The 57,247-nt window shown below is 73.0% G+C and carries 56 protein-coding genes and 1 pseudogene (2 of these 57 running past the window's edge); 21 read left to right on the plus strand and 36 right to left on the minus strand.

Annotation, left to right across the window (positions count from 1 at the left end):
- Positions 1-93, plus strand: the final stretch of a protein-coding gene (locus BN6_RS10775; protein ID WP_015099646.1) for a DUF6896 domain-containing protein. It extends 534 nt beyond the left edge of the window; the window shows 93 of its 627 coding nt (coding positions 535-627); its start codon lies beyond the left edge, outside the window; it ends in the stop codon at positions 91-93.
- A gap of 216 nt (positions 94-309) precedes the next feature.
- On the plus strand, positions 310-627 hold the full coding sequence (locus BN6_RS10780) for a hypothetical protein (protein ID WP_015099647.1): 318 nt from the start codon (positions 310-312) through the stop codon (positions 625-627).
- Positions 628-871: 244 nt separating this feature from the next.
- Here BN6_RS10780 and BN6_RS10785 read toward each other — a convergent pair whose 3' ends face one another.
- Entirely contained in the window at positions 872-1,837 is a 966-nt protein-coding gene (locus BN6_RS10785) for a ketopantoate reductase family protein (RefSeq protein ID WP_015099648.1), read from the minus strand.
- Positions 1,838-1,927: 90 nt separating this feature from the next.
- On the opposite strand from BN6_RS10785, the gene BN6_RS10790 reads away from it, so the two are divergent.
- The 3 genes from BN6_RS10790 (at position 1,928) to BN6_RS10800 (ending at position 4,545) form a co-directional block, all read left to right on the plus strand.
- Positions 1,928-2,512: a TetR/AcrR family transcriptional regulator gene (locus BN6_RS10790; RefSeq protein ID WP_015099649.1), complete on the plus strand. Its 585-nt coding sequence runs from the start codon at positions 1,928-1,930 to the stop codon at positions 2,510-2,512.
- Positions 2,513-2,586: 74 nt separating this feature from the next.
- Positions 2,587-3,165, plus strand: coding sequence for a DUF3885 domain-containing protein (locus BN6_RS10795; RefSeq protein ID WP_015099650.1), 579 nt, complete (start codon positions 2,587-2,589; stop codon positions 3,163-3,165).
- A gap of 78 nt (positions 3,166-3,243) precedes the next feature.
- Positions 3,244-4,545: a serine hydrolase domain-containing protein gene (locus BN6_RS10800; protein ID WP_231905200.1), complete on the plus strand. Its 1,302-nt coding sequence runs from the start codon at positions 3,244-3,246 to the stop codon at positions 4,543-4,545.
- Between the two features lie 500 nt (positions 4,546-5,045).
- On the opposite strand, the gene BN6_RS10805 is transcribed toward BN6_RS10800, so the two are convergent.
- From BN6_RS10805 to BN6_RS48575, 5 genes are all read right to left on the minus strand, one after another.
- Positions 5,046-5,789: a hypothetical protein gene (locus BN6_RS10805; RefSeq protein ID WP_041312561.1), complete on the minus strand. Its 744-nt coding sequence runs from the start codon at positions 5,787-5,789 to the stop codon at positions 5,046-5,048.
- A 332-nt stretch (positions 5,790-6,121) separates the two neighbouring features.
- Positions 6,122-7,021, minus strand: coding sequence for a class I SAM-dependent methyltransferase (locus tag BN6_RS10810; RefSeq protein WP_015099653.1), 900 nt, complete (start codon positions 7,019-7,021; stop codon positions 6,122-6,124).
- Between the two features lie 106 nt (positions 7,022-7,127).
- Positions 7,128-7,397: a hypothetical protein gene (locus BN6_RS10815; RefSeq protein WP_231905202.1), complete on the minus strand. Its 270-nt coding sequence runs from the start codon at positions 7,395-7,397 to the stop codon at positions 7,128-7,130.
- A 117-nt stretch (positions 7,398-7,514) separates the two neighbouring features.
- Positions 7,515-8,282 carry a helix-turn-helix transcriptional regulator gene (locus BN6_RS48570; protein WP_015099655.1) on the minus strand — a complete coding sequence of 256 codons (768 nt, stop codon included), beginning with the start codon at positions 8,280-8,282 and terminating at the stop codon, positions 7,515-7,517.
- A 53-nt stretch (positions 8,283-8,335) separates the two neighbouring features.
- Positions 8,336-8,899 carry a hypothetical protein gene (locus BN6_RS48575; protein WP_015099656.1) on the minus strand — a complete coding sequence of 188 codons (564 nt, stop codon included), beginning with the start codon at positions 8,897-8,899 and terminating at the stop codon, positions 8,336-8,338.
- Positions 8,900-9,493: 594 nt separating this feature from the next.
- Here BN6_RS48575 and BN6_RS10825 point away from each other — a divergent pair.
- The 6 genes from BN6_RS10825 (at position 9,494) to BN6_RS10850 (ending at position 14,832) form a co-directional block, all read left to right on the plus strand.
- Positions 9,494-9,943, plus strand: a complete 450-nt coding sequence (locus BN6_RS10825) for a DUF1877 family protein (protein WP_051075509.1) — start codon at positions 9,494-9,496, stop codon at positions 9,941-9,943.
- A gap of 171 nt (positions 9,944-10,114) precedes the next feature.
- Complete coding sequence (locus BN6_RS10830) at positions 10,115-10,567, plus strand: NUDIX hydrolase (protein WP_015099659.1); 453 nt, start codon at positions 10,115-10,117, stop codon at positions 10,565-10,567.
- A 74-nt stretch (positions 10,568-10,641) separates the two neighbouring features.
- The gene (locus BN6_RS10835; RefSeq protein WP_015099660.1) at positions 10,642-11,622 is read left to right on the plus strand and encodes a GNAT family N-acetyltransferase; all 981 of its coding nucleotides are present in this window, start codon (positions 10,642-10,644) and stop codon (positions 11,620-11,622) included.
- A 183-nt stretch (positions 11,623-11,805) separates the two neighbouring features.
- Entirely contained in the window at positions 11,806-13,779 is a 1,974-nt protein-coding gene (locus tag BN6_RS10840; RefSeq protein ID WP_041312563.1) for a hypothetical protein, read from the plus strand.
- 14 nt (positions 13,780-13,793) lie between these two features.
- Positions 13,794-14,450, plus strand: coding sequence for an ABC transporter ATP-binding protein (locus BN6_RS10845; protein ID WP_015099662.1), 657 nt, complete (start codon positions 13,794-13,796; stop codon positions 14,448-14,450).
- A 31-nt stretch (positions 14,451-14,481) separates the two neighbouring features.
- Complete coding sequence (locus BN6_RS10850; RefSeq protein WP_015099663.1) at positions 14,482-14,832, plus strand: hypothetical protein; 351 nt, start codon at positions 14,482-14,484, stop codon at positions 14,830-14,832.
- 21 nt (positions 14,833-14,853) lie between these two features.
- On the opposite strand, the gene BN6_RS47720 is transcribed toward BN6_RS10850, so the two are convergent.
- From BN6_RS47720 to BN6_RS10860, 3 genes are all read right to left on the minus strand, one after another.
- A complete protein-coding gene (locus BN6_RS47720) occupies positions 14,854-15,018 on the minus strand; it encodes a hypothetical protein (RefSeq protein WP_197540256.1) in 165 nt (54 codons plus the stop codon).
- Complete coding sequence (locus BN6_RS10855) at positions 15,015-15,380, minus strand: SMI1/KNR4 family protein (protein ID WP_197540257.1); 366 nt, start codon at positions 15,378-15,380, stop codon at positions 15,015-15,017. Before BN6_RS10855 ends, BN6_RS47720 begins: the two co-directional genes overlap by 4 nt.
- Before the next feature lie 88 nt (positions 15,381-15,468).
- The gene (locus BN6_RS10860; RefSeq protein ID WP_015099666.1) at positions 15,469-15,777 is read right to left on the minus strand and encodes a hypothetical protein; all 309 of its coding nucleotides are present in this window, start codon (positions 15,775-15,777) and stop codon (positions 15,469-15,471) included.
- Between the two features lie 131 nt (positions 15,778-15,908).
- Here BN6_RS10860 and BN6_RS10865 point away from each other — a divergent pair, with 131 nt between their 5' ends.
- The gene (locus BN6_RS10865; RefSeq protein ID WP_015099667.1) at positions 15,909-16,364 is read left to right on the plus strand and encodes a hypothetical protein; all 456 of its coding nucleotides are present in this window, start codon (positions 15,909-15,911) and stop codon (positions 16,362-16,364) included.
- A 90-nt stretch (positions 16,365-16,454) separates the two neighbouring features.
- On the opposite strand, the gene BN6_RS10870 is transcribed toward BN6_RS10865, so the two are convergent.
- The 15 genes from BN6_RS10870 to BN6_RS10940 form a co-directional block, all read right to left on the minus strand.
- On the minus strand, positions 16,455-17,651 hold the full coding sequence (locus BN6_RS10870; protein ID WP_015099668.1) for an MFS transporter: 1,197 nt from the start codon (positions 17,649-17,651) through the stop codon (positions 16,455-16,457).
- Entirely contained in the window at positions 17,648-17,872 is a 225-nt protein-coding gene (locus tag BN6_RS10875) for an acyl carrier protein (protein WP_015099669.1), read from the minus strand. The genes BN6_RS10870 and BN6_RS10875 overlap by 4 nt, the downstream gene beginning before the upstream one ends.
- A complete protein-coding gene (locus BN6_RS10880; RefSeq protein ID WP_015099670.1) occupies positions 17,853-19,379 on the minus strand; it encodes an AMP-binding protein in 1,527 nt (508 codons plus the stop codon). The genes BN6_RS10875 and BN6_RS10880 overlap by 20 nt, the downstream gene beginning before the upstream one ends.
- Entirely contained in the window at positions 19,372-20,826 is a 1,455-nt protein-coding gene (locus BN6_RS10885; RefSeq protein WP_015099671.1) for a condensation domain-containing protein, read from the minus strand. Before BN6_RS10885 ends, BN6_RS10880 begins: the two co-directional genes overlap by 8 nt.
- Complete coding sequence (locus BN6_RS10890; protein ID WP_015099672.1) at positions 20,823-21,122, minus strand: phosphopantetheine-binding protein; 300 nt, start codon at positions 21,120-21,122, stop codon at positions 20,823-20,825. Before BN6_RS10890 ends, BN6_RS10885 begins: the two co-directional genes overlap by 4 nt.
- Positions 21,123-21,207: 85 nt before the next feature.
- On the minus strand, positions 21,208-22,992 hold the full coding sequence (locus tag BN6_RS10895; RefSeq protein WP_015099673.1) for a carbamoyltransferase family protein: 1,785 nt from the start codon (positions 22,990-22,992) through the stop codon (positions 21,208-21,210).
- Between the two features lie 52 nt (positions 22,993-23,044).
- The gene (locus tag BN6_RS10900) at positions 23,045-24,049 is read right to left on the minus strand and encodes a hypothetical protein (protein WP_148302826.1); all 1,005 of its coding nucleotides are present in this window, start codon (positions 24,047-24,049) and stop codon (positions 23,045-23,047) included.
- Between the two features lie 46 nt (positions 24,050-24,095).
- The gene (locus BN6_RS10905; protein ID WP_148302827.1) at positions 24,096-25,019 is read right to left on the minus strand and encodes a TauD/TfdA family dioxygenase; all 924 of its coding nucleotides are present in this window, start codon (positions 25,017-25,019) and stop codon (positions 24,096-24,098) included.
- A 5-nt stretch (positions 25,020-25,024) separates the two neighbouring features.
- Complete coding sequence (locus tag BN6_RS10910; protein WP_015099676.1) at positions 25,025-26,503, minus strand: AMP-binding protein; 1,479 nt, start codon at positions 26,501-26,503, stop codon at positions 25,025-25,027.
- The gene (locus tag BN6_RS10915) at positions 26,493-27,428 is read right to left on the minus strand and encodes a TauD/TfdA family dioxygenase (RefSeq protein WP_015099677.1); all 936 of its coding nucleotides are present in this window, start codon (positions 27,426-27,428) and stop codon (positions 26,493-26,495) included. Before BN6_RS10915 ends, BN6_RS10910 begins: the two co-directional genes overlap by 11 nt.
- The gene (locus BN6_RS10920) at positions 27,425-28,582 is read right to left on the minus strand and encodes a condensation domain-containing protein (RefSeq protein ID WP_015099678.1); all 1,158 of its coding nucleotides are present in this window, start codon (positions 28,580-28,582) and stop codon (positions 27,425-27,427) included. Before BN6_RS10920 ends, BN6_RS10915 begins: the two co-directional genes overlap by 4 nt.
- Positions 28,583-28,584: 2 nt before the next feature.
- Positions 28,585-28,824, minus strand: a complete 240-nt coding sequence (locus tag BN6_RS10925; protein ID WP_015099679.1) for an acyl carrier protein — start codon at positions 28,822-28,824, stop codon at positions 28,585-28,587.
- On the minus strand, positions 28,824-30,356 hold the full coding sequence (locus tag BN6_RS10930; RefSeq protein ID WP_015099680.1) for an HAL/PAL/TAL family ammonia-lyase: 1,533 nt from the start codon (positions 30,354-30,356) through the stop codon (positions 28,824-28,826). The genes BN6_RS10925 and BN6_RS10930 overlap by 1 nt, the downstream gene beginning before the upstream one ends.
- The gene (locus BN6_RS10935) at positions 30,341-33,409 is read right to left on the minus strand and encodes an AMP-binding protein (RefSeq protein WP_015099681.1); all 3,069 of its coding nucleotides are present in this window, start codon (positions 33,407-33,409) and stop codon (positions 30,341-30,343) included. The genes BN6_RS10930 and BN6_RS10935 overlap by 16 nt, the downstream gene beginning before the upstream one ends.
- Positions 33,410-34,114: 705 nt before the next feature.
- Positions 34,115-37,126, minus strand: a complete 3,012-nt coding sequence (locus BN6_RS10940; RefSeq protein WP_051075511.1) for an AfsR/SARP family transcriptional regulator — start codon at positions 37,124-37,126, stop codon at positions 34,115-34,117.
- 157 nt (positions 37,127-37,283) lie between these two features.
- On the opposite strand from BN6_RS10940, the gene BN6_RS10945 reads away from it, so the two are divergent.
- Positions 37,284-39,242: a phospholipase A2 gene (locus tag BN6_RS10945; RefSeq protein WP_015099683.1), complete on the plus strand. Its 1,959-nt coding sequence runs from the start codon at positions 37,284-37,286 to the stop codon at positions 39,240-39,242.
- Between the two features lie 110 nt (positions 39,243-39,352).
- On the opposite strand, the gene BN6_RS10950 is transcribed toward BN6_RS10945, so the two are convergent.
- Both BN6_RS10950 and BN6_RS46580 read right to left on the minus strand, forming a co-directional pair.
- Entirely contained in the window at positions 39,353-40,273 is a 921-nt protein-coding gene (locus BN6_RS10950) for an aminoglycoside phosphotransferase/kinase family protein (protein ID WP_041312569.1), read from the minus strand.
- An 18-nt stretch (positions 40,274-40,291) separates the two neighbouring features.
- Positions 40,292-40,456 carry a hypothetical protein gene (locus tag BN6_RS46580; protein ID WP_158509371.1) on the minus strand — a complete coding sequence of 55 codons (165 nt, stop codon included), beginning with the start codon at positions 40,454-40,456 and terminating at the stop codon, positions 40,292-40,294.
- Positions 40,457-40,566: 110 nt separating this feature from the next.
- On the opposite strand from BN6_RS46580, the pseudogene BN6_RS50145 reads away from it, so the two are divergent.
- The 3 genes and pseudogenes from BN6_RS50145 to BN6_RS10965 all read left to right on the plus strand — a co-directional run.
- A pseudogene (locus BN6_RS50145) lies at positions 40,567-40,836 on the plus strand (fumarylacetoacetate hydrolase family protein); the annotation flags it as partial.
- 29 nt (positions 40,837-40,865) lie between these two features.
- Positions 40,866-41,195 (plus strand): fumarylacetoacetate hydrolase family protein, encoded by a 330-nt coding sequence (locus BN6_RS49535; protein ID WP_269454355.1) that lies wholly within the window; start codon positions 40,866-40,868, stop codon positions 41,193-41,195.
- A 62-nt stretch (positions 41,196-41,257) separates the two neighbouring features.
- A complete protein-coding gene (locus BN6_RS10965; RefSeq protein WP_015099688.1) occupies positions 41,258-41,737 on the plus strand; it encodes a polysaccharide deacetylase family protein in 480 nt (159 codons plus the stop codon).
- Between the two features lie 65 nt (positions 41,738-41,802).
- Here the strand turns inward: BN6_RS10965 and BN6_RS10970 are convergent, their stop codons facing one another.
- Both BN6_RS10970 and BN6_RS10975 read right to left on the minus strand, forming a co-directional pair.
- The gene (locus BN6_RS10970) at positions 41,803-42,372 is read right to left on the minus strand and encodes a TIGR03086 family metal-binding protein (protein WP_015099689.1); all 570 of its coding nucleotides are present in this window, start codon (positions 42,370-42,372) and stop codon (positions 41,803-41,805) included.
- Positions 42,373-42,381: 9 nt separating this feature from the next.
- Positions 42,382-43,152, minus strand: coding sequence for a MerR family transcriptional regulator (locus BN6_RS10975; RefSeq protein ID WP_015099690.1), 771 nt, complete (start codon positions 43,150-43,152; stop codon positions 42,382-42,384).
- A 453-nt stretch (positions 43,153-43,605) separates the two neighbouring features.
- Here BN6_RS10975 and BN6_RS10980 point away from each other — a divergent pair, with 453 nt between their 5' ends.
- Positions 43,606-44,940, plus strand: coding sequence for a serine hydrolase domain-containing protein (locus tag BN6_RS10980; protein WP_015099691.1), 1,335 nt, complete (start codon positions 43,606-43,608; stop codon positions 44,938-44,940).
- Here the strand turns inward: BN6_RS10980 and BN6_RS10985 are convergent.
- From BN6_RS10985 to BN6_RS41780, 3 genes are read right to left on the minus strand one after another with little or no spacing between them, the layout of a single operon-like run.
- On the minus strand, positions 44,929-45,438 hold the full coding sequence (locus BN6_RS10985; protein WP_015099692.1) for a hypothetical protein: 510 nt from the start codon (positions 45,436-45,438) through the stop codon (positions 44,929-44,931). The genes BN6_RS10980 and BN6_RS10985 overlap by 12 nt on opposite strands.
- On the minus strand, positions 45,335-45,715 hold the full coding sequence (locus BN6_RS45520; RefSeq protein ID WP_148302831.1) for a hypothetical protein: 381 nt from the start codon (positions 45,713-45,715) through the stop codon (positions 45,335-45,337). Before BN6_RS45520 ends, BN6_RS10985 begins: the two co-directional genes overlap by 104 nt.
- A gap of 28 nt (positions 45,716-45,743) precedes the next feature.
- Positions 45,744-47,894 (minus strand): protein kinase domain-containing protein, encoded by a 2,151-nt coding sequence (locus BN6_RS41780; RefSeq protein WP_197540258.1) that lies wholly within the window; start codon positions 47,892-47,894, stop codon positions 45,744-45,746.
- Positions 47,895-48,076: 182 nt separating this feature from the next.
- Between BN6_RS41780 and BN6_RS11000 the strand changes: the two genes are divergently transcribed.
- Complete coding sequence (locus BN6_RS11000; protein WP_015099694.1) at positions 48,077-49,711, plus strand: cation:proton antiporter; 1,635 nt, start codon at positions 48,077-48,079, stop codon at positions 49,709-49,711.
- A 37-nt stretch (positions 49,712-49,748) separates the two neighbouring features.
- Here BN6_RS11000 and BN6_RS11005 read toward each other — a convergent pair whose 3' ends face one another.
- Both BN6_RS11005 and BN6_RS11010 read right to left on the minus strand, forming a co-directional pair.
- On the minus strand, positions 49,749-51,908 hold the full coding sequence (locus BN6_RS11005) for an MMPL family transporter (RefSeq protein ID WP_015099695.1): 2,160 nt from the start codon (positions 51,906-51,908) through the stop codon (positions 49,749-49,751).
- A gap of 5 nt (positions 51,909-51,913) precedes the next feature.
- Entirely contained in the window at positions 51,914-52,525 is a 612-nt protein-coding gene (locus BN6_RS11010; protein ID WP_015099696.1) for a TetR/AcrR family transcriptional regulator, read from the minus strand.
- A gap of 413 nt (positions 52,526-52,938) precedes the next feature.
- Between BN6_RS11010 and BN6_RS11015 the strand changes: the two genes are divergently transcribed.
- Complete coding sequence (locus BN6_RS11015) at positions 52,939-53,235, plus strand: hypothetical protein (RefSeq protein ID WP_015099697.1); 297 nt, start codon at positions 52,939-52,941, stop codon at positions 53,233-53,235.
- Positions 53,236-53,352: 117 nt separating this feature from the next.
- Positions 53,353-53,904, plus strand: coding sequence for a hypothetical protein (locus tag BN6_RS11020; protein WP_015099698.1), 552 nt, complete (start codon positions 53,353-53,355; stop codon positions 53,902-53,904).
- A 13-nt stretch (positions 53,905-53,917) separates the two neighbouring features.
- On the opposite strand, the gene BN6_RS11025 is transcribed toward BN6_RS11020, so the two are convergent.
- The 3 genes from BN6_RS11025 to BN6_RS46585 form a co-directional block, all read right to left on the minus strand.
- On the minus strand, positions 53,918-55,150 hold the full coding sequence (locus tag BN6_RS11025) for an SLC13 family permease (protein ID WP_015099699.1): 1,233 nt from the start codon (positions 55,148-55,150) through the stop codon (positions 53,918-53,920).
- Positions 55,151-55,335: 185 nt separating this feature from the next.
- Positions 55,336-55,878 (minus strand): class I SAM-dependent methyltransferase, encoded by a 543-nt coding sequence (locus BN6_RS11030; RefSeq protein ID WP_041316496.1) that lies wholly within the window; start codon positions 55,876-55,878, stop codon positions 55,336-55,338.
- A gap of 318 nt (positions 55,879-56,196) precedes the next feature.
- Entirely contained in the window at positions 56,197-56,388 is a 192-nt protein-coding gene (locus BN6_RS46585; protein WP_041312571.1) for a hypothetical protein, read from the minus strand.
- Positions 56,389-56,572: 184 nt separating this feature from the next.
- Between BN6_RS46585 and BN6_RS11040 the strand changes: the two genes are divergently transcribed.
- Positions 56,573-57,247: the 5' end (the start) of an AfsR/SARP family transcriptional regulator gene (locus BN6_RS11040; protein ID WP_158509372.1), read on the plus strand. 2,157 nt of this gene lie beyond the right edge of the window; 675 of the gene's 2,832 nt are visible here — the first part of the coding sequence; it begins with the start codon at positions 56,573-56,575; its stop codon lies beyond the right edge, outside the window.

A 57,247-nucleotide genomic window follows, 5' to 3' on the forward strand; every position in this document is an offset into this window, starting at 1 on the left:
GGCCGCCACCCGGAGGTCCGCGCGGCCTGCCAGGAGGGCTTCCACGACCTGGCCCGCCTGCTGGACCTCTGCCAGGTGCGAACCGGAGCGTGATCCGCCGGAGGCGCTGGGCATCCGTGGCCCTGACATCCGTGACCCTGCATCTGGGGACCCAGACATTGGGGTCACAGCCGGCCGCGTTCGCCGGCCACGGTCGAACTGGTTCGCTTCGTCACGCCGGCAGTGGGTGTCGGTCGTTCGACCGACAGCGCACGGACGTGCCCGCCGATATCTTGCGGCCGAGCCCCCGACAACATCCAGAGGAGCACCATGACGACCACCCGGCGCGTTCTCACCGGCCTGGCCACCGCAGGTCTGGTCATCTCGGTCCTCGGCACGGGTTCCGCCACCGCCGCGACCAAGGGCAAGATCTACATCTCGAACAACTGCGGCAAGGCGGTTGCCACCACGATCCACCGCACCACCGGCGAGAACATCGCGGGCACCGGTGCCGCCCCGGCGGGCAGCTACTTCGGCTACTCGCTCAACCCCGGCACCTACGAGGTCCGCGTGCCCGCCGGCAGGAAGACCGTTCGGCTCCAGGACCTCAGCCCCAAGTCCCACTCGGTCATCGTCCGGGCCTGCTGACGTCCACAGAGGACACGACGCGGCGCAGCACCGGCAGGAAGCCCGGCCGGTGCCGGCCGGCGGCGGCACAGCGGGGATCTTCCACCGGGGCAGGCAGGTTGTGGATCCACACGCCGTCGCCGCAACCCGAGGCCGTGAACAAGGCCGGGCTCGCCGATCTGCCGCGTGGGCGAAGCTCTACGGCGACGTTGACGAACAGGCGGTCACGCGTGCGGCGGAGCGTTCAGCGGGGTAGTCGGTCGAGTCAGGCTCGACCTGTCCCGCCGCGGGCGAAACCCGGTTCCGCCGCTTCCAACCGCGGTACCGCGATGCCCAACCGCCGCGCCTCGGCGAGGGTGTCCCGGCAGATCTCGCGCGGCTCCTCGGCGTCGGGATCGGAGTGCGCCGCGAAGTTCACGCGCACCGGCGCGACATGAGCGGTCAGCCAGGCGAGTGCGGCGGCCGCCGGCCAGGTGGGCGCGCGGAACAGCAGCCCGCCGCCTCGGTGACGTCGCAGGTCGACGCCTCGTGCCGCGAGGAGGGGCAGGAGTTCGCGGCAGGTGAGCAGCGCCTCGCGGAAGTCGCCCGTCGACCCGGCCAGCTCGGCCAGCGAGCCCAGCCGCAGGCCCTGGGAGTGCAGGCCCGCGTCCGCCACGAAGTGCAGCCACAGCCAGCCGCGGAAGTCGGGCTGCTCCCGCAGCCGGAACCCGGCCTCGCGGAACACCTGGCGCACGGCCCGCTCCCGTGCGGTCGGGGGTCGGCCGAGGGTGCCGAAGACGACCGGCGGCAGCAGCGCCCCGCGGAGCACGCCGTCCGCGCCGAAACCGCCGCCGGCTTGGGGGAAGCCCCACGCGACCTGGTCGACCGGGAGAGGGGCGATCGCGGCCGGCGGCTCGGCCCAGACGTTGCCGAAGACCAGCACGGTGGCCCGGCCGACGCGCGGTGCGAGGAAGGCCGCCGCTTCCGCCAAGCGGTAGTGCTGCACGCTGAGCACGATCAGGTCGAAGTCGTGGTCCGGCTCCAGCTCCTCGCGGTAGCGCACCGGCCACTGCTGGACGACGCGCTGCCCCGACACCCGGCGTCGCGCATCGAGCAGGTCGAGCGGCACCGCGTTCCCGTACGCCGTCGCGCGGCCCGGCCGGACGTAGAACTCGACCGCGTGCCCGGCCCGTTCCAACGCCCAGCCGTACACGGTGGTGATCACGCCCCGGCCGAACATCAGGATCTTCACGCTGCACCTCGTGGGCTACGATCGATGTGGAGACCATCTCCACTTCCGAAAATATGGAGGCCATCTCCATTTGTCAACGCGAGGTAGCGCATGACCACCCCCAAGCCGCTGCGGGCCGACGCCCGGCGCAAGCGCGAGGCCCTGCTCGCCACCGCCCGGCAGGTCTTCGACGCCGGAGACTTCTTCGACCTGCGCTTCGACGACTTCGCCCGGCTGGCCGGTGTGGGCACGGGCACGCTGTACCGCCACTTCCCCACCCGTGAGGCGCTGGCCGCGGCGGTCTACCACGAGGAGGTGGCCACCTTGTGCGACCGGGCCCGCCGGCTCCAGGCCACGCTGCCCGCGGACGAGGCCCTGGCGACCTTCCTGCGCGGCATGGTCGAGCACATCGACGCGCACCAGGGCCTCGCCCGGACGCTGGCCACGCTCATGGCCGATCGCTCGGGTGCCCTCGCCGAGGGCGGCCAGGCGCTGGAACAGGCGGTCACCGACCTGGTGGCCGCCGCCGTGAAGGACGGCACCGCCCGCGACGACGTGGGTGCCGGCGCCATCATGATGGCCTTGCACGGCATCGGCGCGGCCCATGACCGCCCCGGTTGGCGGGCCGAAGCAGACGGCGTCATCACCCTCGTGCTGGCCGGCCTGCGCGACGGCTCCGCCCGCCCGGCGACGTGAAATGCGGAGGCACGGCACCAGCCTCGGCGGGTAGGTTCCGGCGGCAACCAGCCGCCAGGACGCGAGGACGCCCGATGGACACACCCGAAGACCTGTGCGCGTTGTGGAGCGCGCAGTGGCCCGACCTCGACCCCACGCCGTACCTGCCGCGCGCCGACCGCTGGGTGCGCTTCCACAGCCTGCCCAAGTCCAAGCGGTATCCCCGCAACAAGCCCGAGTACGCCATCCTCCTGCACCGCTACAACGCGATCCTGGACGAACTGTTCCGGGGCGAGGAGATCCGAGTCGTCACCACCACCTGCTCCACGGGCCCAGTTCCCGTTCCCCTGTCCAAAGTGGACCTGCGACGCAACCCCGGTGCCCACTACTGGACGTCCGTGGTCGATGACTACTTCGGGTCCGATCTGGACGGCACCGACTACCTCCACCTGTATGCCGCCCGCCGTCGCTGGCAGCCGGGCTCCTTGGACTACCTGCTGCGCGCCGCGGCCGACGACCGGATCCCGGGCGCGCTGATCGCGAGCTTGACGTTCGACCGGTCCGTCCACCCGTACGACGGTGGGCAGGACGTCCACCCCGCGACGGAGGCCGACCGCGACCGCCTGCGGCAGCGTTACGCGGACTGGCTTCCGTCCCATCCTCAGGGTCTGTGAGCGCAGGCGAGGCGCGGGGTGGAGCGGAGTGGGAAGTCGGCGAGTCGAGCGCGAGCGACTGGTGAGTGGATCGGCGAGGTGCTGCCCGAACTCGTAGCGCGGCACGGACTGCCTGGTGCCCAGGTGGCCGTGCTGGTGGACGGGGAGGTCGTGGACGCCGCGGCCGGGGTGCTCAACCTGGCCACCGGTGTGCCGGTGACCGGTGACGCGCTGTTCCAGATCGGCTCGATCACCAAGGTGTGGACCGCGACGCTGGTGATGCAGCTGGTGCACGGAGGGGCGATCGACCTGGACCGGCCGGTGTCCGAGTACCTCGACGGGTTCCGGCTCGCCGATGGTGCCGCGACCAGGACCGTGACCACCCGGCACCTCCTGAGCCACACCGGGGGTTTCGACGGGGACATCTGGACGGACACCGGCCGCAACGACGACGCGGTGCGCAAGTACGTCGAGACGCTCGCCGAGGCCGTCCAGTACTTCGCACCCGGCGAGCTTTTCTCGTACTGCAACAGCGGTTACGTGGTGCTCGGCAGGCTGGTGGAGGTGCTGCGCCGGAAGTCGTACAACCGCGCGCTGCGCGAGCACCTGATCACCCCACTCGGCCTGGCCCACGCCGCGACGAACGTCGATGAGGCGATCCTGGGCCTGCCCGCCGTCGGGCACCAGCGGGCGCGGCCGGACGGACCCCTTGAGCCGGTGAAGAAGTGGTCACTCGTCCCTGCCACGGCTCCGGTCGGTGCGATGCTCGCGATGAGCGCACGTGATCTGCTCGGCTTCGTCCGGCACCACCTCTCGACGCCCGAGTACGACGTCATGCGAGAGCCGCAGGTCGAGGTGCCCGAGCCCGGGTGGATGAGCGGCCATTGGGGTCTGGGCTGGTCGATACCCGACCACGGTGGGCCTGTCGTGGTAGGTCACAGCGGCTACACGATGGGGCAACGCGCGCTCGTGCGCGTCGTTCCCGAGGCGGGTGTCGCGGTGGCGATGCTGACCAACGGCGGTGATGTGTTCCCGGTGTTCGCCGAGGTGTTCGGGCACCTGCTGCACGAGCTGGCGGGCGTTCGCCAACCCGAACTGCCCCTTCCTCCGAAGAATCCTCCACCGGTCGACGCCAACCGGGCTGCCGGAACTTATCGATCTTCCGCCGGCGAATGGGTGGTGCGCGTGGACGCCGATGGCCGCGCGTGGGTCCAGGTGTCGTCGTCGGAGGAGGACGAGGAGTTCGAGTTGGTGGCGCTGAACGAGGACGCGTTGATCACCTTGGCACCACAGGAAGGCAGACACGTCGTGTACGGCCTCGGTGACGTCGATGCGGCAGGCCGTGCCCAGTTCCTGCGGTTGGTCGGGCGCGCGGTCGCCCGCGACGTCGCCAGCGGATAGTCGTCGGCGGATAGTGGTCGGCGGCCCTGACGACCGGCTTGGGCACGCGGTCAGTCCAGGCCCGGGTAGCGCTCGGCCGCTGCGGCGCAGACGTCGACGGTCAGGAACGGGGTGGTCGGGGGTCGTGCGGCGTGGGGTTCGAGGATCAGGACGCGGTTCGGGCCGAAGTCACCGGTTCCGGGGCGACACCGCGGCGGGCCGCGATCGCCGCCTCCCGCTCCCCGGCGTCACGTCGTTCCGCACGCCTTCGACGCAAGGCGTCCTCGATGTCACCGCTGGACCCGCCGGCCGCCCACTCGTCATCCGCCCCACCAGCACGTCGCCACCAACGCAGGTGGGCGTTGCAGCGGCGTTCCCGGGTCCCGCTCCAGGCGCACTCCGCCGTCAGGGCAGTTCGGCGATCCGCCGCCGACCGGGTGCACCGACGACCGGAACCGGCGAAGCTCGCCGCTCCGGTCGTGCCGACCTGGTGCCGGCCAGGTGGGGCAGTGGGTGCCGGCTCACGAGGCGCCGGTCGGCGGCGGGGCGTCCTCGGGGTCGTCGCGCCGCAGGCTGCTCCGGCGAGGCTCGCCGTAGACGGTGCCGCGCCGGCGGCCGTGGACGATGTAGTGCTGCGGTCGGGGGTCCACGGGCGGTGGTGGCGGTTGGGCGGCGCTGTCGGGCTTGCCGTACCGGTCGATGAACCGGTCGCGTGCCTCGACGAACTCGTCCCGGTCGGCGCAGGACTCCGCCCGCCACGAGCACCAGGTCACGCCCTCCCGGTCGAGGTTGTGGGCTCGGCGGTAGAACTGGCTGGTGTGGCCGATGAACACCGGCACCCCGCCGTTGCCGAACAGCACGAACGCCACCCGCGCGCCCGTTCCGGGGTAGCCGCCGGCATGGCGGAGGCCGTGGAAACCGGTGTGCCCGAACCAGGTCCCGTCCTCCGGGATGGCGAGGGCGCCGATCAGGCCGTCGAGGTCCTGCCGGTCATCCGGGTGCTGGGGCGCCCCGCCGTGCCCGAACAGGCCGGCGTCCCGCGCCCTCGACCTGACCTGGTCGTAGGCGGCGCGCAGGCCGTGCCGGTCCAACTGGCCGTCGGCGTGTGCGCGGGTGGCGCTGTCGAGGTACGCGGCCTCCGCCTCGATCGTCGCCGCTGTCAGTCGCGCGAGTTCTTCGTGCAGCCGCCGGACGTGTGTCGCGGCGACATCGACCTCGGGTACCCCGCACGAGCCCGATGTGTCGAAGGGTGGTGTCGTGATCACGGCGGGAGCATCGCGCCACTCGGCTACCGGGGCACGGACCCACACGGCAACCAAGCCCTTGACCACCCGAACGTGTCCACAAAGGGCAGTGCCGATTTCCCGTTGGGTAACAGCGCCGACGGTCCGTTGGATCGACTACGAGTCGCGATCAACCACGACGACTACCACGCCGGTCGTGTCCTCAGTGGATGGTCTGGGCAGCGGTACTAGGTGAACCGCGGTCGCGAAGTCCGGTCGTCACCGCGGTCTGTCGGCGGGGCCGATCCCGCGGTCTTTTTGTTCTGTGCCACGGTCGTTCGCGCGGCTGTCGAGGTTCCTGGGCGGCCGGGGAACTACGACTCGTCCAACTGGAAGTGCCAGATGACCAGTGCCGGCGCGCCGGCACTGACGGCTTGGGTCGCTTCGGGCACCATGGCGGCCAGGGCCCACGGCCACAGCTCCCACGGGCTCAGCTCCCACGGGCTGGGTGTCGTCGCCCGATCCGCGGGCTCCGACGCGGTCGGTAGGGGAGGTTCCTCGCAACGGCGTAGGCGCAGTCCCACGGGGAGCGCGGCGCGCAGGTAGTCCCCGATCAGGTGGCGGTGGGCGGTCAGGCGTCCGGGTCGGCCGTCGGCTCCGCGCACGGGCGGGGTCGCGCCCCAGGTGACCCGCTCGGGGTGCATGTCGGCGATCACCAGGTGTCCGCCCGGACGCAGGACCCTGGCGAACTCCGCGATCACCGGGGCGAGCGTCGGGACGTGGGTCAGGGCCAAGGCGCACACGACCAGGTCGACCTCGGCGTCGGCCACCGGGAGCCGGTGCAGGTCGCCGAGCAGGAACTCGCCCTGCGCAACCCTGGTGCGCGCCCGCGCGAGCATGTCGGGCGAGCCGTCCACGCCGATGACCCGGTGGCCACGTCCGGCCAGGAACTCGGCGTAGCGACCGGTCCCGCACGCGGCGTCCAGCGCGACACCGACGGGCAGCGAGTCGACGATCTCCTTGACCACGGGCTCGTCGAGGTCGAACGCCGAGTTGGGCTGGTCGTACGTCGCCGACCACAGCCGATAGCCCGTCACCGTGTCGACCCGGTCGACTTCGACGGCCGCGTCCGCCAGCGCCTCGTCATCGAGCACCCTGCGGATCTCCGCGATCCGGGCCTCCACGAAAGCGCGGTCGAACTCCCCGGTGAACGCGCGCAACAAGGCCATGCCCTCAAGTCCGAGCAGGTACGCCCGCGGGTCCTCGTAGATCACCCGGCCGACGTTAACGATGTTCTTGCGGGTGAGCCAACGGATTTCCGGTCGCCGCGTCGGCGGACCTGCCGACCGGCGAGGACGCACTTCGCACGCGGTGGTCCGGTCACCCTTCGGGGTGGTCGATGACGTTCCCGTTCGCGCAGTGGTCGGCGTGGTTGCCGTTCCACTGGCCGCCCGCCGGCACGACGGCGAGTTCTTGCAGGCAGACATCGGCAGCGCTGAACGCCCAGTTGCCGGCCGCGTCGACCCCGTCGCCGAAGGGCGAGCCGGTCGCGGTGTCCGCGTCGGGTTCGGCGGCCACGGCGGGCGAGGCGATCAGCGTGGACATGCCGATGCCGAGCAGGGCGGCGGCGATCCTGGCGGGTACGGGCACGAGGACTTCCGTTCGGTCGGTCGGTGGTGGCGCATGACTTATCGGCCAGGCGACAGTCATGATCAAGACCGTGGCGGGTGCAGTACCCGATCGTGTCCAGGTGTCGAGGGTCGCACTTCAGAGGTGGATGTCGTGGCGTGACGTCGCGTTCAGCTTGCGGCGGACCTTGACGACGTGCTCCTCCACCGTGCGGCGGGAGAGGAACAGGGCTTGGGCTATCTCGCGGTTGGTGTGGCCGTCCGCCAGGAGGCGGGCGACGTCCTGTCCACGGGGGGACAGCTCGCTGCCGTAGCCGCGCCTGCCGCGGCGTGAGGGGGTGGCCACGCCGGTGCTGCGGATGCGGTGCCGGCAGCGGGCGGCATCGACGGTCGCGCCGAGGGAGTCGTAGGACCGGGCCCGCGCGTCGAGCGCCGTGGCGTCGGTGCGGGCTTCCTCCTCGGCCCGCTCGACGAGCTGGGTGGCCCGGTAGGGCAGGCCCAGGTCCCGGTGCAGGGCGATCGCCTCCCGGTAGGGCCGGGCGGCTTCGTCACCGTCGTCGGTGGCCCCGGCCAGCCGCGCGCGGCAGGCGGTCAGTGCCGCGTGGGCCAGCGGGGCGTCGACACCGGACAGGCCGGCGGTCGTCTCCGCGACGAGCAGTCGCGCGGCGTCGACGCGGCCGACCGCCAGGTGGCAGTCGACGGCCTGCGGCAGGATGTCGCCCGACCACACCCACGCGCCCTTGCTCCGGATCATCGCCACGCCGCGTTCGACCTGTTCCGCGGCGGCGGTGGTCTCGCCTCGGCTGAGCAGCATGCCCGCCATCCCGCCGGCCGCCGAGATGCCCACCGGGAAGACCTGGGCGAGCGGGTGCGACCCCGCCGCCCGGAAGGCTTCCTCGGCCCGCACCCACTCGCCGCGGGCCGCCGCCGGCCAGCCCCGGGTGAGGCTCAGGTCGGTGGTCAGCAGGAGGTTGGCGTATTTCCTGACGAGGAGGTCGATCCGCTGTTCCAGCCCGGCCCACTGGCCGCTGAGCCAGTCGAGCCGGACGGCCGTGGCCTCGGCGGTGCCGACGACGTAGGAGGCGGCGACCCGCTCGGCCAGGGTGATCCCGGTGCGCAGGAACTCCCTCGCGCGGGCGTAGTGCCCGATCCACGAGCAGGCGTCCTCCGGTTGCAGTGCGCGCGGGTCAGGTGGTGCAGCTCGTCCGGGTCGTGCACGTCGGAGGCGGACGGCAGCTGGGCGATGCGCTCCCAGGTGCCCCGGTCGCCGACGATGAGCCGCCCGCCGAGCGTCGTGGCCAGCAGGGCGGTGCGCGACGCCTGGGTGGGCAGGTGGTCGGTGATCCCCTCGACCCGGCCGAGCGAGGCCCGGTGCTCGGCGATGGACGCGGTGCCCAGGTACGGCCCGGCCATGGCGGCCAGCCCGCGCACGGCGCGTTCCGGCTGGTCGCCGAGCAGGTCCAGGGCCCGGGTGATCTCCTCGGCGCCGCGGTCCAGCTCGCCGTCTCGCGCTGGAGCAGCCACTCGGCTCTCACGCCCGCTGCCCTGGCGTGCGCGGACAAGCGGGCGACAGGCGCCTGGTCAAGGCCGGACAGCACCGCCACGGCACGTTCGTGCGATTGCCGCCGCCGTGTGTCGGGCAGCCAGGCGTGCACGGCTCGTGGGCGATGTCGTGCAGGAAACCGAGCCTGTTTGCGGTCTTCTCGACGAACAGACCGCACGCCACCAGCGCGGTCACGTGCTCCGCTTCGTTGCCCGCAACGGCTCCCAGGACGTCGGCCGTCTCCGGCACGCCCAGCAGCGGCGGCCTCGGCGATGGCACGTGCGGCGTCGGGCAGGGCGTCCACCTGCTCCCTGATCACCTCCGCCACGCGGACCGGCACGTCGATGCCGTCCAACACCCGCCGCGCGAGGACCGTCCGATGATCTCCGGGTGGGCGAGCCCGCGATCCGGACTCGTCCAGCCGGAACCCCGTGGAGCGCTTCTCCGAGTTGGTCCAGCGCTTGGCGGGCACCGGGTTGGCAGGGGATCGGTTATTGGCCGGTAGCGGTGGGGGTCGGCGTGGAAAGCTGCTCCTTGATCCAGTCAACGTGGTGGGGGAGTGGTGGTTCATGGGTATGACGCTGTCGTTCACGCGGGTCACGCCGGAGCAGTTGGAGCTGGCGTTCGAGGACCCGGAGCGGGCGTTGGAGTACCTGGAGGACGAGGAGCGGCCGTACTGCTTCCTGGAGAAGTCCTGGGCGGGCATCCAGTTCCTGCTGGACGCGGCCGGGGTCGGGGTCGACGTGTACGAGGACGGTGACGCCATCGACGAGGAGTGCACCCTCTTCGGCTGGAGCGACAGCATGGTGGCGGCGACCGCCAAGGCCCTGGGCGCGACGCCGTTCGAGGTGTTGGCCGGGTTCTACGACCCGCAGCGGCTCAGCGAGAAGGACGTCTACCCCATGCGGCACCTCTGGGACGCCGACGACATCGGCTACCTGCGGGACAACTACGGCGACCTGGCCAGGTTCTTCGAGGAGACGGCGGCGGCCGGTGACGCGGCGATCCGCAACTTCAGCTTCTGAAACTCCGGGGAAGCCTGATCGGGACTTCCCGCGTGGGGTGTCGAGTCGGCGGCGGTCGGTCGTGGTCAAGGTGAGAGCTCGGCATCGGGCCTTCCCGGAGACGCGGCGGGCGCGCCTGGTCGTCGCGTAGGCTTGGGCGGGTCCCCGTCCGCGACTGTCTACAGAGGACCGATGGCCGACCGTCACCTGATCGACGTCCACCTCCTGCTGGTTCGCGACGGCCAGGTCCTGCTGACCCGGCGGCGGGACGCCGATCCCCGGTTCGACGGCCGGTGGCACCTGCCGTCGGGGAAGCTCGACGCCGGCGAGTCCGTTCTGCGGGCGGCGGCCCGTGAAGCGGACGAGGAGGTGGGTGTCGGGATCGACATCGCCGACCTGCGCCTGGTGCACACGTCGCACGTGACCGGGCCCGGACTCGAACCGCGCCTGGGGTTGTTCTTCGAAGCGCTTCGCTGGACGGGGGAACCGGTCAACCGTGAACCCGACAAGTGCTCCGCCGTCGGGTGGTTCCCGCTCGACGCCCTCCCGGACCGACTCATCGAGTACCCGGCCGCGGGCATCCACGCCTACCGCACCGGATCGCCGTTCGGCACGCTCGGGTGGCCCGACTCGACCACCTCGTAGTCCTCCTCGTTCCGCGCGGGGCCTCGTGGGAAAACAGGAAGACAGGCGCGTGGGCTGGGCTTACGGTCTGCCGTATGCGTGAAGGATCAGGTCCGCTGACGTGGCGCCCGCTCGGCCGGGAGGACGCCCAGGCGTCGGCCGACCTCCTCAACGTCATGGAGACCGTCGACCGGATCGGTGAGAACTACACCGCGGAGGACACCCTCCAGGAGCTGGTCGACCCCTACGCGGACCTGGAGCGGGCGAGCCTCGCCGCGTTCGACGGGGACGTGATGGTCGGCTACATGAAGATCCGCTTCAAGCCGTCGGCGGACGAGGTCCACCGGGTCTTCCTGGACGGCGGGGTGCACCCCGGCTACCGCCGGCGGGGTGTCGGGACCACGCTCGTGGAAGCCGGGGTGGCGGCGGCGAAGGTGGTGTACGCCCTGCACCACCCGACGTCGAAGCTGGTGGTCGACGTGCACAAGTGCGAGCACGTCGCCGGCGTGGCCGAACTGGTGCGCTCGCAGGGTTTCACGCCGGTCCGCTACTTCCGGCGGATGGAACGCCCGCTCGGTGCCGCGCTCGGCGACGCGACGATCCCCGCCGGGTTCCGGGTCGAGCCTTGGTCGGAGCACAACGACGAGGAGTTCCGGCTGGTCCGCAACGAGTCGTACGAGGACTACTGGGGTGCGCGCCCGATGCCCGCGGACTCCTGGCAGAACAAGATCACCAACCAGACGTTCCGACCCGACAAAAGCTTCCTGATGCGGGACGCCGGGAGCGGGGTCCCGGTGGGCGTGCTGGTGACCACGTGCTGGGACGCCGACACGGAGACCACCGGCGTCCGCGACGCGCACTTCATGGTCATCGGAACGCGCCGGGACCACCGGCGTCGAGGGGTCGCCGGCGCGCTGGTGGGACACGCCCTGCGGTCCGCCGCCGACCACGGCTACGACCGTGCCAGCGTGAACGTGGACTCGGCGAACCCCATCGGGTCGTTCGGGATCTTCGAGAAAGCCGGGTTCACGGCGAAGGCGCGTTACGTGCGTTGGGCGTTGGAGATCTCCCTATAGCGCCTCGCCGGTCAGACGTGAGTAGATGCGTCATTTATCCAGTGCGTGCAGGAATCGCCTCGGTTCTCGATAGAATGCGTTCCTACTGCCTCAAGAACAGCTTGTGCCACGGCTCGACCGTCGGCAAGATGCCGGCATCGGTGATCCGGTATTGTGCAGGGTGGGGCGCTTCGGGGAGGGTCGTTGCACAAGCGTGTCGTGATGGTCGTTTCGGGGGCGTTATTCGCGCTGTTGGCGCTGGTGGCGACCGTGGTCACCGATCTGTACGACCGGGAGTACCCGCAGGCCATCGGGGTCGCTGAGCGAATCGGGTTGGATTTCGGCTCGTCGCGATTCGGTGACGTCGAGGCATTCGACCGGTTGGCGGAACTGGACGCCGATCTCGGGCTCGGGCTGGTCAAGATCGCGCCGGACCTGACCGGGGGCGGTGCGGTGGACCGGAAGGTGTTCGTGGCCTTCACGCCGGGGGCGCTGCCCGGGGAGTTCCGGTGGTTCGGCGGCGGTGTCGCGGAGGTCGTCGGGCGGGAGCGGCTGGCCAACTCCTACGCCTCCGGGTCCTACCTGGTGACCAGGCCCGGCGCGCGGGTCGACGCCTTCGCGGGCGCGTTGACCGAGGCCGGGGTCAAGGTCCAGGTGCGGGTGGCCTCGGTCGCCGAGTCGGTGGACTTCGTGCTGGGGGAGGGCAGCTTCCTCGCCGCCCTGCTCGCCGCGTTCGCGCTGATCGTGGCGCTGGCGCTGTTCTGGCTGTCGATGAAGGCACGCGGGCGGGCGCTGCGGGTGCTGGCCGGCAGCCCGGTGTGGCGCATCCAGGTGCAGGACCTCGCCGGGTTCGTGGGCGGCCTGCTGGTCTCGGGCGCGGTGGTGCTGGTCGCGGCGGGTCTCTACGTCGGCCTGGCGCACGACTGGCTCTACGTCGGGCCGTTCGTCCGGGTGCTGCTCGGCCTCCAGCTCGCGGTGATCGGCGCGGCGATGGCCGCGGTGCTCCTCATGTCCGCGTCGGCGTGGCCCAGCGCCCGAATGCTCGCCACCCGCCAGCCGGCGGTGCGCAGCCTGCGCACGGCGGTCGTGGTCGTCCAAGCGGCGACGTTCCTCCTGGTGGTCTCCTCCGCGGGCCCCGCGTGGACCGCCTACCGGCAGGCGTCCGCCACCGCCGCCGAGACGGCGATGTGGCAGCGGCTCTCCGACCAGGTCGGGATCACGTTCGGGGTGTCGGAGCGGGAAATGGTCGCGGTCGAGCCCCGGATCGGTGATCTGGTGGGGGACGCGGAGGAGCGGGACGCCCTCGCGTTCTCGTACACGTTCGGCGAGCAGAACCGGCTGCCCGGTCTCACCGACTACCCGGCGGCCTCCCTGGTCAACCAGCGCTGGCTCGACCTGGTGACCGAAGGCGCGCCGCGGCCCGCACTGGAGCCCGTGCCGCGCGAGGAGGCCCTGCGCAACGGCAGCGGCCTGGCGGCGAACCTGGAGTTGTGGTCGCGCGACCGGCTACCGGGCGAGCAGGTGCTCGGTGGGTTCGAGTTCTTCCGGCCGGTGACCGACTACCGGTTGCCCGTCGCGACGGCCGGCGGCGGTGGTCAACTTGATTTCCTCGATGACGTCCTCGTCGTCGTCGTGCCTTCGGTGCGCAGCGCTTTCAACGACTCGAACCTCACGTCGATGATGTCGACCCGCAACGTCGTGCTGACCGGCGTCGGTGGCACCCAGGAACTGATGAAGCGGCACGGGCTGGACCTGAAGTCGTTGCGCGACAGAGACGTCAAGGGCGTGCTGCGGGTCGTCTACATCGCCGAGGACGGCCTCCTGCTCGCCCAGTTCACCGCCTACGTCACCTGGCTGCTGAACCTCTCCCTGGTGGCGCTGGTCGTCGCGTTCGCCGTCGCCGCCGGGATCAGCGCGCTGATCACCGCCCTGCTGCACGCCAAGCGCGACTTCCCGCTGCGGGTGGCCGGCCGGTCGTGGGCGCAGATCCTGCGCGGCCGGGTGGCCCGGGAGTTGCTCGCCGGCGTGGGTCTCGTCGTGATCTCCCTGCTGTTCCAGCAACCCGGGGCGATGGGCGCGGTCCTCGTGGTCGCCGCGTTCGGGCTGCTCGCCGTTGCGCTGAGCCACCTCTTCGCCGCCCGCTGGTGCTTCGCCGGCGTCGGCCGGCGCCGGATCTGATCGGAGTTCTCCAGATGTTGGTCGAGGCCGAAGACGTGTCCGTGTCGATCGGCGGCCGAGCCGTGCTCGACGGTGAGACGGTCCGCTGCGCGCCCGGGACCATGACGGCCCTGGTGGGGCCCAGCGGTTCGGGCAAGACCACGCTCCTGCACTGCCTGGGCCTGCTGCTGCCGGTCGACCGCGGGCGGATCGTGGTCGGCGGCGACGACGTCACCGGGTACGGGGCGGGGGCGCGGCGGCGGTTCTGGCGCGACCACGCGGCGTTCGTGCTCCAAGACTACGGGATCATGGACGAGGAGTCGGTGGCGTTCAACGTCACCATGCGGTCCGGCCTGTTCGGCCGGCGGGTCACCGGTGACCTGGAGCGGCTGGCCGCGGTGCTGGAGCAGACCGGGCTGGGCGGGCGGCAGGAGGAGGCGGCGAGCCACCTCAGCGGCGGGGAGAAGCAGCGGCTCGCGCTCGCCCGCGCCATCTACAAGCAGGCCGGGGTGGTGTTCGTCGACGAGCCGACCGCCTCGCTCGACGCGGTGAACCGGCGCAAGGTGATCGACCTGTTCGCGGGCTTCGCCGCCGACGGGCGCACGGTGATCGTGTCCACCCACGACGCGGAGATGATCGAGGCGTGCGGCTCCCGGTACGAGATCGGCTCCGCGCGCGCCGTCGCCGCCTGATGTTGTCGTCCCAGTGCAGGAGGGTTTCGCTGTGCAGCCGGTTCACAAGATCATCATCGGTGCGGTCGCGGTGCTCGTGGTGGCGGGAGGCGTGACGTTCGCGTTGACGGGCTTCGGTTCGTCCTCGAACGACACGCACCCGCCGTGCGACACGTTGCCCACCGCCGCCGAGGTGTCCAACAAGCTGGAGAGCAATCGAAAGCTCGCCGACGACATTCGCGCGGTCGGCGACGGCGTCTCGGTCGAAGTGGGCCGGCCGTGCGACGGGGACCGGGCGCTGGTGCAGGTCGCCTACGACTCGGCGGACCAGCGTGACGCGGTGCGGCGGGTGCTGTCGGACGGGACCGGGTTCGGGGTGCCGGTGCACCTGGTGCGGCGGTAGGCGCGGGTGGCGAAGTCCTGCTCAGACGAACCAGTCCGCGCCCTTCGACCAGTGGCCGACCCAGCCGGCGAAGCCTGATTCCCCCGTGGTGGTGCCGAACTCCGCGCCGAACGGGAGCGCGCCCTCGCCGGTGACGTACCAGAGGTGGCCGCGGTGCGGTCCGGTCACGACGAGGTGCCAGTTCATGCCGCAGCCGTCGGTGCCGAGCACGACCGACCCGTGGTGGAAGACCTGCTCCAGCAGCGGCTCGACCCCGTCCTCCGGGCGGGGGCCTCGTCCCACGACCACGTGGCGGTGAGCGGGAACGGGCGGTCGAGCGCGCGTTCCGAACGGTCCGCGCCCCAGTCGCGGGGGAGGTCCGCCAACGCCACCAGCCCGTACTCGGGCGGCCCGGCGGGAGCGCCGTCGGCGATCTCCGCGACGAACGTCCGGTAGGGCTCCGGGAGTACGATCCCGTGCTTCGCCTCGAACGCGTGCACGGCGTCCCAGCCCAGGGGCGCGGTGCCCTTCCCGTCGAAGGTGTCGCGGAGGAAGGCGATCTCGTCCATGGCGCCATCTTGCATCAGCGCGTTCGCGCCACCGCACTTGCACCGCGGCCCGGCACCCGAGGGCGTCAGGCCGCGGTGTCGGCTCACGTCAGCGGCGACCCTCCAAGGACGCCGTGGGCGTCGTGGTGGGGGTGGTCGTGGTGGTCGGATCGTCGTCGTTGTCATCGTCGTCGTTGCCGTCGTCGTTGCCGTCGCAGTTCAACTCGTCGACGAGGTCCTCCAGCTCCGGGTGGTCGAGGAGGTCGAGGTCCTCCAGGACGTCGCAGATCAGCTCGGAGACGTAGTCCTGCTGAAGGTCGGACGGGTCGGGGTTGATCGGCGCGGCGGCGGCCGGGCCCGCGAACGTGGCCAGACCCAGGGCGGTACCGATCAGCGCGGCGGCGATGCGGTGGTTCACAACTCCTCCAAAGTGGTCGTTCGGACCGTGGAGGAGTTCCCGCGCGGACGGCGTTCAGCCGTCGAACGCTCCTACGTCACTCATCCGTGTGATCTGCTGGAGCGACACTGCACAGTGGAGGGACGGTTCGGGTGAGGTACGTGAGCGTGGAGCCGTTGCAGGATCAGTACGGGTACCACCTGGACCCGCGGACGTACCTGGCCGTGCTCCCGCAGCTCGCCGGTGATCTTCCCGCCGGTTCGGCGGCGTTCGCGGCGGACCCCGGGCACTACGACTTCCACGGGCCACGTTGCGTCAAGGACCTGGGCTGGGGCTCGGCCACACTTGTCGACGGGCAGGGCGTGATCGCCCTCGATCTCGTCCTCACCCCGAACGAGTGGAAGCACGAGACCGGCCTGCGCCTCCGCTACCTGAACGTGCGGTCCTTCCACGTGGACGTCGAAGAATCGGGTGGCACGCTTCCCCGTTTGGGTGCTCTTCAACTGGACGAGATCCTCCCGCACGCGGCAGGGGTATCCCACGAGATTGCCTTTACGTGCGGCTCGGTCCTCGTCGTCGCCGCCGACCTCGTGGCGACCTGGGGCTGAACGACGCGGGCACGTACCCGGTCGCCTGGCGGGATTGCCGGCCGGAGCGGGTGATCGCCGACGGGGGCACCACCCGCGCCGGCACCGGGGTCACCGGGGGACTGGGGTTTCGGAGGGGGTTCGGACCAGTTTGTCCACGGCGAACAGGCCGATCACCGAGACCGCCGCCGTGACGCCCAGGACCCAGCGGACGCCGATGATGTCGGCCAAGGCGCCGGCGCCGAGCATCGTGGTCAGCAGGACCGCCGAGTACACGGCGCCGGACGTGCCCACCACGCGGCCCCGCACCGAGTCCGGCACGCTGAGCAGCAGCCAGGTCTGCGTGCCCACCCACGAGATCGTGAACGGCAGGCCGGACAGGCAGAACGTGATCAGCGCCATCGGGGTCGACGGCCAGAGCACCAGCACGACGATCAGCGCGTTCGCGATCGCCGCGCCCAGCACCACCGGCAGGCGGTAGCCGAGGCGGCGGATCGTGAGGCCGACGATCGGGCCCGCGATGATGGCGGTCACCGCGAACGAGCTGTTCGCCAGGCCCATCTCGCCCGACGACGCGCCGATCACGCCCAGCATCAGCACCGGGAACAGCGCGGACAGCGGGCCTTCCTTGACGGCGTCGAGGAGCTGGAGCAGCACCAGGCCGCGCGCGCGGGCGTTGGTGCGCATGATCGTCCGGAACCCGTGCCCGGCCGGCTCGTCGGCACCGCCGTCCGGGTCCCGGCCGCCGCCGTCGCGCGGCAGCAGGACGCTGAGCAGGAACGACACCGCCATCAGCACGGACATGCCGAGCACCGTCCAGCGGAACCCCGCCCACGCGATGACGAAACCGCCCAGGGCGGGCGCCACGAGCCGGGTCGCGTTGGACGCCAGCGAGTTGAGCCCGTTGGCCTCGGGCAGGTCCCGGCCGGGCACGTAGGACGCGATGAGGACCTGTTCGGCCGGACCGTAGAACTGCTGCACGGTCGCCTGGAGGAAGACGACGGCGATCAGGCCCGGCACCGACTCGGCCACGCCGAACAGGCCGACCAGCAGCGCGGCGCGGGCCAGCAGGGCGGACCGCACGATGCGCAGCCGGTCGAAGCGGTCCGCGACCGCGCCCGCCACCGCGCCGAACGCGATCCCGGCGACCGTCCCGGTGGCGGCCAGCACGCTGGTCAGCAGCGCCGACTCGGTGAACAGGAAGATGTGGACGGCGAGCGCGATGCCCAGCGACCACCCGACCATCGACGACACCAGGTTGACGATCCACAGCAGCCGGAAGCGGCTGTTGGCGCGGAGCAGCTTCACGCCCTGGTCCCGGCCATGGCGCGGGCGACCTCGTGCAGGCTCTCGGCGTTGACGAAGTCGTCCATCCGGACCGGGTAGCCCAGGTCGCGCAGCCGGCCGATCAGCGCCAGCACGGCCATCGAGTCCAGCCCGAGGTCGAAGATGTCGAGGTGCGGCCGGTCCAGCGGCCGGCCGACCACCACCTCGTACTCCCGTCCCAGATCAGCGAGTGCGCTGTCCACCGTTGCTCCCTTCACGGACGTGGGCCTCCAGGGCCGGGTAGTCGGTCTTGCCTGAGGCGGTCAGCGGCAGGCGGTCCACCGCGACCAGCCGGAACGCGAAGTCCTCCATGGCCGAGCCGTCCCGGACGAACTGCCGGACGGCGCGGGTCAGCGGCGCGGTCCCCGGCTCGCGCGGCACGCACACCACGACGACGCGGGAGATCGACGGGTCGTCGGCGTCGAGCACCACGGCGCAGTCCTGGATCGCCGGGTGGCCGCGCACGACGGTCTCCAAGCCGTCCAGCTCGACGCGGACGCCGTTGAGCTTGACCTGGCGGTCCGACCGGCCGACCACGGACAGCACGCCGGGCGCGACCTCGACGGCGAGGTCTCCGGTGTCGTAGCTCGGTCCCAGGCCGTCGATCGACGTGAAGCCGCCGGACCCGGCGGCGGCGCCGATGTAGCCGTCGGCGACCTGGATCCCGGAGATCACCAGCAAGCCCTGGCCGGTGTCGTCCGACGGGCGCACGGTCAGCGTGCAGTTCGCCGCGCCGCCGCCGATCGGCACCGGGTCCCACGCCTGGCCGGCGTCGAACGTCCAGTGGCTGACGTCGATCGCGCACTCGGTCGGCCCGTACATGTTCACGATGCGGGCGTTGGGCGCGAGTTCTTGCAGGCGCGCCGCGGTGTCCCGGTCGAGCACCTCGCCGCTGAGGGCGACCAGGCGCAGGCTCGGCACCGGCCGCACGTTCGGGTCGCGCATCGCCGAACGTGCGACCGACGGCACGAAGTGGCAGACCGTCACGCGGTCGTCGTGCAGCACGCGCCACAGCGACGACCAACCGCCCTCGTCCCGCACGTCGAGGACTGACGTGCGGGCGTTGTGCAGCCGTGGCCACAGGAACTCCCACACGGACACGTCGAAGCCGCACGACGTCTTGGACAGCACGGTGTCGTCGGGGCCGAGCGCGTGGACGTCCTGCATCCACGCGAGCCGGTTGCGCAACGCGGGCCACGACGTCTGCACGCCCTTGGGCGCGCCCGTGGTGCCGCTGGTGTACATCACGTAGACCGCCGGCGCGGGCGTGACGTCCAAGCCCGCGACGACGTCGGGGTCCGGGACGGCGTTGAGGTCGGGGACGGCGTCGGGCCGGAGTCGGTCGAACGGCAATGACCGCACGCCGGGTGCACCGGCCTCGATCATCAGCGCCACTTCGGCGTCCGCGCTGACGTACCCGGTCCGCTCGGCCGACCAGGCGACGTCGAACGGCACGTACGTGCACGCCGCGACGACGATGCCGAGGACCGCGATGTGCTGCTCGACGCCGGGCGCGAGCCGGACGCCGACGCGGGAGGCCGCCGGGACCAACTCGCGCAGCTTCACCGCCGCGGCACCGACGGCCGCCGCTAGTTCGGCGTTGGTCAACGCCCGCCGGCCGTCGTGGATCGCCGGCTCGTGCGGTGCCGACGCCGCGGCGGCGCACAACGCGGTCCACAGGGCCGAAGCGCAGGATCGGGGCTCAGCCATGCCGTACTCGCACTGCGCGGTTCGCGATGCCGCGCACGGCGGCGCGGTAGGCGGCGACGGCGGTCGGCTCGTCCGCGAACCGGCCGTCGGAGTAGAGCTGGAGGTCGATCCGGTTGGTCGCCTCCTCGCTGCGGTTGAAGCTCGCCTCGAACGGGAAGTCGGTGCGCGACCAGTCCGACACCTGTTCGAACGTGTCGATCCCCATCCGCTCGGCGGCACCGGCGACGCTGTGGAAGCTGTTGAACACGAACAAGGACTGCGGTGCGACGCCACGGCCGAACTCGCGCACGAGGTGCGCCAGCGGCACCCGTCCGCGCGCCGTCACCTGCATCACCTCCCGGTGCACGTCGGCCGGCGCGGCGACGGCGTCGACCGGTTCGGCGCGCCGGGGCAGCGGCACGACGTTGAGGAACATCCCCCGGGCGTCGACCCCGTCCTCCACGGCCAAGCGGGTGTTGACCGTCATGCCGGTGAGGGTGCCGGCGGCACCGGGAATGCGGTGCAGCGCGGTCAGGTGGACCGTGAGCAGCACGGTCTTGAGCCCGACGCCCGAAGCGCGCGCGAGGTCGAGCAGCGCCTCGCACTCGCTGCCGGAGATCGTCAGCGACGTGTGCCAGGCGGCGCTGACCGTCGTGCCGTGCCGAAGGCTCCCCGTCGCGTCGGTCGTCCACGGCGCGAGCTGCTCGCGCCACCAGTCCAGGTCGCTGCCCGACCGCACCACGCACCGCTGCTGGGCGCTGTGGAACCGCAGGCGGAACGACGGGGGCGGCGGAACGACGGGACCGCCGTTGCCGAGCGCGGCGACGTAGGTGTCGAAGTACTCGATGAAGTTGAGGTGGGTGCTCCAGCCGTCCGCGATCGCGTGCGGCTCGGTGATCGTCAACGTGATCCGGTGGTCGGTGAGCACGTGGACGGTGAACCGCGTGAGCGGGGCGTCGCGCAGCGACAACGTCCGGGCGTTCTCGGCGGCGGCGAACCGGTCGAGTTCGGCGGTCCGCCCCGGTTCGTCGAGCCGGCGCAGGTCGTGCACGGTGACCAGCGGCTCGGGCGGCTCGGCGAACACGATCTGCATGGGCACGGAATACGTGTCGAGGTCGAGCGCCGAGCGGAACATCTCGTGCCGCGCGGCCAGCGCCTCGCCGCACGCGACGAACAGCCCCAGGTCGACCGCCGGCACGGAAAGCCGGGACATGGCGACGTTGTGGTACGGCGGCACGCCGGCCGCGCCCTTCCGCCGCCGCGCGTTGCCCATCACCAGCTGGGTCGCCATCGCGACCTGCTGGCCGGTCATCGGGAACGCGTCCACCGCGCCCGCCGGGACCAGCGCGCGGTCGGCCGGGTCGAGCAGGCCGAACGCCGGCACGCCGGTCCAGTGGTCGTCCGGCACGGTGGCCGGGTCGGCGACGTCGCCGGCCCAGCCCGGTGCCGTGCCCGCGAGGCCGTTCACGGCAGGTCCGCGGTGTGGCCGGCCCGCTCGGCGATCGCGTGCAGCCGGTCGTCCACCAGCACGTCGCGCAACGTGATCCGGACGCCCCGGCGGCACGCGAGCGCGACGAAGCGCACGCAGGTGATCGAGTCGCCGCCGACCGCGAAGAACCGGCTGTCGCGCTCCGGCGGGTCGATCGCCAGCAGTTCCTCCCAGATCTGCCCGATGACCTGCTCTGCCGCTGTCCGGTCTGCTGCCGTGCGGTCTGCGGCGCCCGACCCGCCGGCGTCCGTCGCGTGGTGGCCTTCCTCTGGCATGGCTAGTGCTCCCAGTCTCTGTGTCGTCGGTGGCTGCGGGTCGGGTGTGCGGGTGTGCGGGTGTGCGGGTGTGCGGGTGCGCGGTTCAGCGCACGATGAGGTGGTCCTCCAGCACGAGGGCGTCGACGTCGCTGTCGAGGAACGTGCGCACGGCGTCGGCGGGGGAGCACACGATCGGCTCGCCCCGGACGTTGAACGAGGTGTTGAGCACGACCGGTGTGCCCGTCAGCCGGCGGAACTCGTCGATGATCCGCCAGTAGCGTTCGTTGTCGGCCCGCCGCACGACCTGGATGCGCGCGGAGCCGTCGACGTGCGTGACACCGCCGAGCCGTTCGCGCCAGTGCGGGTGCACGTCGACCGTTTCGACCATCCACAGGAAGTCGGCGGGGTCGTCCACGACGAAGCACTCGCGAGTGTGCTCCTCCAGCACGGCGGGCGCCAGCGGCCGGAACTCCTCGCGGAGCTTGACCATCGAGTTGATCCGGTCGCGCATCTCGGTGGTGCTCGGGTCGGCCAGGATGCTCCGGTTGCCCAGCGCGCGCGGGCCGTACTCCATGCGCCCCTGGAACAGCGCGACGACCTTGCCGTCCGCGAGCAGCCGCGCGGTTTCGGTGGCCAACGCGTCCGCGTCGAGCTTGCGCACCTGCGCGTCGATGCCCTTCAGCGCGGCCTCGACCTCGTGGTTGTCGTACGACGGGCCGAGGTAGGGCGGACCCAGCCGGGGCCGTGGCTTCGCGGCGGGCCGCTGCCCGACGTGCGCGGGCAGGCCGGGGTCGCTGCGGTGCAGCACGGCCAGCGCCGCGCCGAGCGCGGTGCCGTCGTCGCCGGCGGCCGGCTGCACGAACTGGTGGCGGTAGAGCCCGCTCTCCCGGATGACCTTGTTGAGCACGCAGTTGAGCGCCACGCCGCCGGCCAGGCACAGCACGTCGGCGCGCGGTGATTCCCGTTCGGCGCCGAGGAAGCCGAGGATCGTGCGCTGCGCGGACTCCTGCAACGCGGCGGCGAGGTCGAGGTGGTGCTGCTCGATCGGGCTGCCCGGTCGCCGGGCCGGGCCCAGCACCTCGGCGAGGTGGTCCAGCGACCGCGCGTAGGTCGCGCGCTCCTGCGGGGTGTGGTTGAGGTAGGTGAACGGGGTGGCGTACTGGCCGTCGTCGTGCGCCTGCACGATCTCGGCCAGCGCGTCGCGCAGCGGGGCCGGGTCGCCGTACGGCGCGAGGCCCATCACCTTGTACTCGTCCATGTTCATCCAGAACCCGAGGTGCAGGGTGATCAGCCCGTAGGCGAGCCCGACCGAGTGCAGGCCCTTCACCTGGGACAGCAGCTCGATGCCCCCGTCACCGGCCCGGTAGAGCGACGTGCTCTCGAACTCGCCGATGCCGTCCGCGACGAGGACGTCCGCCTCGGCGAACCCCGAGCAGTAGAACGCGCTCGCGGCGTGCGCGAGGTGGTGCGCCACCGGCACGACCTCCAGCGCCGAGTCCCACGTGTCACGCGGGTGCTCGGCGAACAGCTCGCGCTTGAGCACCTCCGGCGAGTACACCTCGTCGTACTCGTCCGCGGTGCCCTGGGCGGCGAAGAACCGCTGGTACGGCGTGAAGTCGAAGTTGTGCGCCACGTACGCCACGTCGCGGGGCTTGATGCCGGCCTCGGCGAGCACGAAGTCGATCGCCTGGCGGGGGAACCTCCCGGTCCCCTTCCACCGGGCGAAGCGCTCCTCGGCGGCCGCGGCGACGATGCCGTCCTCGGTCACCAGGGCGGCCGCGGCGTCCGCGCCCTGCGCCAGCCGGTAGTGCCGCTCCTCCAACCCCGGGAAGGTCCTGCGCATGCGCGCCTCGCTCTGCCCGAGGCCGCTGATTCCCAGTACGTACACGACATCTCCTTGAGATCTGCGGTCGTTGACCCTCAGCAAGTGGTGGCCCTCGTCAGGCGGTCTTCGGCACCTGGTCGCCGACGAGGTCCCACAGCACCCGGGCGTGGCGGTCGACCACGTCGTCGAACTCCGCGGCCAGCCGGTCGATCGACGAGTGGTCGCCCAGGCTCTCGGCGGCCAGCGCCGCGTAACCCAGGCTGCGGCAGTAGCGGACGACCGGCCGGTACTCGCGCACGGCGTCGGCCGCGGCGTCACGGTCGTCGGAGAGCATCAACTCGATGCGCGACAACATGAGCAGCGAGTGCTCGTAGAGGACGCGCGAGGACCGGAGGTCGTACTCCCGCTCGGCGTGGCGGCTCGCCGTCATCTCGTCGGCGAAGCACCGCCACGCCGAGAGCCCGTACTCGCGCTCCCACGGCTCGCGCAGCGCGCGCAGCGGGGAGGTGGGGTTCTCCGAACGCAGGTAGGCGCGGATCTCCTGTGCCACGAAGGCTTTGTCGAACTCGTAGGTGCTCTCCGGCAGGAACCGGTAGAGCACGAACTGCCGGCACGGGCTGTCCAGCTCGCGGTGGATGGCGAACGCCGAGTCCAGCGCCCGCGCCGGGATGGTCACCGAGCGGAACGCCGGCGTGTCGTCGTAGCCCAGCACGTCGACCGTGCCCGCGTCGGGGTCGTACCCGTGCACGAGCAGGTCGTGCGAGAAACGCTTGCGGCCGTGGGAGAACCGGTTCGGGATGTCGTGCTCGTCCACGTTCAGGTACAGGTACCGGCCGTCCGCGAGCTGCCGGGCGACGAAGTCGGTCAGCCGCGAGCCCAGCAGGTCGTGCATCAGCTCGGAGTCCGTCCGCAAGGTCTCCAGGTGCGGGTTGATCGCGTAGTCGAACAGGTAGAAGCACAGCGGGACCGGCGACTGCGGGCGCGTGTCGTACGCCAGGTGGATGAAGTTGGTCAGCGTCCACTCGACCTTCGACGGGTCGTTCGCCGCGATGATCGACGTCGGGAACGCGTAGAAGTGGTAGGCGCGCGTGGTCACGTCCTCTTTCACCGGCAGCCGCACGCGGCCGGTGGTCGACGGCCCGGCCGTCCTGCCCGGGTGCGCCACGTCAGGCCCGCACCGGGTCGGTCATCGCGACCGCGATGCGCCGGTCGCCCTCGAACGGCTCACGGCCGTGCGCCATGCGCATGTTGTCGACCACCAGGACGTCACCGCGCCGGTAGTCGAACCGCGACGACGCGCGCCGGTAGCGGTCCCGGAGGTGCTCGCACACGTCGTCGGGGATCGTGCCGCCGTCGCCGTACCGGGTGTCGTTGGGCAGGCCGTCCGCGCCGAACATCCGGTGCATCACCTCGAACGCCGCCGGCGGCAGGGTGCTCGGGTGGAAGAACGCGATGTGGTTGAACCACAACGACTCGTCGGTGTCCGGGTGCCGGTGGAACGCGCTGCGCCCGGCCCTGGTCTGCAACACCCCGTCGGGCCGCCAGGTGGGCACGATCCCGGTCGACGCGCAGTAGCGCTCCACGGCCGCCCGGTCCGTCGTGCCGTAGACCTCGGTCCACGGCAGGCCGAAGCCCGGCTGGTAGGTCCGCACGTGCAGCCACCCGCGAGCGCGGAACTCCTCGCGCACCGCCGGGTCGATGGTCCGGGTGACCTCGCGGATGTCGGCCAACGGGGTCGCGCCGCCGCTGCCCGCCGGGAGGTCGCAGTAGAAGTACAGCCACCGGGGCCAGCTCGACTGGTAGGAGTTCTCGTTGTGGAAGAAGATCTCCTTGTCCTTCGCGTACTCGGTCGAGGTGTAGACGCGCTCGCCGAGCGCCCGGCGCGGTGACGACCGCTCCGAGTACTCCAGCCGCTCCCCGCCGACCGCGGTGACGACGCGGGCGAAGTCGTCCGTGCCGTCGACGTCGAAACCGCGCAGCAGCACGGCTCCCGCGTCCGCGAGCGACGCGCGCAGTTCGCGTGCCACCTCCTCGGGCAGCGGGGTCCGCACGTCGTGGGGGAGGTCCGCCGGGGTGAGGGTCCTCGGCATGGTCATCACCGGCTCTCCGGGTCCGTGGACGGCAGCGCGACCGCGAGCTTGCCGCGCTCGGTCGTCGCGATGTCGTGGCTGATGGCGATCTCGGCGGGCAGCGCGTACACCGGGAACAGCTCCCGGAGGTGGCCCCGCAACGCTTTCGGGGTGATGGCGGGGTCCGTGACGACGACGTGCGCTGTCAGGCCGTCGTCGACCTGGCCGACCGCGGCGTTGAGCACGCCGGGGAAGGTGGCCAGGCGCGTTTCGAGGGCGGCGAGGTTGACGCGGAAGCCGTTGACCTTGACCTCGCGCCCGATCCGCCCGTGGTAGGTGAACAGGCCGTCCGGTGCCAGGGAGACGTGGTCGCCGCTCGGGTAGCGCCGCCGGCCGCCGCGCGCCGCGAACGGCACGAGTTCGCCGCGGCCGTCGCCGCCGCCGCCGTCGTTCCGGCAGACCAGGTAGCCGGTCGCCACCTGATCGCCTTCGATGACCAGCTCGCCGTGCGTCGGGCCGTGGTCGGTGGGCAGCGGCCCCAGGCTCAGCACGACACCGGGCGGCGCGGTGCCGATCGGCACGTCGTCGCCGGCGAAGTCGCCGGGCACGGTGAACCGGCAGCAGCCCACCGCGGCCTCGGACGGGCCGTACTCGTTGACGATCTCCGCCTCGGGGAACCCGGCCCGCCACCGCGCGACGGCCTGGCCGCGCACCGCCTCCCCACCGACCACGAGCACCGGGGCGCTCGACCGCACCCCGAGGTCGGCCATCATCCGGCAGACGATGTCGAGCTGGCTGGGCGTGAGCTTCACGAAGCTCGCGCCGTCGAACGGACCCGGTTGCCTCGCCACGTCCAGCGGCCACCGGATCGGGTCGAGCACGACCAGCCGGCGGCCGGAGACCAGCGGACCCAGCAGGCTCGTCACCGTCAGGTCGAAGCCCAGCGAGGTGAACAGCGGCGCGCCGTAGCCCCGCTCCGCCCGGTACTCGGCCATCGACCACGACAGGTACGCCTCGACCGCCGAATCCGGCACCACGACACCCTTGGGGGCACCGCTCGTGCCGGACGTCGCGATCACGTACGCGGTGCCCTCCGGCACGCTCTCCGTGACGAGCGCACCGCCGCCCACCAGGACGCCCGCCAGGACGTCCGCCGAGTCCAGCCAACGCACACCGTGCCCGGAGTGCCGCCGCTCGCCCAGCACGACCGACGCCCCGCACACCCTGGCGAAGGCGGCCACGGCCGCGTCCGGCGTGCGCGAGTCGATCGGGGCGTAGGCGGCGCCCGTCAACAGCACGGCCACGATCTGGGTCACCGTCGTGCCGCACGCCGTCCCCTGGACGGGCACGACCGTGCCGGGGCCGACGCCCTGCCCGCGCAACGCGTCCGCGAGCCGTGACGCGTCGTCGAGCAGGGTCGCGTAGGACGTGGTCGCCCCCGCCTCCTCGATCGCCACGCCGCGCCCGTCGCGGATCCGTGCGACGAGGTCGCGCTCAGCCGCCATGACCGCTCCCGGCCGTTGCGTGGTCGACCGCACGGCCGATCGCGACGAGCAGGCGGCGCTCGCCGGTGTACGGGTTGCGGGCGTGCGCGCGGCGGAGGTTGTCGAGCAGCATCACGCGGCCCTCGGTCCAGCCGACGACCTCTTCGAGCCGGTCGCACGTGGTAAGCAGCTCGACCACGTCCTCGTCGGGGATCGGGCTGCCGTCGCCGAACGTGCACGTCTTCGGGAACTCCCCAGGCGGCATCAGCGCGGCCATCGCCTCGTGCACGTCCTCATCCAGCGCGCGCGGGTGCCAGTGCAGCACCTGGGCGACGAACGAACGCCGCCCGCCCGGCAGGGTGATCACGGCGGCACGGCGCTGCCACGTGGTGAGCACGCGGCCGTCGTCGGACCACTCCCACCGCGCGCCGTCGCGCTCACACCGGCGTTCGACGGCCTGGCGGTCGGTCGTGCCGTACACGGTCGGCCAGTCGAGGCCGAGGTCCGTGCCCAGCCGCCGCACGTAGGTCACGCCCAGTTCCTCGAACCGGCCGCGCACGGCGGGGGTCAGCTCCTCGTACACCGCCGTCATGTCGACGGTCGGCGTCTCGCCCCGGTCCGCCGCGCGCTGGCAGCCGAACGCGATCCGCCGGGGCCACTCGGTGGCGAACGTGTTCTCGTTGTGCCACAGCAGCTTGCGCTTGCTGGAGTACTCGACGGGCCGGTTCACGGTGCCGGTCGGGTCGTCGCCGACCAGCGGGTGCTCGGGGTTGTCGCGGGACAGCGGCCCGCAGGCGAGCTCGGCCAGGACCTGGAAGTTCGCCACGTCCGTCAGCCCGGGGCCGTCGAGCACCACCCCGCCGTCCCGGTCGAGGCACGACTCCACCTCGTCCCCGTGCGCCGACCACCAGCCGCCGACCTCGCGGTCGACCTCCAGATGCCTCATGCTTCCTCGTCTCCTTGCCGGCTGCCGTGCGCCGCCGTGTCGAGAGCGGTGAGCAGGCGGCGGCCCAGCCGCGCCGGCTCGTCCAGGCCGAACAGGTCTTGTCGTGCGGTGACCGTCAGGCGCACCCGGGAGCCCTCCGAGGTGACCCCCACCGCGAGGTCGTTGCGCGCCACCGGAAGGGCGATGTCGACCGGCGACAGCACGCCGCCCTCGCGGTCGGGTCGTGGTGCGCGCAGGTAGAACTTGCAGGCCCGGGTGTCGGGTCGCGGGGTCTCGCGCTCCGGGGGCAGGCCGGTGGTCAACGCCCGCGCGGCCAGGCCCGCCACGTCGGCCAGCACCCGGCGGGCGGCCTCCGGTCCGGGCACGCCCAGGTCGACCTCGCGGAGCCGGCGCTGGGTCTGGAAGTACCCGATGCGGTCGCGCGCGCCGTCGTCCACCGCGCGCAGGTCGACGTCGATGTACGGGGTGACCGCCTGACCGGACCACGCCGCGACGCCCGTCGCGAGGTGCCCGACGACCCAGGCGAACGGGGTCAGCGCGTTCTCCCGGGCCCGCCGCCGCGCGCGGTCCCACGTCTGGTCACCGAGAACAACCATCCACTGTGGATCAGTCGTCGTGTCGTCCGGTCCGCCCTCGCGGGACCGGACGACCGTGACCGGCGGGTCGTCGAGCGGGCCGGTGCCGGTCGGCTCCCCGGCCAGTTCACGCGCGAGCGCGTCCCAGAACAGCTCTTCGGACCGCCCGTCCCACACCACGTGGTGCGCGACGCCGAAGACGTGGTCGACGGCACCGGACCGGTCGACGCGGACCGCGAGCCGCAGCACCGGCCCGGTGACCGCCGACAGCGGTTCCCGCGCCAGCGCGCCCACCACGTCGGACGGCCGGTGCTCCGGCCCGAACACCGGCACGCCCACCGCCGGGCCCGCGTCGGGTGTCTTGACCAACCGGCCGTCCGCGTCGACGGCGAAGGTCGAGCGGCACTCCGGGTGCCGGTCGAGCACCCGGACGAGCGCGCGGGCGAACGGTCCGGGCGCGGGCCCGCCGGCGACCCGTGCGGCGAACGCGCACAGCAACCGCCGGACCGGCGTCCCGGCCTGTTCCTCGTACCACAGGCCGAACTCCTCGCGGGTGGCCTCGGTCGCGACGGTCGACACGGCTACTCCCCGGTCCGACCGATGCAGTCGGCGACGGTCCGGAAGGTGGGGTTCTCGAAGATCTCCACCAGCGGCAGCTCCACCTGGAACCGCGCGCCCAGCGCCCGGACGAACTGGATGAACACGAACGAGTCGACATCGCCCCGGAAGAGGTTCTCGTCCGGCGCGGGCACCAGGTCGGGGTCCGGCGCCACCCCGCGCCAGCACTGCTCGACCTGCTCCAGCACGGTGTCGCGGGCCATCAGAGCGCCCCCTGACCGGCCAGGTCGCGGTCCACCGGCCGGGTCACCACGTCGCGGATGAACCCGGCGGTGCGCACGATGTCGTCGCTGAGCACGCGGTCCTCGGCCAAGTGCCCGACGACCTCGCGGTAGGCGTGGTGCAGGGCGCGGCAGCGGGCCGACAGCACCAGGTCCTCGCGCAGGTCGACCGCCTGGCACGCGGTGAGCCACTCGATCGCGAGCACGGTCTCCAGGTTGTCCACGATCCGGCGCAGCTTGAGCACCGACGTGCCGCCCATGCTCACGTGGTCCTCCTGCAACTGGCAGGTCGGGATGGAGTCGACGCTCGCCGGGTGGCACAGCGTCTTCATCTCGTTGACCAGCGCGGCCGACGTGTACTGCACGATCATCAGCCCCGAGTTGACGCCGGGGTCGGCGGTCAGGAAGTCCGGCAGCCCGCGCCGCCCGGACAGCAGCTGGTAGGTGCGGCGCTCCGAGATCGACCCCAGCTCGCTGACCGCGATCGCCAGCAGGTCGGCCGAGATGGCCACCGACTCGCCGTGCAGGTTGCCGCCGAACAGCGCGATCTCGTCGTCGGGGAAGAACAGCGGGTTGTCCGCGACGGTGTCCACCTCGTTGAGGATCGAGCTGCGGGCGAACGAGATGTGCTCGCGCGCCGCCCCGTGCACCTGCGGGATGCACCGGAACGAGTACGGGTCCTGCATGGACGGCACCGCCGTCGGCAGCGACGCGTGGTTGCCGTCGAGCGTGTGCTCCCGCAGCGACTCGGCGACGACCCGTCGCCACGCGTTGCCCGAACGCCGGTGGTAGCGCTCGTGGAAGAACCGGTCGGCGCAGCTGAACGCCTGAAGGCTCATCGCGGCCACCAGGTCGGCGGTCTCGGCCAGCGCGACGATCCGGCCCAGCTCCACCACGGCGACCGAGGTGATGTACTGGGTGCCGTTGGTCAGCGCCAGGCCGTCCTTGGCGGTGAGCCGCAACGACGGCCAGCCCAGCTCGCGCAGCACGTCGGCCGAGTCGCGGACCTCGCCGCCGTACTCGACCGAACCCCGGCCGATCAGCGGCAGCGAGAGGTGGGCCAGCGGCGAGAGGTCGCCGCTCGCGCCGACCGTGCCGCGCTCGGGCACGACCGGGTGCACGCCGTGGTTGAGCATGTCGACCAGCCGGTCGGCGACGGCGAGCGACACCCCGGTCTGGCCCGTCCGGAACGTCAGCAGCTTGATCAGCAGCATCATCCGGACCACCGCCGGCGGCGAGGCGTCCCCGACGCCGCACGCGTGCGACAGGATGTGCCGCAACTGCAACTCGTGCTCGTCACCGGCGCGCACCCGCACGTCGGCGAGCGCGCCGAAGCCGGTGTTCACGCCGTACACCAGGTCGGTCCCGGTCGAGAGCCCCTCGACCCAGTCCGACGTGCGGGCGATCGCGGCCCGGCTCTGCTCGGAGAGCCGCACCTCGACCCCCGGTTCGGTGGCCCGGAGCAGATCGGCGAGGTCCCACCGGTCGTCGGGCTCGATCACGTACGTGGCCACTGGCACTCCTGTCTCACCGAGGACTGCGTGGTCTCGGCCGTCAGCGCGCGGAATTCGGTCGTGGTGCGCCGGGCCAGCGCCGGGGAGACCCGGCTGAGCACCCGGCAGTCGAGGTGGCCGCCGTCGGCCACCACGTAGAAGGCGAACGGGTTGCGCGGCGGCGAGCCGGGCACCCGGATCGGCGTGGTCGCGCCGCTCGGGTCGGGCGCGGCGTCGTGTTCGAGGACGACGACCGCGTCACCCACCGGGGCCAGCCCCTGGTCGGGGCGGGCCGCGCCGAACCCGGGAGCGGCGTGCGCCGCGCCGACCGCGTCGAGCAGGTCCGCGGCGACGGCCCTGCGGCGCTCGGCACGGCCTTCCGGCGTCGTGCGGGCGACCACGATCGGCACGTCGACCACGTAGTTGCCGACCGCGCGGGCCTGCCCCGGGGTGCGCAGCGACACCGGTGTCTCCACGACGACCGCGTCCGTGTCCAGCGTCCGCAGCAGCGCCTCGGCCACGAACTCGACGAGGACGGCGGGCAGCGGGAGTTCCTCGCGTTCGGCGACGGTGTGCGCCGCCGACACCGCGAGCGTCTCGAAGCCGGGCTCGGGGTGCCGCTGCGCGGCGCGCAGAGCGGGGGAGCGGGGTGTCGCCCGCAACCGGTCGCGGACCTGCCGCCAGTGACCGGACGCGTCGACCCGGCCGGTGGTCGGGACGCTCGCCACCTCGGTCGGAGCCGCCGCGATGCCGTCGACCAGGCGGCGGCGCAGATCGGCGAGCAGCGTCGCCAGCCCGACCCCGTCGCACACGATGTGGTGCACGACAAGGCACACGGCGACATCCGGCGAGTCGGACGAGCGGACGACCACGGCGCGCACGAGCTGGTCGCCGGCGATGTCGAACGGCCGGTAGAACTCGGCGCGGACCTCGGGGCGCTCGCAGTCGTCCACGGGACCGGTCAGCACGACGGTCCGCACCTGCGCCGGACGGGGCGGTCGGATCGTGCGCGTGGGGCGGCCGTGATCGTCGCCGTAGTTGAGCCGCAGCTGCGGTGTGTCGTGGACGAGCCGGTCGAGGGCGGCGGTGATCTCGTCGTCCGACAGCGGTTCGGCTGTCCGGAAGCCCGCGACCACGTTGGCCGAGCCGTCGTGCGGGAACAGCTGGGTCCACGCCCAGATCGGCCGTTCCGCCGCTGTCAGACCGGGTTCCACGGCGGCGGTGTCGGCCGGACCGGCCGGGCGGGCCTCCGCGCGCCGCCCGTCGATCACCTGCGCGAGCGCCGCCACGCGCGGGTGCCGGAGCACGTCGTGCAGCGTGACGTCCACGCCGAACCGGCGCGCCAGCCCGTCGTTGAGGTCCAGCGCCAGCAGGGAATGCCCACCCAGCCCGAAGAAGTTGGCCCCCGGTGGGGGCACCGCCACCCCGAGGACCCGCGCGAACTCCTCGGCGACGCCCGCCTCGGTGCTCGTGGCCGCCGCGGCGGCCTGCGCGGATGTTCCGGCGGTGCCGGTCGCGTGGTGGGTGGCGGTGCGGCGCACCAGTTCGCGGTAGTCGACCTTGCCCGAGTGCAGGCGTGGCAACGAATCGACCGGCATGATCTGCTCCGGCACGCTCGCGGCGGCGAGGTGCCCGGAGACGTCGGCCCGCACGTCGTCCTCGGTCCGGCCCGGCTCGTCCACCACGACCCACACCCGCAGCGCGGCCGTGCCGCCCGGGGTCTCGTCGGCGAGGGCCGCGGCGTCGACCACGTACGGGATCGCGCGGAAGGCGCGCTCCACGTCGTCCAGGTCGATCTTCACCCCGCGCCGCTTGACCACCCGGTCGCGGCGGCCCCGGAGCCGGAGCAGCCCGCGCTCGTCCACGTAGCCGAGGTCTCCGGTGTGGAACGTCAGGACACCGTTGGCGTCCAACGGGAACGGCGTCCCGGTGTGCGCGCCGGCGACGCCGTAGCCGGGGCACAGGTGCGGCGACCGGATGACGATCTCGCCGGGACGGTCCGGTGACGCCGCGCCCGCGCCGTCCGGCGGCAGCACGTCGACCACCCGGCCGGGGATGGCCGTGCCGAGCGGGAGGTCCGGCAGGTCGAGGTCGGCGGCGGTGATCTCGTGCCACGTGGCCAGCACGCACTCGGTGGGGCCGAACTCGTTGTGCAGCCGGAGCCGGTCGCCGAGCGGCCCGGCGAGGTCGGCCACCGCGCGGGCCAGGGCGGGCTCGAACCGCTCGCCGCTGCACATCACGTGGGTCAGGTCGGGTGGCAGCCCGCGACCGTCCTCGACCGCCGCGGCGACCAGGGCGCGCAGGATCGACGGCGTGGTCTCGAAGTGGGTCACCCGCGAGGTGCGCAGCCACTCCAGCACGCTGCGCCCGCTGCGCCGTGCGTCGAGGCCGGCGACGACACCCACGGCACCGGCCGCCAGCGCGGCGAACACCTGACAGTGGTGGGCGTCGTAGGTCGGCGCGGCCCACACCGCGAGCCGGGAGTTCTCGTCCAGGGAGTACCGGTCGACGAACTGCCGGACGTACTGGTCGAACGCGGTCCTGGTCAGCTGCACCAGTTTGGGTGTGCCCGTGGTGCCCGAGGTGCGCACGGTGTAGGCGTGCTCGGAGATCTGCGGGACGGCAAGTCCACTTTGCACTGTCCCCAGTGGCGTAGTTCTCGTTGCTGTGGCGAGGAGTTCGTCACCGGTGACGATCGGTGGGCTGTCGATCACCCGGCCGCTGTCAGGGGACAGGTGGTCCTCCGACAGGTCGATCACCGCGCCGGAGCCGAACGCCTCGACGTGCGCGCGCCTGATCTCCGGCGCCTCCCCGGCGTCGACCACCGCGAACTCGTGGCCCGCGAGGTGCGCGGCGGCGATGGTCGACACGAGCCGCAGCGACTGCCGGCCGACGATGGTCACGCGCTCGACACCGGCCAGCGCGGGGTGGTCGAGCATGGCCCCGGCCAGCGCGGTCAGGTCCGCCGAGCGCACCGCCGCGCCGTGGCCGTCGGTGAACCGCACGACCCCGGGACGGTGGTCCGGGCGCTCGCGGACCGGCGTCGGGAGGCCGCCGGTGAGGTCACCGGGCATGGTCGTACCCGGCGGGCGTGGGTGTCGGGCGCATGACTCCTCAGACATTCCGAAATAGTCGGGTCGAGCGGTTTCGGGCAGCCACCGGACTCGTCTGCTCCATTCGGACCGTGCTTCGACGCAGTGCCCGGGACGGGCGCCGAGGTGCTCGCACACAATTATTCCCCGGCACCTCGCCTAGATTATGACCACGCGCGGAGCCGGAAGACCACCGGGCCCGGTCGAACCACCCGGTTGGCAGTCACGGTCGCTGTCGGCAGCAGTGCGGAACGCGCTCATCACTCGAACGGACCATTGCCGGGCGGTCGTCGCCCCAGGTTCCGGCCGCCGGCGTTCCGCAGGGTGCCTGCCTGCAAATTGGCGAGCTGACCAGCCCATACGTGGACGGCTGATCGGCGGAGGGGTGCCCGTAGTGGGGATCACGGCGATGAGGCCGGGCAGGTGCGAACCACCGGAGTCACAGCGGTCGAGGCTCGTGGTAATGGCCTCGGCGGCGCTGTGGCAAATGTGCTTCCCAAACCGAAGAGATAGCCGAACCGACGTTGTGCGGGTTCGGTTACACGTATTTCTTCCGGTCGTCCGGAGTGGTCTCCCGGGTGCGGTGGTAGGTCATCCGGTGGTGGTGCACAATTAGTCGGCCGGTCATGTGCAATTACTTGTGCGGTGTTCTCGGCGGGCGGTTCGCCGATCGGCGGAATGCGCCGATCAACCTCGGATCCGCGCGGCCCGGTCCGTGTCGCCGATGCGCAGGTACACCTCGCGCGCCTCGGCGAACGCCCGCCGCGCGGCGACCTGGTCGACGTGCTCGTACGCGCGACCCAGCGACTCCAGCGCGGCGGCGTGGTACGAGTGCCACCCCCTGGTGCGCCACAGCGCGACGGACTCCTCCAGGTGCACGACGGCGTCGTGCGGCCGGTTCTGCTCCAGAGCCAGCAGCCCCAGCAGTTCCAGACCTTCCGCCGTGTGGTGGGTCATCCGGTGCCGGCGGCTCAGCGCCAGCGAGCGCTCGGCGTCGGCGCACGCCCGTTCGAGGTCGACCCGCAGGTGCAGGCGGGCGGAGGCGAGCAGGGTGAGCACCTCGGTGTAGGAGTCGCGGTAGGTGCGGGCGATGGCCAGCGACTGGTCCAGCATGTGCTTGCTGACCTCGAACTCGCCGGCTTCCCGGTACCCGATGCCCGCGAACTGCAGTGCCGTGGCCTCCCAGCGCGGGTTGCCCAGCTCCCGCGCGTGGGTGAGCGCGCGTTCGGCGTGCCGGACGGCGACGGCCACCTGGCGGTTGTCGAAGTGCGCGACGGCCAGCGCCAGTTCGGCCCGCGCCAACCCGCCGACGTGGCCCGCCCGCCCGGCCAGGACGAGCGCCGCCTCGGCCGTGGCGACGGCCTCCGCGTGCCGGCCGGCGGCGGTCGAGGACCACGAGTGCATCACGGCCACGTCCGACGCGCCCGCGTCGTGGCCGAGCTCCACGAACAGGTCCCACAGCGCCAGCGCTTCCACCCGCATCCGGTCCATCGCCTCGCCCGGCCCGTCGGAGATCCAGGTCGTCACGTCGAGCAGCCCGCGCCGCATCACCGCTTCACCGAGCCGGTTGCCGTGCCGGACGCACACGTCGAGCACCTCGCGGTTGAGCGCGAGCCAGTCCGAGTACATGCCGCGCAGGTCGAAGTACTTCTCCAGGCACCCGGCCAGGTCGAAGGCGAGGTCGGTCGACCCGGCGCGGCACGCCTGGCGCACGGCCGAGATCAACGCCGACCGCTCCGCGTCGAACCAGGTGTCCGACCACTCCGGCGACAGGTCCGGCACCAGGTCGTCCACCGGCGGCCGGTGGGCGGCACCGCCGATGCGCGCGTAGCAGGGGCCGGGCACGAACCCGGTCAGCCGCTCGGCGTGCGCCAGCCAGCCGCCCAGCGCCCGTTCGACGGCGCGGTCGCGGTCGGCGGCGGTCTCCTCGTCCTCGGCGTGCTCGGCGGCGAACAGCCGGATCAGGTCGTGGCACCGGTACCGGTACTGGCCCACCGGGTCGACCTCGGACACGGTCAGCAGGTGGGCGTCGACCAGCTCCTCGGCGTGCCCGATCGCCTCGTCCAGCGGGAGTTCGAGCAGCACGGCCGCGACCCACGGCGGGAAGTCCGGCACCGCGACCAGCCCGAGCAGGCGCAACAACCGCCGGGCGGTCGGGGTCAGCCCCGCGTAGCTCATCGCGAAGGACGCGCGCACCTCCAGGTCGCCGACGGCGAGCCGGTCCAGCCGGCGGCGCTCGTCGCTGAGCTGCCCCACCAGGTGGTCCAGCCGCCACGTGCGCCGCGCGGCCAGGCGCGCCCCGGCGATCCGCACGGCCAGCGGCAGCCCGCCGCACAGCGCGACGATCCGCTCGGCGGCGGCGGGCTCGGCCGCGACCCGCTGCGCGCCCACCAGGCTGGTCAGCAGCGCCACGCCCTCGTCGGTGGTGAACACGTCCAGCTCGACCCACTCGACGCCCTCGGCCCCGGTCGGCTTGGCCCGGCTGGTGACCAGCACCGCGCAGCCGCCCGCCCCCGGCAGCAGCGGGTAGACCTGGCCGACCGCCGTGGCGTTGTCCAGCACGAGCAGCACCGTCCGGCCGCGCAGCATCGTGCGGAACAGGTCGCCGCGCTCGACGTGGTCGGCCGGGATGGCGCGGTCCGGGACGCCGAGCGTCCGCAGCAGCCGGGCCAGCACGTCGCCCGGTGCCGCGCCGCCCAGGTCCACCCAGAGCTGGCCGTCGGGGAAGCGGTCGGCGACCCGGTGCGCGACGTGCCGCGCGAGCGAGCTCTTGCCGATCCCGCCCATGCCGACGACCGCGACCACCCTCCCGCCCGCGATCGACCGCTCGACCAGCGCCGCGGGCTGTCCGGCCCGGTCGGTGAAGTCGTGCACGTCGGGCGGCAGCGTCGCGGGCGCGGACCACGTGACGGCCTCCGCCGGGGCCTCCTGCTCCGCGTCCACCTCGATCCGCAGCAGCTCCGGATCGGCGGCCAGCACCCGCCGCCGCAGCTCGACCAGCGCGACCCCGGGATCCACGCCCAGCTCGGCCACCAGCGACCGGCGGGTGCGGTCGACGCACGCCAGCGCGTCGGCCGTGCGGCCCAACCGGTGCAGGGCCAGCGCCAGTTGGCCCGCGACCCGTTCGTCCAGCGGGTTCTCGGCGGAGCGGACCGAGGCGATGGCGAGCGCGTCGGCGTCACGGCCGCAGCGCAGCAGCAAGTCGCACAAGTCGAGTTGGGCGGCGGCGTGCTCGCGCTGCAACGTCGTGCGGTGCGTGGTGAACCAGGCGCTGACCGCTCCGCTGAACGGCTCGCCGCGCCACAGCTCCAGCGCCTGCCGCACCAGCTCGGCCGCCTCGCCGGGGCGTCCGGTCGCCTTGGCCTGCGCGACCAACCGGCGGAACCGGTGCACGTCCACCACGTCCGGGTCGACCCGTGCCACGTACCCGCCCGGGTGCCGCTCGATGAGCACGTGCCCGGCATCCGACGACAGCGCGCGGCGCAGCCGGGACAGGTAGCTGTGCAACGTGTTCTGCGCGCCGCGGGGCGCGTCCTCGCCCCAGACCCGTTCCAGGATCCGCGTCAGCGGCACGACCCGGTCCGCGTCGACCAGCAGCGCCGCCAGCACGTACCGCTGCTTCTGGTGCCCCAGATCCACCGCGTTCGGACCGAGCCACGCCTCGATCTGCCCCAGCAGGCTGAACCTGATCGCCCCCACCGCACCTCCCGCCGCCGCCAGGCTACTCAGGCGCGGGGTGCGCCGCCGGCCTCCGCGTGCGGGGGACGGGTGCACGCGTCCAAGGATTACCCAAGTCCGGCCCACGACCGGGCGTCGACCCTGGTCCTCGTCCTGCCACCCACTGTGGGGAAGTGCGATGCGAACCAGACCGAGATTCCTGGCACCCGTGCTGGTGCCCATCGTCGCCGCGGCGCTGGCCGCCGGCACCGCGCAGGCGGGCGCGGCACCGGCGACGCCGTCGGCCGCCGCGGTCGACGTGGTCCTGCCGCTGACCGCCGACGCCGACGTCAACAGCGCCTTCGACGGCGGCAACGCCTTCGGCGAGTACCTGAAAGCCGGGACCGAGGCCGACGGCGAGAAGTCCCGCACCTACCTGCGGTTCGACACCAGGGGCCTGCGTGCGCCGGTCAAGGCCGTGCTCACGCTGACCAACGTCGACGCGCCCGGCTGCGGCCCGGTGGTCGGCGCGGGGATCCAGGTCCGGCCGGTCACCGACTTCTGGGACCCGACGGCGCAGACGTGGACGCCGCAGCCGGCCAACGGCGCGACCGGCGCCGTGCTCAGCACCGAGGGCTCGCGGCAGGGGGTGTGCGGCAGCGGGCGGATGAGCTGGGACGTCACCGCCATCGTGGCCGAGTGGGCGGCCGGCACCGCGAAGAACCACGGCCTGGTCCTGCTCGCGCCGACCGAGGTCGCGGCCCGGAACTACCGGGTGTTCGCCTCCGGTGAGAACAGCGAGGGCCTGGGCGACCCGCCGACGTTGAAGGTGACCACCGAGACCCCGTTCACGCCCGGCGAGGGCGACGACCCGGCCGAACCCGGGCCCGCACCGTCCGACCAGTGGCCGGGCCGGGTGGAGCCGGACACCGGCGTGTGGCTGACCGGCGGCACGGACGTGTTCGAGCCGGGGCTGGTCACCACCCGCAGCCACAGCGCCGGGCAGCGGATCGACCTCACCAACCCGAACGAACAGGTGCTCGGCCCGGACTGGCGGCTGGAACCGCTCGGCGGCGTGCTCGGCGACCGGCTGAAGGACTTCAGCGCCAACGGGTACCTCCAGATCAGCCGCACCAGCGGCAGTTCCTCCGACCGCTACCTGGCCGACCCGGCCAGGCCCGGCACCTTCACCTCGCGCGACGGCGGCACCGTGGTCCGCAACGCCGACGGCACGTTCACCGAGCGCGACGCCGACGCGGCCGCCGCCTCCCGCACGTGGCGCAAGGTCGGCACCGACCACCTGATCACGGCGACCACCCACCCCGAGGCGGGCACGACCACGATCGGCTACGACGCCCAAGGCCGGGTCTCCACACTCGCGGCCCCGACCGCGGACACGGCGACCTTCCGCTACGCGACAACGACCACCGCCACCGCCGCCGCGCCGGGCGATGTCGCCGGTCAGCTCAAGGACGTCGAGTACGACGCCGCCGGCGACCCGCCCCCGGCCGTCGTCGTGGCCTACTCCTACGACAGCGGCAAGCGGCTGCGCCGGGTGGACGACCTGCGCAGGATGGACGGCGAACCCGTCGCCACGAGCACCTACACCTACGACCCGGCCGGCAACATCACCCAACTGAACACCCCGCCGGACGGCCTGTGGAACCTCACCTACGCGGCTGCGGGCAAGATGCAGACCGCGACCAAGCCGCCGACCGCCGCCCTCCAGCCGCACTGCAAGTACGCCTCGCAGTACCTGTGGGGACGTGACGGGTGCTGGGCCGGCCCCGTCCCGATGTCCTACGGCGGCCGGAAGATCCAGCCGAGTTGGCGACGCACGCCCGGCAACAAGGCGGTCGTGGGCGTGACCGACGACCGCTGCACCGCGCCCGCCCTGCAGAAGCCCGGCGGGTTCGACTTCCGGATCGCCTGCGACATGCACGACTACGGCTACGGGATCATCTACCTCAAGACCCGGCAGTGGGACAAGTCCAAGAAGGGCGCGGTGGACTCGGTCTTCTACACCACCCTGCGCGACCACACCTGCAACGCCTACCCGTCGGCCCGGCGCTCGTCGTGCAAGAACTGGGCGAGCGACTACTACTTCTTCGTCAGCCGGTTCGGTGGTTCGAGCATGAAGTACGCCAGGGAGTACTGAACCCTGGGTGAAGTTGTTGTGCGGTAGGCGAAGCGGCTCGGACCTCCGGCACGTGCGGTCCGAGCCGCTTCTTCGATCCGGAGCGGGCGTTCCGGCTCGGCGAACCTTCGTCAGGCGTTCGCCCTGCGCAGGCGTTCGGCCGCTTGCGCGCGCAGCGCGGTGCCGCACACCGGGGGGTCGCCGTGCAGGGCCTCCCACCGGGCGTTGTGCGCCGCCGGCCACAGGCTCGCCGCCCACGCGACTTCCAGTTCCGACGCGGTGAACCGGCGACCCCGGATGTCCTGGTACACGGCCAAGAACGCCGCGGAACTCGCGACCGGGGCGAGAGTGGGCGGTCCGGCACCGGCGAACGTGCCGCTCGCCGCACCGACCAGGGCCGCCTCCGGTTGCCACGCCAGGCTGTCCCAGTCGTGCACCACCCAGATCCGCCGGCCGTGCCAGCGGAGGTTCTGCGCCTCGAAGTCCGCGTGGCCCAGCACGCGCGGCAGGTCGGCCGCCAGCAGCCGCGCGCGGGCCCGGCCGGCCGTGGCGACGACGTGCGCCGGCACCGCCCGCTGGTCCCGTTCGTCGAGGAACCCGATCGCCGGCCACACCCCAGGGTCGGCGTGGTCCCACCGCGCCCAGCGCGGGTTCGGCAGCGGCGGCGCGACGGGCGCGCCGAGCAACCCGGCCACCAGCCGGGCGAACACCTCCGCGCAGCGCTCGGCGACGTCCGGCGCGTCCCCGTGCAGCACCTCGCCACCGGGCCGGAACTCCTCGGCGTGCACGGCCCACGCCCCGACGCCGACCGCCGGGGTGAGCGGCCGGGGACAGGGGAAACCACGCGCGGCCAACAGTTCCTGCGCGGCGACGCACGACGCGGCCCGACCGTCGTCGGCCCGCGACTTGACCACGACCTCCGCGCCGCCGACCAGCCGGAGCCCGAACACGGTCGACATCCGCCGCTCCTCGAACAACACCTCGGCCGGCGCGCGGCCCAGGTGGCGGCGACACCAGGCGGGCAACCAGTCCGGCAGTTCGTCAAGCGGCACAGGGGGATTGTGCCGAAGTCAGCTCGGAACCGCCCCGTCCGGCGTGAGGCCGTGACGTTTGATCCGGCGGGCGCCGCGGTCGAGTCCGGCGTGGTCGCCCAGGTGGGAGCGCACCGCCTTGCCGGCCCAGTAGTCGCCCTGGGCGATCATCCGACCGAGGTCGTGCCAGCGGGCTTCGCTCACGAGGTGCCCGACGTAGGTTACGGCCGAGGAGATTCCGTGACCCTGCTGTTCGCCCACAGACCGTGTCGCTGCCCGTGGTCGGCTCCGACGAGCGGTTCCCCGTGCGCCGCGTGTACTGCGTCGGGCGCAACTACGTCGACCACATCCGGGAGATGAAGGAGGGCAGCGAGCGCGACGAGCCGTTCTTCGTCCAGAAACCGGCGGACGCCGTCGTGGGTGACGGGGCGCTCGTGCCCTACTCGCCGCGCACGGCCGACCTCCAGTTCGAGGGGGAACTGGTTGTCGCGATCGGGGCGGAGGGCGTGGACGTCCCCGCCGACCGCGCGTCGGACCTGGTTCTCGGCTACGCCGCCGGGATCGACCTGACCCGCCGCGACCGGCAACGCGACTGCCGTGACCGGCGAATCCCCTGCGAGGCAAGTCCTTCGACGCCTCCGCCCCGTGCGGGCCCATCACCCGGGTGCGCGACGCAGGCGACGTCGCCGGGGCCGTGCTGCGGCTCTCGGTCAACGGCGAGGCCCGCCGGCAGACCCCGATCGGGCTGATGATCTGGAACGCCGCGGAGATCATCGCCCACCTGTCCGCCGACTACCGGCTCCGGCCCGGCGACCTCGTCTTCACCGGCACCCCCGCCGGCGTCGGCGCGATCGAGCCGGCCGACGTCGTCCGCGTCGACGTGGACGGCCTGGAGCCGTTGTCCGCCACCATCACCGAGAGCGGAAGCCGTGAAACCGACTGAGCGCATCGACTACGACCCGATCGAAGGCCGCGCTGCGACTGCCGTGCGGGGCCCGCGTCGCCGTGTGGCTGATCGTCAACGTGGAGGAGTGGTCGGACACCGAACCGATGCCCCGGAACGTGTTCACCCCGCCGGCGGGCGGCGTGCCGTCACCGGACGTGCCGAACTGGGCGTGGCACGAGTACGACAACCGGGTCGGGTTCTGGCGCGTGCTCCGCGTCCTGGACGAGCACGCGGTGCCCGTCGCGCTGGCCGTGAGCGGTTCGGCGATCGAGGTCTACCCGCAGATCACCGAGGCGGCGCACAGCCGGGGCTGGGAGTTCGTCGGGCACGGCTACACCCAGAAGAACATGCAGAAGGTCCCCGACGAGCGCCACGACGTCCAACGCACCCGCGACGCGATCACCACCGCGACCGGCCGCCCACCGCGCGGCTGGCTGGGCCCCGGCCGGCTCCCGTCACGTCTGGTCCCCCGGCAGGGCCGAGTGACGTCCAGCGAACGCAAGGTGAAGCCGGGGTTCTCCGCCGCACCAGGCTGTTGACCCGGCCGACCTGGCCGCCGCCCGGCGCGGTGTGCGAAGAAGGGAAGGGCTGGGGGTTGCTTGGGCTAGGGGCGGCGGCCGGAGAGGTCCAGTAGGCGGGCTTGGAGGGGGCTGTCCTCGTCCAGGGTGCCGCTGGGGCCGGTGCCGAAGTAGCCCGAGGTGCCGATGACGGGGGCCATGTCCCGCATGTCCTCCCAGGTCCGGGCTACCAGCACGGGGTCCAGGGTGTCGTCCACGTCCAGCGCGCGGGCCAGGTCCCAGGCGTGGACCAGGTACTCGGGCACCCGGAAGCCGATGGCCTGCCGGCCGGGGACCTGGCCGACCAGGTGGTCTACGACGCGGTCCAGGGCTCCGGGGACCAGGGCGGCCTGGTCGAGGGCTTCGGTCGCGGCGGTGAAGGCGGTCAGGAGGTCCTCGGTCGTGCGGGCTTCGGCCAGCCAGTCGGCGTTCAGGGCTTCGACGGCGGCCTCCGTGGTCGCGCCGCCGAGCAGGGCGGCGGTCAGGCGTTCGCCCCCGATGACGTGGTTGACCAGGTCGCGGACGGTCCACTCGGCGCACGGGGTGGGTGCCGCCAGCGCCTCCGGGGTGACGTGGACGAGGCGGCGGCGGAACTCTTCGCGGGCGGCGTGCAGCACGGGCTTCTCCTAGCGGGGGGTGCGGGTGACGGGCCAGCAGACCTCGGTGCGCCGGGCGTCGGGGTCGAGTTCGGGGTCGAAGTAGAGCTCGCGCAGGGGGCCCGGCGCGGCCAGGCCGAGCGCGGTGACGTGCGCGCCGAGCGGCCCGTAGGTCTCGTCCAGGTCTTCGTAACGCCCGTGGTGCACGGCGACGGCCAGCGTCGCCGCCGGGACGACGAGGGTCGCGGTGATCGTCCGGACGGGCCGGAAGGCGGTCACCTCGCCGACGCCCTCGGTGAACATCACCTCGGGGAACAAAGCACCGAGCGGGCCGGTGCCGTCGTCGGGCAGGGCGGCGAACGCCTCCTCGCAGAACCGGCCGACCTCGGTGCGCGGGATGCGCCGGGTGATGCCCACGGCGGGCGTCTCGGGGACCGACCGGTAGTGCACGGTCGCCTCGGACGCGGGGCGTTCGAGCAGCCGGCGCAACCCGGCGATCGCCACCCGGGTGCGGTCGAGGCCGGTCTCCAGGCGGTCGAGGTGGGCCAGCAGGACGCGGTCGCGATCGGCCGGCCCGGACGCCCCCAGCAGCGCTTTGACGTCGGCCAGGGGCATGTCCAACTCGCGCAGCCGTCGGATGGTGCGCGCCGGGCGCACCTGGTCGGCGTCGTAGGCGCGCAGGCCGGTGCGCTGGTCGACGCGGCTCGGTTCGAGCAGCCCCAACCGGTGGTAGTGGCGCAGCGCCTTGACCGTCAGGTGCGTCATCTTGGCGAACTCGCCGATGGGGATGGTGCCGGGCATGGGGTGAGCATCCCGGCTCCCCCAAGGGGAGGCGCAAGGGACACGCGGTGGGGTCCGGAGCACTCCGGGTGATCCACGTACCGCGCGGCCGTTGGGCCAGTCGGATGGTTGTCGTGGTGGGTCTGTTGACGGCCCCGCGCGGGCGTGCAACCAGAGGGACGCCCGCACCTTCGATCGGAGGGTGTACCAGAACCCGACGTTCCAGAACCCGCACGTCCAGCCGTCGGACCAGGGATCGCCGGCCCGGCCCGGGAACCTGCCGCAGGGGTGACCGGCGGAACGCGACCACCACCGTCCGGTCGAGGAGCGGGCTGTGGTGGTTTCGCCGTGCCCGGCATCGGTGGAAGTTACGATCCTGGGTGGGGATGTTCGTCGTGCCGCATGAACCGGTTCCCGCAGTGCCGGCGGACGATGGGGTGGACCGCAACGCCGACGACGTGAAAGGTCGACACCATGTCGGACATTCTTCGGGAACTCCAGCCGCTGCTCGACGAGTGGGCGGCGGAGGCCGGTGTTCCCGGAGCCGCCGTCGGCATCCTGCTCGACGGCGAGGACACCGTGCTGGCCACCGGTGTGTCCAGTGTGGACGCTCCGCTGCCGGTCGACGGCGACAGCCTGTTCATGGTCGGGTCGACCACCAAGACGTTCACCGCCGCCGCGATCATGGCGCTGGTCGAGGACGGCGTGCTGGACCTGGACGTGCCGGTCGTGGAGTACCTCCCCGACCTGCCGCTGGCCGACGCCGGCGCGCGGGCCTCGGTGACGTTGCGCCACCTGCTCACCCACACCGGCGGGTTCCTGGGCGACGTGGAGGTCGACACGGGCTGGGGTTCCGACGCGCTGGCGGAGGCCGTCGCCGGGTTCGGCGCGCTGCCGCAGGTGTTCCCGACCGGCGAGGTGTTCTCCTACAGCAACAGCGGGTTCATGCTCGCGGGCCACGTGGCCGAGGTCGTGTCGGGCTCGCTGTACGAGGACCTGGTGCGCGAGCGGCTGCTGGAGCCGCTGGGCATGACCGACTCGGTGTTCCTGCCGTGGGAGGTGCTGACCCGCCGGCACACCGTCGGCCACGCCACGCGGGACGGCTCGCCGGTCGTCGCGCACGTCCTGGGGCTGCCCCGGGCGGCGGCCGCGGCCGGTGGGCTGTGGTCCTCGGCGCGGGACCAGCTGCGGTGGGCGCGGTTCTTCCTGCTGGGTGAGGCGGACGGGACCCCGCCGTTGAGCGAGGACAGCCGGGTGGCGCTCTGGCAGCCGCAACGGCCGGCGGCGCTGCCGTTCGAGGAGGTCGGGCTGAGCTGGCTGCGCACCCGCCACGGTGCCGCGCAGCTGGTGCGGCACGGCGGCAACGTCAGCAACCTCCAGGTGTCGGAGTTCGTCACGCTGCCCAGCGAGCGGTTCGCCGTCACCGTGCTGACCAACAGCGCCGGGGGTTCGGGGCTGCGGCCCAGGGTGGTCGACTGGTGCCTGGAGAACCTGGCGGGCGTCGCCCCGATCCCGGACCTGCCGGTGCTGCCGCCGGAGCGGCTGGCCGAGTACGCGGGGTGCTACGAGACCGGGCAGTTGGCGTTCGAGTTCGACGTCCGCGACGGCGGCCTGTGGGTGCGGATGGCGGTGGAGGGCGACCCCGGCGACGCGCCGCCGCCGTTCGAGGTCGCGTTCGTGGGCGAGGACGTCGTGGCGCGGGCGACCGACACGCGCAAGCCCGCCGCCCGGTTCGTCCGGGACGGCGACGGCCGGGTGGCCCTGGTGGAGTTCGGCGGCCGGACCGCCCGCCTGGCGTCAGCCGGGTAGCGCGTACTCGTCGCGGCCGGCCGGGTGGACGACCCGGTAGGTGCTGATCCGCTCCGGTCGGACCGCGATCACGGTCTTGTCGGCCGGCCCGGTCGGGATCGCGGCGCGCACGGCGGTGATCGCGTCGTCGGGCCGGCTGGTCGCGAGGTGGAACCGGACGCCGGACGCGGTGCTCGCGCCCATCCGGACGTGGCCCAGTTCGCTGAGCGCCGCGGCGAAGCGGTCGGTGTCGGGGGCGCCGTGTTCGCGGGTCAGGGTGGCTTGTTCGGCCGGGGTCAGGTCCTCGAAGGCGACCACGACCTCCTGCGCGCCGCCGGGCGGGTCGAGCGGGACCAGGCCTGCCAGGCGGTCGAACGCCGGGCGCGAGGCGGTCGTCCACTCCAGGCCCGAGGCGTCATCCCGGGGCGGCGCGCCCCAGAACGGGTTCCCGAGCACGTGCAGCTCCGGGTAGGCGGTCGTGACGTCTTCGGCGGCGTCCGGCGCGTTGCCGCCGCGCACGTCGGGGGCGAGCCTGCCGAGCAGGCCGATCCGGCAGCGTCGCGGGCGTCGCCGGGGCGTCCTGCACGGCCGCCGGCCGCCGCCCGACCAGGGTGAACCACTCGACCAGGGGCTCCGGGAGCGGCTTGCCGACCCGGTGCGCGGCGGCGGCGACCTCGTCGGGCGGGCTGCCGTCCGCCGCGGTCAGCGGGGCGGCGTACCAGCGGTCGAGCACGTCGGGCAGCCAGGCCCAGCGGTCGGTGGCCGGCAGCGCCCGCCGCGCGTCCGAGACGATCACGCCCGGAAGGGCAGCCCGCCGGCCGCCGTCAGTTGACGCAGCGGGCGTCCGGCCGGCCGGTGGCCGGGGTGGCGACCTCCGCCGGCGGTGTGAGCAGGTCGGCGACGTGGGTGCGCACCCGCTGCCCGTCCACCGGCAGGACGCCGTCCTCGGCGGCCACCGGCGTGCCGACCGGGATCGTGCCGAACCGGACGTCCGCCGCGGTCAGGTCGCGCAGGTGGGCGGCGAAGCCCAGCAGGTCCCAGCTCTCGTCGATGACCATCGACTTGCGCAGGGCGGTGACCAGGTCGGCGACCGCGGCCGGGTCGGCCAGGGTGCGGGCGGTGAGCAGCTTGTCCGCCAGCCCGCCCAGGAACGCCTGCTGGCGCGCGATGTGGTCGAGTTCGCCGCGCGGCAGGCCGTTGCGCTGCCGCAGGAACGACAGGGCGTCCGCGCCGGAGACCGACTGGTGGCCCGCCGGGAAGTCCGCGCCCGAACCGGCGTCGCGCACCGCCGCGTTCAGGCACACGTCGACCCCGCCGATCGCCTGGCTGACCAGGACGAACCCGTGCAGGTTGACTTCGGCGAAGCGGTCGACGCGCACGCCGGTGAGCTCCTGCACGGTCTGGACCAGCGCCTTGCGCCCGGCCAGGTCGCCCTCGCGGCCGGGCGCGGTGCGCGCGCTGTCGAACACCTTGCGCAGGGGGCCGGTGCCGCCGGCGGGCATCGTGACGCGGACGTCGCGCGGGATGGACACCACCACCGTCCGGCGGCCGTCGTCGGGAACGCGGACCAGCAGCACCGTGTCGGTGTTCGAGCCGGGCGACTGCTCGGTGCGCAACTGGCGGAGCACGTCGTCCGACAGCGGGGTGCCGTTGGTATCGGTGCGGCTGTCGCTGCCGACCAGCAGGATGTCGGTCGCGCCATCGGTGGCGTCCGGGCTGTTCGGCACGTCGAGCACGCCGGCCTGCCGCACGTCGCCGTCGAGGTTGCTCACCACGATCCACGTGATGCCGGCCGCGACCAGCACGACGGCCGCCGCGGCGGCCACCACGCCCCGGCCGAGGGTCCGCCACCGCCTGGGCCGCCGGCCCTCGACCAGTTCGGTGACCTCCTCGGGCGGGTCGGCGGCCGGCTCCGGCGCGATCACCCGGCCGAGGGTGGCCTCCTCGTCGCGGCGCGGCCCGAACCCGAACGACCTGGTCGGACCCGGGTCGTCGGGCCCCACCAGGACGGTGGCGGCGGACGCCGAATCCGTCGTCTCGGCGGGATCGCCGCCGGCTGCCGAATCGGCGGTCTCGGCGGGGTCCGCGCCGGCCGGGGTGGCTGCGGTGCCCGGCGTGGCGGTGCCGGCTGGGGTGGCCGGGGTGGCGGTGTCCGCTTCGAGGGCTGCGGCGGCCAGGGCGTCGCGGAAGTCGGCGGCCGAGGCGTGGCGTTGCGCGGGGTCGGTCGCCAGGGCTTTGAGCAGCACCGCCGTCACGGCCTCGGGCACGCCCGGCAGCGCCGGCACCGGCTCGTCGTGCAGGCGGATGATCTCCGGCAGGCTCGGCACGCCCGCCTCGGGGAACCTCGGCGGCCGGCCGGTGATCAGCGCGTGCAGGGTGGCGGCCAGGGCGTACACGTCCGCCTGCGCGGTGGGCTTCTCCTGCCGGAACGCCTCCGGCGGCGCGTACGCGGGGGTGAGCGCGGTGAGGCTGGCAGAGGACTCGCGGCCGGGTTCGGCCAGCGCGGCCAGCCCGAAATCGGCCAAGCCGTACATGCTGTACCGGTTGACCAGGATGTTCGCCGGTTTGATGTCGCGGTGCAGGACGCCGACCTCGTGGGCGGCGGTCAGCGCGTCGGCGATCTTCACACCCAGCGCGCACGCCTCGGCGACGGGCAGCGGTCCGGCGTCCTGGAGCCGGTCGAACAGCGAACCGCCCGTGCACAGCTCCATGACCAGGTACGGCCGGCCGTCGGGGAGCACGCCGGCGTCGTAGAGGTCCACCACGTGCGGGTGCCCGGACAGCCGGCCGGCGGCGCGGGCCTCGCGCAGGAACCGCCGCCGGTCGTCCTCGTCGAGCACCACGCGGCTGTCCACCTTGATCGCGACCTCGCGGTCCACGGTGACCTGCACCGCCCGGTAGACCACGCCGAAGCCTCCCCGGCCCACCACGTCGACGATCGAGTACCCGGGCACCTGGGGATGCGACGTCTGCACGGCGGGCAGTCTAATCTCGTTGCACAGTCCGTTCTTTTGCGGTTTTCCCGGTGCTTCGGGCGTCGTGGTCCGGCCGGTGCCGGAGGTGCCGCACGCCGCCGCCGGGCGGCGCGATCCGCTGTCGTGATCCAGCATGGGGTGCCCGACGAGGGGCGCTCGGGCGGGCTGACGCGGGAGGGTGCGTGCTGGAGTTCGTCGCGGTCGTGGTGCTGGCGCTGGTGGTGATCGCGGCCGCCGCCGTGGTCGCGCCCCGGCTGGGGGTCGCGGCTCCGCTGGTCCTGGTCCTGGTCGGCATCGCGGTGGCGGTGGCCCCCGTGCTCGAAGGTGTCGAGGTCGACCCGGAGTGGGTGCTCCAGGGGTTGTTGCCGCCGTTGCTCTACTCCTCCGCCGTGTCGATGCCCGCGATGAGCTTCCGCCGCGAGTTCCGGGCCATCAGCGGGTTGTCGGTGCTGCTGGTGGTGGCCAGCGCGCTGGTGCTGGGGGCGCTGTTCGCCTGGCTCGTGCCGGGTCTCGGGTTCGTGTGGGGCGTCGCGCTGGGCGCGATCATCAGCCCCACCGACGCGGTGGCGACCTCGATCATCAAGGGGACCGGCCTGCCGCGCCGCGCGCTGGTCCTGCTCGACGGGGAGAGCCTGCTCAACGACGCCACCGCGCTGGTGCTGCTGCGCACGGCGGTGGTGGCCACGGCGGCGGCGTTCTCGTTCTGGGACGCGGTGGGCACCTTCGCCTACGCCATCGCGGTCGCCGTCGCGATCGGGTTCGTGGTCGGGCGGGTGAACCTGGCGGTGCGCCGGCGGGTGGCGGACGCGACGGTGAACACGATCCTGTCGTTCACGGTGCCGTTCGCGGCCGCCGTCCCGGCCGAGCTGCTCGACAGTTCCGGGCTGGTGGCCGCCGTGGTGGCCGGGTTGGTCACCGGGTCGCGGGCGCCCCGGGTGCTGCCGCCGCGGCACCGGATGTCCGACGCGCAGAACTGGGCGACCGTCGAACTCGTCTTGGAGGGGGCGGTCTTCCTCGGAATGGGGCTCCAGCTGTCCGCGGTGCTGGGCGAGGTGCAGCGCGAGCACACCGGGATCGGGCCCGCGATCGGGATCGCGGCGTGCGCGCTCGCCGTGACGCTGCTGGTGCGCGCCGCCTACGTCGCACCGCTGCTGTGGGCGTTGCGGCGGCGCGCGGCGCAGTGGCGGGCCCGCCAGCCGCGCCTGGCCGCCGTGGGCGAGCGCATCGAATCCGGTGACCTGGTGGGCAAGCGGCGGCGGGGGATCCGCCGCCGCGAGCTCACCGAGCGCGACCTGCAACGCTTCGCCACCCGGGTCCGCCGCTCGCTCGCCGACATCGACTACCTGCTCAAGCAGCCGCTCGGGGCCCGGGAGGGCGTGGTCGTGGTGTGGGCGGGGATGCGCGGCGCGGTCACCGTCGCCGCCGCCCAGACCCTTCCCGCCGACACCCCGCACCGGCCCCTGCTCGTGTTCGTCGCCTTCTCCGTCGCCACCTTGTCGTTGCTGGTGCAGGGCGGCACGGTCGGCCCGCTCGTGCAGCGGCTGTTCCCGGCCGAAGTGGACGAGCGGGACGCGCGTGAGCAGGCCGACGAACGGGAGCAGATCCTGGCGCTGGTGCGCGCCGCCGCCGCCGACACCCCGCGCCCGGAAGGCTTGTCGGACAAGGAACACCTCCTCGCCGTGCTCGACGCGCAGCGCGAGGCGCTGCTGGACGCCCGCGACGACGGCACGTTCGACGCCGACGCGCTGTCGAGCGCCCTGCGCGCCGTCGACGCGGAGCAGATCACGATCGAGCTGCGCGGCGGCCCCACCGGCTGACCGGCCGTGGCCCGTCAGCCGGTCAGCGCGGGGCCCGTCAGCCGGTGGCGTCGATCGCGGCTTTCCGCTCGGCGTGGGCGGGCTGTTCCAGTGCCGCGCCCTCGACGTCCAGTTCGGGCAGCCACCGCAGCCACTGGGGCAGCCACCACGCCTTCTCGCCGAGCAGCGCGAGCGCCGCGGGCACCAGGACCATGCGGACCACGAAGGCGTCCACCAGGATGCCGATCGCCAGCGCGAAGGCGATGGACTTGATGGTCGGCTCACCGAACGGGACGAAGCCCGCGAACACCGAGAACATGATCAGCGCGGCGGCCACGACCACCGGTGCGGCCTGGCGGAAGCCGGTGGTGATGGACTCGTGCGGCGCCGCGCCGTGGTGGTGCGCCTCGTGCATCCGGGACACCAGGAAGATCTGGTAGTCCATGGCCAGCCCGAACAGGATCCCGATGACCAGGATCGGGGTGAGGCTGATCAGCGGGCCGGTGGTGTCGAGGTTGACCGCACCGGTCAGCCACCCCCACTGGAAGACCGCGACGGTCGCGCCGAGCGAGGCCCCGATGGTCAGCAGGAAGCCCAGCACGCCGATCAGCGGCACCAGCAGCGACCGGAACACCAGCACCAGCAGGATCAGCGCCAGGCCGACGACCAGCGCGAGGTAGACCGGCAGCGCCTCGTCCAACGCCACCGCCACGTCGACGCTGACGGCCGTCGCACCGGTCACGTAGGCGGTCGCGCCCTGAGTGTCGGCCAAACGTTCGCGCAGGTCGGCGACCAGCCGTTCGGTGGCCTCGCTGGTCGGCCCGGACTCGGGAATCACGGTGAGCAGCGCGGCGCTGCCGTCCGGCTTGGGCGCGGGCGGGGCGACCACGGCCACGTCGTCCACGTCGGCGAACTCCTTGGCGGCCTCGGTCGCGGCCGGCACCGACCCGGCTCCCTCGAACAGGACCAGCAGCGGGCCGTTGAAGCCCTCGCCGAACCCGTCGGAGAGCAGTTGCTGCGCGCGGGCCTGGGTGCTGTTGCCGGGCGGGGTCTGCACCAGGGTGGTCTGCATCGACGCCACCGGCACGGCGATCACGCCCAGGGCGATCACCGCCAGCAGCAGCGCCACGACCCGGCGGCGCACCACGGTGCCGACCCAGCCGCGGAAGAAGCCGCGCTCGTGCGCCTCGGCGGTCGCGTCGCGCTGCTTGCGCGGCAGGGCGCGCTTGCCGAGGAAGCCGAGCACCGCGGGCACGAGGGTGATCGCGATGAGGACGGCCACGACGATGGTCCCGGCGGCCGCGACGCCCATCTGGGTGAGGAACGGGATGCCGACCACGGCCAGCCCCGCCAGGGCGATGACCACGGTCAGGCCGGCGGTGACGACGGCCGACCCGGCGGTGCCCACGGCGGTGCCGATCGCGTCGCCGACGTCCCGGCCGCGCCGCAGCTCCTGCCGGTAGCGGTTGATGATGAACAGGGCGTAGTCGATGCCCACCGCCAGACCGAGCATCGCGGCCAGGATCGGGGTGGTGGACGACAGCTCCAGGAAGCCGGTGGTGATGGTGATGCCGAGCGTGCCGATGCCGACGCCCACGGCGGCGGTGAGCAGGTTCATCCCGGCCATCACCAGCGAGCCGTAGGTGAGGGCGAGGATCGCCAGGGCGATCACCACGCCGACCACCTCGACCACGCCGCCGACGTGCGGTGGCGCCTGCATGGCCTCGCCGGTGACCTCCGCGGTCCAGCCGCCCTCGCGGGCGTCGGCGACGACGTCGGTCAGGTCGGCCCGCTGCGCGTCGGTGACCTCGCCGACCTTCGCGTCGTAGGTGACCGTGCTGTAGACCATGTCCCGGTCGGCGTTGACCGACGGTGCCTTCGGGTCCAGCGGGTTGCTCGCCGAGGTCACGCCGGGCAGCCCGCCCAGCCGTTCGACGAGCCCGGCGATCCTGGCCGCGTTCTCCGCCGTGACGACCTGCTGCCCGGCCGGGGGAGCCAGCACCACCCGGGCCGTCGCGCCACCGCCGCCGAACTCGTCCTTGATCTTGTCCAGGGCGGTGGTGGACTCCTGGCCCGGGATGGAGAACGTGGTCGAGGTCGCGCCGGCCAGGGTGACCGCGCCGACGGCCGAGCCGACCAGCACCACCAGCCAGACCAGGACGACGACCAGGCGGTGCCGGTAGGCGCCGGAACCGAGCCGGTAGAGCAGACGAGCCATGGGGATCAGGCCTCCACCTGGGAGAGGTCGGACGGGGAGCGGCCCGGACCGCGGTGACCGAGCGCGTCGAGACAGGTCGTGATGATGTGCGGGCGCCACACCGCGTTCACGTCGCCGTGGTTGGCGGCGAGGCTGAGCACGGCCAGGGCGCTGAGCATCCCGACCACCCGGACCAGCCGTTCGGTGTCCTCGGTGCTGTGGTCGACGCCGAAGATCGCGAAGACCAGCCGGTCGATGCCGTCCAGCCCCTGGTCGCGGGGGTCGATGTCGCTGTCCGCTCCGAGCGTGCTGATCGCGCGGGACGCGAGGGCGATCAGGCCGGGCCGGGCGAGCGCGAAGTCGACCAGCAGTTCCACGGCGCGGCGGTCGCGTTCGACGCCCAGGGGGAGCCGCTCGCTGCGTTCGAGCACCTGCGCGCTCCGCGCGCGGCCGAGTTCGACGGCCGCCTCGAACAGGGCTTCCTTGCTCGGGTAGTGGTGCAGCAGGCCCGGTTTGGACAGGCCGACCGCGTCGGCGAGCGCCTTGAGCGAGGTGTGGGCGAACCCGTGCCGGGCGAACAGGCCGGCGGCGCGATCGAGGATCTGCTCGTCGACCTGGAGGCGCAGTGAACGTGCCATGGCTCCAACGGTACGTAGTCACCGACCGATCCGGTCGGCATTCCGACCAGATCGGTAGGTGGGCTGTGTCACCTCTTCGGAGTCATGTAACCCCCGTTCGGAGTAACCGGCAATCGGAGCGACCCGGACGAGCGCGTCGCCGCGAGGGGCCGGCGGTCCGGTCGTGCCGATGCCTGGCGGGGTCGCCGACGGGCCACAGTGGACCGCGCCCGCCGGCGTCCGAACCGACTTCGGGCGGACTTCGGTACCCCGCAAGGCATTCGGGGCAGGTGCGGCACCAGGCGGAGTGCCGCCGGACCCACTGGGCCGCTGATTGGTTGAACCAATCGGCAGATGATGGACCGCGTTCCACCTGCTGTGCTTGAGCGGGCCTCGCACCGGGGCCGCTCGCTCCGGCGAAAGGTGGATCTCCCATGATCGGCAAGGCAATCGGCGTCGGGCTCGCCGCGGTCTTCGCGACAGCCGCGTTGGTCACGCCGGCCCAGGCGGGCCCGTCCCACTGGTCGTGCCGCAGCGTGCCGGCCGGCTACACCTACACCATGGTCCGCGCCGACGTGGGCTGTGAGCCGCTGTACTACGTCACCCTCCCGGAGACGGGCCTGTGGGCCTGCACGGTGCCCGCCGGGTTCACCTACACCGCGACGCGGAACGGCTACAGCTGCGCGTACACCCCGACCCCGTCGACGCAGTACCTGCTCGCGAAGCTCTGATCCCCGGCGGCAGCACCACTTCACGCCGGGATGTCCGGTCGTGGAGTGGTGCACCCGACCGCTACCGTCCGCTGTGGACTCGGCGGGAACCCGCCCGGCTCGCCAGGAGGCGGCTCGGTGACGACCGACTGGGAGACCCGGATCAACCGGAGCTTCACCCTGGCCGGACTGCGCACGGCCACCGGGGTCGCGCTGGGTGAACTGCTCGGTGTGGACAGCGCTTCGGTCCGGCCGGCCGCGGTGTCGGCGCGCCGCCTGGCGCGGGCCTACCCGGCGCGGGTGCCCGAAGTCGGTGCCGAGGCGTTGGAACGTCCGTGCGAGCCGGGGGTGGACCTCGCTTTCGTGCTGTGGGACCTCGACGAGGCCGTGGCGGACTTGTTCGTCATCGACTCGGGAGTGCCGGAGGACGAGGACGGCGGCGTCCGGCTCGTCGTCGGGCCCTACCGCGCCGCGCACTCCTACGTCCTGGCGGTGGCGACCGCCATCGCCGCGGCGCGACTGGGCGCGAGCCCGGTGTGGGACGAGCGCACGGCGCTGAGCGACCGGCGCGTGGCCGATCCGGAGTGGCTGCTGGAACGCCTGCGGCAGCCGCCCGGCAAGCCCGCGCTGGAGTCCGCCCTCGACCTGGTGCGGGGAACCGGGCTGTGGATGGCGGCCGAAGACGCGTGACGGGCCCGGCGGGTCAGCCGAGCACGCGCAGGGACAGCCAGAGCGCGGCGACGGCGAGCGGCAGGGCGAGGGGCACGGTCAGCAGTCCCAGGGCGGTGAATCGGCGCAGGTCGACGCGGACCCCGTGCTCGTGCAGGACCCGCCGCCACAGCAGGGTCGCCAGCGACCCGGCGTAGGTGAGGTTCGGGCCGAGGTTCACGCCGATCAGGACCGCCAGGACCGCGCCGGTGCCGAGCGGGGCCGCCAGGGGCAGCAGCACCAGCACGGCGGGCAGGTTGTTGATCACGTTCGCCAGCACCGCGGCGACCGCGGCCGTGCCCAGCAGCGCGGCCAGGGTCGACCCGGCGGGGACGAGGCCGCCGACCACGTCGGCCAGGCCGTTGTCGACCACCGCGCGGACCACGACGCCCAGCGCCAGGACGAACCCCAGGAACGGCAGCGCCGTCGACCGCGCCACCTGGCCGACCGTGGTGGTGCGCCGGACCAGCCCCCGCACCGCCAGGGCGGCCGCGCCGGCGACCGCCGCCCACGCCGGGTCGAACCCGAGCGCGGGCAGCAGTGCGAACCCGGCGAGCGTGCCCACCAGGGTGGCCGTGGCGAACCTGGGCAGGGGGACCGGGTCGGTGTCCGGCACGACGGTCGGCCGGAGGTCGAGGTCGGCGGCGAAGAACCGGCGGAACACCGCGTACTCGACCGCGACGGCGACCGCGCACGGCAGCGCCATCAGGCCCGCGAACTGCGGGAACCCCACCCCGGCGGCGGTGAAGGCGAGCAGGTTGGTGAGGTTGGAGACCGGCAGCGGCAGTGAGGCGGTGTTGGCCAGGTGCGCGCACGCGTAGACGTGCGGGTCGGGGCGGACGCCGAGCCGGGCGACCGTGGCCAGCACCACGGGGGTGAGCAGCACGACCGTCGCGTCCAGGCTCAGCACCGCGGTGATCGCGGAGGCGACCACGAACACGCCCACCAGCAGGCGCGGCGCACTGCCCGCCGCACCGCGCGCGAGCCGCGCACCGCACGCCCGGAACAGCCCTTCGTCGTCGCACAGCCGGGCCAGCACCAGGATCGCGGCGAGGAACCCGACCACCGGGCCGAGCCGCGACACCTCCGCCAGCACGTGCTCCGGTGAGATCAGCCCGAAGGCCGCGGCGAGCACCGCCGCCGGCACCGCCACGACCGCCTCGGGCAGCCCGCGCGGCCGTGCGACGGCCCAGACCAGCACCAGCGCCAGCAGCGCTCCCGCCGCCACGCCTGTCCACCCGAGCGGAACCGGACACCTCCAGACCACGGCGACGGCGCTCGCGCGCGTCGCTCCTGGCCCGGCCGCGGTCCCGGCGCGGGCGGCCCAGGGTACAGCCGGGCACCGCTGTTCCGGCCGTCACACCCGCCGCTCGACGCCCGTCAGGCGGCCCGTCAGGTGGTCAGGCGCGGTGGTCAGGCGCGGTGGACGGAGACGGCGTAGTCGCCGTCGGCGAAGGGTTCGCGGTCCCAGGTGGCGAAGCGCTCGACGAGGGTCAGGCCGGCGGCGCGGGCGTGCTCGTCGTAGTCGGCGAGACCGTAGCCGCGGCCCAGTCCGAAGCCCGCGACCAGCAGCCCGCCGACGTGCCGGGCGACCCCGGCGACCAGTGCCGCCTGCGTGCCGGGCGGGGTGAACAGGGGCACGTTGCCCGCCATCACCACCACGTCGAAGCGGCGGCCCAGGTCGAGCGCCGCGAGGTCGGACTCCACCCAGGTGATCCCGGGAGCGGTCCGGCGCGCGGTGGCGAGCATGGAGGGGTCGACGTCGGTGCCGACGACGTCGACGCCGTGCCGGGCGAGTTCGACCGCCACCCGCCCGGTGCCACAGCCCGCGTCGAGCACGGAGGCGGGCCGGTAAGCGCGGACGAAGGCGGCTTCGCCGTGCACGTCGGCCCCGGCGGCGGCGAGTTCGTCGAAGCGGCGCTGGTACTCGTCGCCGTTCCACTGGGTTGTCGTCACGCCGAGCACTGTCGCACAGCCACCGCCCGTCACCGACCGCCGGCCCGCGCACCCCGCCTGCCCGACCGGACACAGTGGACAGTGGTCGTGGGTGCGCGTTCACTCGCGACGCTGCTCGAACCGGCGCACGCCGAACCGACGTGTGGCCGGTCGGCACGAAGACCGACCGGCCACACGCCGGGGGGCGGATCAGTCACCTCTGTCCGATGTGGCCGTTGCGCGTCGTGCGCTCCAGCGACGCGCCGCTATCCCAGCCGCCCACGCACCGTTGGTCGTTCGCGCGGAAGCCGTGTTCTCCCGCCGTGCCCGGAGTCAGTGCTACGGGTTCGGGGGCGTCGTCGGAGGCGTCTGCGCGCAGCCTCCCGGGCACTCGTCCAAGACGGTCACCACGGGCGGGTCCTGGATGCAGCCGCCGGCGCAGTCCTGTTGCGCGGTAGCCGTTCCGGACAGGCTGAACGCCACGGCGGCCGCGGTCAGCGTCGCCAGCAGGAAGCCGGTTGATCGGCGCATGTCGAATTCTCCTTCGCTCGCTTACCGATTGCCGTTACGAGGGCTCCAGTCTGTTGCAGACCCCTTGCACGCCCCTTGCACAGCACTTGCCCCGACCTTGCAGCGCCCTGTTCCGGCGAGTAAGAACTGGGGTGGGGACGCGGCGCGCCGGGGGAGCGGTGCGCGCCGCAGAGGGGATTCGGCGATGGCTGTGCGCTTTGCCGTGCTGGGCGATGTCCGGGTGGAGTCCGGGACGAGTCCGGTCGTGATCAGACAACGTCAGCAGCAGAGCGTGCTCGCGGCTCTGCTCGTGGACGTCAACAAGCTCGTGTCGTTGGAGGCGTTGACCGACCGGGTGTGGGGCGCGCACTTGCCACGACGGCCGAGAGAAGCCCTCTACAGCCACGTTTCCCGCCTGCGCGCCCTGTTGTCGGCGTGCCCCGGCACGTCCATCGACGGGCGGTCGGGCGGTTACGTGCTGACCGCCGACCAGGACGGGGTCGACCTGCACGAGTTCCGGCGGCTGGTGGCCGAGGCCGGCCGCGCCCAGGACGACCACCGGGCGATGGCGCTGCTCACCGACGCGCTCGCGCGGTGGACCGGCGAGGCGTTCGCCGACCTGGACACCCCGTGGTTCACCGCCACGCGTGAGGTGCTGGCCCGGGAACGGCTCGACGCGCAGTTGGAGCTCAACGACATCAGGTTGCGCCACGGCGGGCACGCCGCGTCGATCGCCGGGCTCGGTGAACTGGCCGCGGCGCACCCGCTGGACGAGCGCATCGCCGGCCAGCTGGTCCTCGCGCTCTACCAGAGCGGGCGGCAGCAGGACGCGCTGCGGTGCTACGACCGGATCCGCCGGGGGCTGGCCGAGGAGCTCGGC

Source organism: Saccharothrix espanaensis DSM 44229 (assembly GCF_000328705.1).
Classification (GTDB): Bacteria; Actinomycetota; Actinomycetes; order Mycobacteriales; family Pseudonocardiaceae; genus Actinosynnema; species Actinosynnema espanaense.

Bases quoted from the DNA above. Each gene is read 5' to 3' on its own strand.
- BN6_RS11010 (WP_015099696.1), bottom strand. From the start codon at position 52,525: ATGGCACGTTCACTGCGCCTCCAGGTCGACGAGCAGATCCTCGATCGC.
- BN6_RS10790 (WP_015099649.1), top strand. From the start codon at position 1,928: ATGACCACCCCCAAGCCGCTGCGGGCCGACGCCCGGCGCAAGCGCGAG.
- BN6_RS10835 (WP_015099660.1), top strand. From the start codon at position 10,642: ATGCGTGAAGGATCAGGTCCGCTGACGTGGCGCCCGCTCGGCCGGGAG.
- BN6_RS10980 (WP_015099691.1), top strand. From the start codon at position 43,606: ATGTCGGACATTCTTCGGGAACTCCAGCCGCTGCTCGACGAGTGGGCG.
- BN6_RS10825 (WP_051075509.1), top strand. From the start codon at position 9,494: ATGACGCTGTCGTTCACGCGGGTCACGCCGGAGCAGTTGGAGCTGGCG.
- BN6_RS10830 (WP_015099659.1), top strand. From the start codon at position 10,115: ATGGCCGACCGTCACCTGATCGACGTCCACCTCCTGCTGGTTCGCGAC.
- BN6_RS10975 (WP_015099690.1), bottom strand. From the start codon at position 43,152: ATGCCCGGCACCATCCCCATCGGCGAGTTCGCCAAGATGACGCACCTG.
- BN6_RS10945 (WP_015099683.1), top strand. From the start codon at position 37,284: ATGCGAACCAGACCGAGATTCCTGGCACCCGTGCTGGTGCCCATCGTC.
- BN6_RS10780 (WP_015099647.1), top strand. From the start codon at position 310: ATGACGACCACCCGGCGCGTTCTCACCGGCCTGGCCACCGCAGGTCTG.
- BN6_RS10845 (WP_015099662.1), top strand. From the start codon at position 13,794: ATGTTGGTCGAGGCCGAAGACGTGTCCGTGTCGATCGGCGGCCGAGCC.
- BN6_RS10795 (WP_015099650.1), top strand. From the start codon at position 2,587: ATGGACACACCCGAAGACCTGTGCGCGTTGTGGAGCGCGCAGTGGCCC.
- BN6_RS10905 (WP_148302827.1), bottom strand. From the start codon at position 25,019: ATGCCGAGGACCCTCACCCCGGCGGACCTCCCCCACGACGTGCGGACC.
- BN6_RS10915 (WP_015099677.1), bottom strand. From the start codon at position 27,428: ATGAGGCATCTGGAGGTCGACCGCGAGGTCGGCGGCTGGTGGTCGGCG.
- BN6_RS10855 (WP_197540257.1), bottom strand. From the start codon at position 15,380: ATGGACGAGATCGCCTTCCTCCGCGACACCTTCGACGGGAAGGGCACC.
- BN6_RS11015 (WP_015099697.1), top strand. From the start codon at position 52,939: ATGATCGGCAAGGCAATCGGCGTCGGGCTCGCCGCGGTCTTCGCGACA.
- BN6_RS46585 (WP_041312571.1), bottom strand. From the start codon at position 56,388: ATGCGCCGATCAACCGGCTTCCTGCTGGCGACGCTGACCGCGGCCGCC.
- BN6_RS10880 (WP_015099670.1), bottom strand. From the start codon at position 19,379: ATGGCTGAGCCCCGATCCTGCGCTTCGGCCCTGTGGACCGCGTTGTGC.
- BN6_RS11005 (WP_015099695.1), bottom strand. From the start codon at position 51,908: ATGGCTCGTCTGCTCTACCGGCTCGGTTCCGGCGCCTACCGGCACCGC.
- BN6_RS47720 (WP_197540256.1), bottom strand. From the start codon at position 15,018: ATGAACTGGCACCTCGTCGTGACCGGACCGCACCGCGGCCACCTCTGG.
- BN6_RS10890 (WP_015099672.1), bottom strand. From the start codon at position 21,122: ATGCCAGAGGAAGGCCACCACGCGACGGACGCCGGCGGGTCGGGCGCC.
- BN6_RS10935 (WP_015099681.1), bottom strand. From the start codon at position 33,409: ATGCCCGGTGACCTCACCGGCGGCCTCCCGACGCCGGTCCGCGAGCGC.
- BN6_RS10925 (WP_015099679.1), bottom strand. From the start codon at position 28,824: ATGGCCCGCGACACCGTGCTGGAGCAGGTCGAGCAGTGCTGGCGCGGG.
- BN6_RS10910 (WP_015099676.1), bottom strand. From the start codon at position 26,503: ATGGCGGCTGAGCGCGACCTCGTCGCACGGATCCGCGACGGGCGCGGC.